This is a genomic window from Vulcanisaeta sp. JCM 14467 (assembly GCF_001316245.1).
Classification (GTDB): Archaea; Thermoproteota; Thermoprotei; order Thermoproteales; family Thermocladiaceae; genus Vulcanisaeta.
In genome coordinates this window covers 110691-163383 of record NZ_BBDM01000001.1, presented here as the reverse complement: position 1 = coordinate 163383, position 52693 = coordinate 110691, and the positions used below count along the sequence as shown (strand labels likewise).

General features: G+C 47.5%; 79 protein-coding genes, 1 tRNA gene and 5 pseudogenes (2 of these 85 only partly in view). 50 read left to right on the top strand and 35 right to left on the bottom strand.

Features of this window, described 5'->3' with window-relative positions; all coding sequences use genetic code 11:
* Together sucC and sucD are read left to right on the top strand one after the other, a co-directional pair.
* A protein-coding gene (gene sucC / locus JCM14467_RS00940; protein ID WP_054848799.1) for an ADP-forming succinate--CoA ligase subunit beta crosses the window boundary here: on the top strand, nt 1-950 show its 3' portion. It extends 175 nt beyond the left edge of the window; only the last 950 of its 1125 coding nucleotides appear in the window; its start codon lies beyond the left edge, outside the window; it ends in the stop codon at nt 948-950.
* A 5-nt stretch (nt 951-955) separates the two neighbouring features.
* Nucleotides 956-1833, top strand: a pseudogene (gene sucD, locus JCM14467_RS00935) (succinate--CoA ligase subunit alpha).
* A gap of 37 nt (nt 1834-1870) precedes the next feature.
* Here the strand turns inward: sucD and JCM14467_RS00930 are convergent.
* The 4 genes from JCM14467_RS00930 to JCM14467_RS00910 form a co-directional block, all read right to left on the bottom strand.
* Nucleotides 1871-2470: a helix-turn-helix domain-containing protein gene (locus tag JCM14467_RS00930; protein ID WP_054848798.1), complete on the bottom strand. Its 600-nt coding sequence runs from the start codon at nt 2468-2470 to the stop codon at nt 1871-1873.
* A gap of 61 nt (nt 2471-2531) precedes the next feature.
* Entirely contained in the window at nt 2532-3116 is a 585-nt protein-coding gene (locus JCM14467_RS00925; RefSeq protein ID WP_054848797.1) for an NADH-quinone oxidoreductase subunit I, read from the bottom strand.
* Nucleotides 3117-3503: 387 nt separating this feature from the next.
* Nucleotides 3504-3869, bottom strand: coding sequence for a pectin acetylesterase-family hydrolase (locus JCM14467_RS00915; protein ID WP_054848795.1), 366 nt, complete (start codon nt 3867-3869; stop codon nt 3504-3506).
* Nucleotides 3862-4167, bottom strand: a complete 306-nt coding sequence (locus tag JCM14467_RS00910) for a hypothetical protein (RefSeq protein ID WP_054848794.1) — start codon at nt 4165-4167, stop codon at nt 3862-3864. The genes JCM14467_RS00915 and JCM14467_RS00910 overlap by 8 nt, the downstream gene beginning before the upstream one ends.
* Before the next feature lie 185 nt (nt 4168-4352).
* On the opposite strand from JCM14467_RS00910, the gene JCM14467_RS00905 reads away from it, so the two are divergent.
* Nucleotides 4353-4676 (top strand): AbrB/MazE/SpoVT family DNA-binding domain-containing protein, encoded by a 324-nt coding sequence (locus JCM14467_RS00905; protein WP_054848793.1) that lies wholly within the window; start codon nt 4353-4355, stop codon nt 4674-4676.
* Between the two features lie 280 nt (nt 4677-4956).
* Here the strand turns inward: JCM14467_RS00905 and JCM14467_RS00900 are convergent, their stop codons facing one another.
* From JCM14467_RS00900 to JCM14467_RS00880, 5 genes are all read right to left on the bottom strand, one after another.
* Entirely contained in the window at nt 4957-5589 is a 633-nt protein-coding gene (locus tag JCM14467_RS00900) for an amino acid-binding protein (protein ID WP_054848792.1), read from the bottom strand.
* A gap of 183 nt (nt 5590-5772) precedes the next feature.
* Entirely contained in the window at nt 5773-7185 is a 1413-nt protein-coding gene (locus JCM14467_RS00895; protein ID WP_252900294.1) for a hypothetical protein, read from the bottom strand.
* Entirely contained in the window at nt 7151-7600 is a 450-nt protein-coding gene (locus tag JCM14467_RS00890; RefSeq protein WP_054848791.1) for a hypothetical protein, read from the bottom strand. The genes JCM14467_RS00895 and JCM14467_RS00890 overlap by 35 nt, the downstream gene beginning before the upstream one ends.
* 54 nt (nt 7601-7654) lie before the next feature.
* Nucleotides 7655-8119 (bottom strand): archaellin/type IV pilin N-terminal domain-containing protein, encoded by a 465-nt coding sequence (locus JCM14467_RS00885; RefSeq protein ID WP_054848790.1) that lies wholly within the window; start codon nt 8117-8119, stop codon nt 7655-7657.
* A gap of 65 nt (nt 8120-8184) precedes the next feature.
* Complete coding sequence (locus JCM14467_RS00880) at nt 8185-9126, bottom strand: type II secretion system F family protein (protein ID WP_252900293.1); 942 nt, start codon at nt 9124-9126, stop codon at nt 8185-8187.
* Nucleotides 9127-9188: 62 nt separating this feature from the next.
* Between JCM14467_RS00880 and JCM14467_RS00875 the strand changes: the two genes are divergently transcribed.
* The 8 genes from JCM14467_RS00875 to JCM14467_RS00845 all read left to right on the top strand — a co-directional run bounded on the left by JCM14467_RS00875 (nt 9189) and on the right by JCM14467_RS00845 (nt 15767).
* On the top strand, nt 9189-10256 hold the full coding sequence (locus tag JCM14467_RS00875; RefSeq protein WP_252900292.1) for a type II/IV secretion system ATPase subunit: 1068 nt from the start codon (nt 9189-9191) through the stop codon (nt 10254-10256).
* Nucleotides 10253-10648, top strand: a complete 396-nt coding sequence (locus JCM14467_RS14625; protein WP_252900291.1) for a hypothetical protein — start codon at nt 10253-10255, stop codon at nt 10646-10648. Before JCM14467_RS00875 ends, JCM14467_RS14625 begins: the two co-directional genes overlap by 4 nt.
* Nucleotides 10645-11475, top strand: coding sequence for a type II secretion system F family protein (locus tag JCM14467_RS00870; protein ID WP_054848789.1), 831 nt, complete (start codon nt 10645-10647; stop codon nt 11473-11475). Before JCM14467_RS14625 ends, JCM14467_RS00870 begins: the two co-directional genes overlap by 4 nt.
* A gap of 192 nt (nt 11476-11667) precedes the next feature.
* Nucleotides 11668-12267 carry a hypothetical protein gene (locus JCM14467_RS00865; RefSeq protein ID WP_054848788.1) on the top strand — a complete coding sequence of 200 codons (600 nt, stop codon included), beginning with the start codon at nt 11668-11670 and terminating at the stop codon, nt 12265-12267.
* A 100-nt stretch (nt 12268-12367) separates the two neighbouring features.
* Nucleotides 12368-13084: a hypothetical protein gene (locus JCM14467_RS00860; RefSeq protein WP_252900290.1), complete on the top strand. Its 717-nt coding sequence runs from the start codon at nt 12368-12370 to the stop codon at nt 13082-13084.
* Nucleotides 13081-13854, top strand: a complete 774-nt coding sequence (locus tag JCM14467_RS00855) for a hypothetical protein (protein WP_054848786.1) — start codon at nt 13081-13083, stop codon at nt 13852-13854. The genes JCM14467_RS00860 and JCM14467_RS00855 overlap by 4 nt, the downstream gene beginning before the upstream one ends.
* Nucleotides 13841-15316, top strand: coding sequence for a PA14 domain-containing protein (locus tag JCM14467_RS00850; RefSeq protein WP_252900289.1), 1476 nt, complete (start codon nt 13841-13843; stop codon nt 15314-15316). Before JCM14467_RS00855 ends, JCM14467_RS00850 begins: the two co-directional genes overlap by 14 nt.
* A gap of 205 nt (nt 15317-15521) precedes the next feature.
* Nucleotides 15522-15767, top strand: a complete 246-nt coding sequence (locus JCM14467_RS00845; protein WP_054848784.1) for an AbrB/MazE/SpoVT family DNA-binding domain-containing protein — start codon at nt 15522-15524, stop codon at nt 15765-15767.
* A gap of 16 nt (nt 15768-15783) precedes the next feature.
* Here JCM14467_RS00845 and JCM14467_RS00840 read toward each other — a convergent pair whose 3' ends face one another.
* The 5 genes from JCM14467_RS00840 to JCM14467_RS00820 form a co-directional block, all read right to left on the bottom strand.
* Nucleotides 15784-16827 (bottom strand): AAA family ATPase, encoded by a 1044-nt coding sequence (locus JCM14467_RS00840; RefSeq protein WP_252900288.1) that lies wholly within the window; start codon nt 16825-16827, stop codon nt 15784-15786.
* 185 nt (nt 16828-17012) lie between these two features.
* Nucleotides 17013-17384 carry an ATP-binding protein gene (locus JCM14467_RS00835; protein ID WP_054848783.1) on the bottom strand — a complete coding sequence of 124 codons (372 nt, stop codon included), beginning with the start codon at nt 17382-17384 and terminating at the stop codon, nt 17013-17015.
* On the bottom strand, nt 17354-18025 hold the full coding sequence (locus JCM14467_RS00830) for an AAA family ATPase (RefSeq protein ID WP_054848782.1): 672 nt from the start codon (nt 18023-18025) through the stop codon (nt 17354-17356). The genes JCM14467_RS00835 and JCM14467_RS00830 overlap by 31 nt, the downstream gene beginning before the upstream one ends.
* Nucleotides 18026-18073: 48 nt before the next feature.
* Nucleotides 18074-18385, bottom strand: coding sequence for an ArsR/SmtB family transcription factor (locus tag JCM14467_RS00825; RefSeq protein ID WP_054848781.1), 312 nt, complete (start codon nt 18383-18385; stop codon nt 18074-18076).
* Entirely contained in the window at nt 18372-19064 is a 693-nt protein-coding gene (locus JCM14467_RS00820) for a hypothetical protein (RefSeq protein ID WP_252900287.1), read from the bottom strand. The genes JCM14467_RS00825 and JCM14467_RS00820 overlap by 14 nt, the downstream gene beginning before the upstream one ends.
* Before the next feature lie 142 nt (nt 19065-19206).
* On the opposite strand from JCM14467_RS00820, the gene JCM14467_RS14620 reads away from it, so the two are divergent.
* The 6 genes from JCM14467_RS14620 (at nt 19207) to JCM14467_RS00800 (ending at nt 21375) form a co-directional block, all read left to right on the top strand.
* On the top strand, nt 19207-19368 hold the full coding sequence (locus JCM14467_RS14620; protein ID WP_252900286.1) for an ATP-binding cassette domain-containing protein: 162 nt from the start codon (nt 19207-19209) through the stop codon (nt 19366-19368).
* Nucleotides 19359-19889 (top strand): hypothetical protein, encoded by a 531-nt coding sequence (locus tag JCM14467_RS00815; protein ID WP_252900285.1) that lies wholly within the window; start codon nt 19359-19361, stop codon nt 19887-19889. Before JCM14467_RS14620 ends, JCM14467_RS00815 begins: the two co-directional genes overlap by 10 nt.
* On the top strand, nt 19889-20092 hold the full coding sequence (locus tag JCM14467_RS00810; protein WP_054848779.1) for a hypothetical protein: 204 nt from the start codon (nt 19889-19891) through the stop codon (nt 20090-20092). The genes JCM14467_RS00815 and JCM14467_RS00810 overlap by 1 nt, the downstream gene beginning before the upstream one ends.
* 120 nt (nt 20093-20212) lie before the next feature.
* Entirely contained in the window at nt 20213-20629 is a 417-nt protein-coding gene (locus JCM14467_RS00805) for a hypothetical protein (protein WP_054848778.1), read from the top strand.
* 4 nt (nt 20630-20633) lie between these two features.
* Nucleotides 20634-20771 carry a hypothetical protein gene (locus JCM14467_RS14615; RefSeq protein WP_252900284.1) on the top strand — a complete coding sequence of 46 codons (138 nt, stop codon included), beginning with the start codon at nt 20634-20636 and terminating at the stop codon, nt 20769-20771.
* 118 nt (nt 20772-20889) lie between these two features.
* Nucleotides 20890-21375: a PaREP1 family protein gene (locus JCM14467_RS00800; protein WP_054848777.1), complete on the top strand. Its 486-nt coding sequence runs from the start codon at nt 20890-20892 to the stop codon at nt 21373-21375.
* A gap of 90 nt (nt 21376-21465) precedes the next feature.
* On the opposite strand, the gene JCM14467_RS00795 is transcribed toward JCM14467_RS00800, so the two are convergent.
* Entirely contained in the window at nt 21466-22125 is a 660-nt protein-coding gene (locus JCM14467_RS00795) for a sugar phosphate isomerase/epimerase family protein (RefSeq protein ID WP_252900282.1), read from the bottom strand.
* Between the two features lie 95 nt (nt 22126-22220).
* Between JCM14467_RS00795 and JCM14467_RS00790 the strand changes: the two genes are divergently transcribed.
* On the top strand, nt 22221-22649 hold the full coding sequence (locus JCM14467_RS00790; RefSeq protein ID WP_252900281.1) for a DNA-binding protein: 429 nt from the start codon (nt 22221-22223) through the stop codon (nt 22647-22649).
* An 89-nt stretch (nt 22650-22738) separates the two neighbouring features.
* On the opposite strand, the pseudogene JCM14467_RS19675 reads toward JCM14467_RS00790, so the two are convergent.
* Nucleotides 22739-23315, bottom strand: a pseudogene (locus JCM14467_RS19675) (DedA family protein).
* Nucleotides 23316-23462: 147 nt separating this feature from the next.
* Between JCM14467_RS19675 and JCM14467_RS00780 the strand changes: the two are divergent.
* The 5 genes from JCM14467_RS00780 (at nt 23463) to JCM14467_RS19270 (ending at nt 25589) form a co-directional block, all read left to right on the top strand.
* On the top strand, nt 23463-23720 hold the full coding sequence (locus tag JCM14467_RS00780) for a hypothetical protein (protein WP_252900279.1): 258 nt from the start codon (nt 23463-23465) through the stop codon (nt 23718-23720).
* Nucleotides 23721-23833: 113 nt separating this feature from the next.
* Nucleotides 23834-24145 carry a hypothetical protein gene (locus tag JCM14467_RS00775; protein WP_054848775.1) on the top strand — a complete coding sequence of 104 codons (312 nt, stop codon included), beginning with the start codon at nt 23834-23836 and terminating at the stop codon, nt 24143-24145.
* A gap of 142 nt (nt 24146-24287) precedes the next feature.
* On the top strand, nt 24288-24863 hold the full coding sequence (locus JCM14467_RS00770) for a nucleotidyltransferase family protein (RefSeq protein ID WP_054848774.1): 576 nt from the start codon (nt 24288-24290) through the stop codon (nt 24861-24863).
* A 367-nt stretch (nt 24864-25230) separates the two neighbouring features.
* Nucleotides 25231-25461, top strand: coding sequence for a retropepsin-like aspartic protease (locus JCM14467_RS14600; RefSeq protein WP_252900278.1), 231 nt, complete (start codon nt 25231-25233; stop codon nt 25459-25461).
* Entirely contained in the window at nt 25458-25589 is a 132-nt protein-coding gene (locus JCM14467_RS19270; protein WP_256359184.1) for a hypothetical protein, read from the top strand. Before JCM14467_RS14600 ends, JCM14467_RS19270 begins: the two co-directional genes overlap by 4 nt.
* 70 nt (nt 25590-25659) lie before the next feature.
* Here JCM14467_RS19270 and JCM14467_RS14595 read toward each other — a convergent pair whose 3' ends face one another.
* Together JCM14467_RS14595 and JCM14467_RS00760 are read right to left on the bottom strand one after the other, a co-directional pair.
* Entirely contained in the window at nt 25660-25899 is a 240-nt protein-coding gene (locus JCM14467_RS14595) for a hypothetical protein (protein ID WP_252900277.1), read from the bottom strand.
* On the bottom strand, nt 25859-26548 hold the full coding sequence (locus JCM14467_RS00760) for an ornithine cyclodeaminase family protein (RefSeq protein ID WP_252900276.1): 690 nt from the start codon (nt 26546-26548) through the stop codon (nt 25859-25861). Before JCM14467_RS00760 ends, JCM14467_RS14595 begins: the two co-directional genes overlap by 41 nt.
* A 361-nt stretch (nt 26549-26909) precedes the next feature.
* Here JCM14467_RS00760 and JCM14467_RS00755 point away from each other — a divergent pair, with 361 nt between their 5' ends.
* Complete coding sequence (locus JCM14467_RS00755; protein ID WP_054848773.1) at nt 26910-27569, top strand: adenosylcobinamide amidohydrolase; 660 nt, start codon at nt 26910-26912, stop codon at nt 27567-27569.
* A 57-nt stretch (nt 27570-27626) separates the two neighbouring features.
* Here JCM14467_RS00755 and JCM14467_RS20315 read toward each other — a convergent pair.
* The 3 genes and pseudogenes from JCM14467_RS20315 to JCM14467_RS00745 all read right to left on the bottom strand — a co-directional run.
* Nucleotides 27627-27776 (bottom strand): annotated as a pseudogene (locus JCM14467_RS20315) (zinc ribbon domain-containing protein); the annotation flags it as partial.
* Nucleotides 27777-27811: 35 nt separating this feature from the next.
* A complete protein-coding gene (locus JCM14467_RS00750) occupies nt 27812-28267 on the bottom strand; it encodes a hypothetical protein (protein WP_054848772.1) in 456 nt (151 codons plus the stop codon).
* Nucleotides 28268-28781: 514 nt separating this feature from the next.
* Complete coding sequence (locus tag JCM14467_RS00745; protein WP_252900275.1) at nt 28782-29522, bottom strand: hypothetical protein; 741 nt, start codon at nt 29520-29522, stop codon at nt 28782-28784.
* A 433-nt stretch (nt 29523-29955) separates the two neighbouring features.
* Here JCM14467_RS00745 and JCM14467_RS00740 point away from each other — a divergent pair, with 433 nt between their 5' ends.
* A complete protein-coding gene (locus JCM14467_RS00740; protein ID WP_054848771.1) occupies nt 29956-30666 on the top strand; it encodes a hypothetical protein in 711 nt (236 codons plus the stop codon).
* Nucleotides 30644-31006, top strand: coding sequence for a hypothetical protein (locus JCM14467_RS00735; protein WP_054848770.1), 363 nt, complete (start codon nt 30644-30646; stop codon nt 31004-31006). Before JCM14467_RS00740 ends, JCM14467_RS00735 begins: the two co-directional genes overlap by 23 nt.
* 11 nt (nt 31007-31017) lie before the next feature.
* Here the strand turns inward: JCM14467_RS00735 and JCM14467_RS00730 are convergent, their stop codons facing one another.
* The gene (locus JCM14467_RS00730) at nt 31018-31377 is read right to left on the bottom strand and encodes a 2'-5' RNA ligase family protein (RefSeq protein WP_054848769.1); all 360 of its coding nucleotides are present in this window, start codon (nt 31375-31377) and stop codon (nt 31018-31020) included.
* The gene (locus tag JCM14467_RS14590; RefSeq protein ID WP_252900274.1) at nt 31314-31550 is read right to left on the bottom strand and encodes a hypothetical protein; all 237 of its coding nucleotides are present in this window, start codon (nt 31548-31550) and stop codon (nt 31314-31316) included. The genes JCM14467_RS00730 and JCM14467_RS14590 overlap by 64 nt, the downstream gene beginning before the upstream one ends.
* Before the next feature lie 157 nt (nt 31551-31707).
* On the opposite strand from JCM14467_RS14590, the gene JCM14467_RS00725 reads away from it, so the two are divergent.
* The 3 genes from JCM14467_RS00725 (at nt 31708) to JCM14467_RS00715 (ending at nt 33692) form a co-directional block, all read left to right on the top strand.
* Nucleotides 31708-32313, top strand: coding sequence for a hypothetical protein (locus tag JCM14467_RS00725; protein ID WP_054848768.1), 606 nt, complete (start codon nt 31708-31710; stop codon nt 32311-32313).
* Nucleotides 32313-32543, top strand: a complete 231-nt coding sequence (locus JCM14467_RS00720; RefSeq protein WP_054848767.1) for a hypothetical protein — start codon at nt 32313-32315, stop codon at nt 32541-32543. The genes JCM14467_RS00725 and JCM14467_RS00720 overlap by 1 nt, the downstream gene beginning before the upstream one ends.
* Before the next feature lie 225 nt (nt 32544-32768).
* Nucleotides 32769-33692: a 2-oxoacid:ferredoxin oxidoreductase subunit beta gene (locus tag JCM14467_RS00715; protein ID WP_054848919.1), complete on the top strand. Its 924-nt coding sequence runs from the start codon at nt 32769-32771 to the stop codon at nt 33690-33692.
* Here the strand turns inward: JCM14467_RS00715 and JCM14467_RS14585 are convergent, their stop codons facing one another.
* Complete coding sequence (locus JCM14467_RS14585; RefSeq protein ID WP_252900273.1) at nt 33693-33923, bottom strand: hypothetical protein; 231 nt, start codon at nt 33921-33923, stop codon at nt 33693-33695.
* Nucleotides 33924-33940: 17 nt separating this feature from the next.
* Between JCM14467_RS14585 and JCM14467_RS14580 the strand changes: the two genes are divergently transcribed.
* A complete protein-coding gene (locus tag JCM14467_RS14580; RefSeq protein WP_252900272.1) occupies nt 33941-34081 on the top strand; it encodes a hypothetical protein in 141 nt (46 codons plus the stop codon).
* A 246-nt stretch (nt 34082-34327) separates the two neighbouring features.
* Here the strand turns inward: JCM14467_RS14580 and JCM14467_RS00705 are convergent, their stop codons facing one another.
* Entirely contained in the window at nt 34328-34969 is a 642-nt protein-coding gene (locus tag JCM14467_RS00705) for a hypothetical protein (protein ID WP_252900271.1), read from the bottom strand.
* A gap of 5 nt (nt 34970-34974) precedes the next feature.
* On the bottom strand, nt 34975-35145 hold the full coding sequence (locus JCM14467_RS14575) for a hypothetical protein (RefSeq protein WP_252900270.1): 171 nt from the start codon (nt 35143-35145) through the stop codon (nt 34975-34977).
* Between the two features lie 176 nt (nt 35146-35321).
* Here JCM14467_RS14575 and JCM14467_RS00700 point away from each other — a divergent pair, with 176 nt between their 5' ends.
* Together JCM14467_RS00700 and JCM14467_RS19265 are read left to right on the top strand one after the other, a co-directional pair.
* A complete protein-coding gene (locus tag JCM14467_RS00700) occupies nt 35322-35675 on the top strand; it encodes a hypothetical protein (protein WP_252900269.1) in 354 nt (117 codons plus the stop codon).
* 88 nt (nt 35676-35763) lie between these two features.
* Nucleotides 35764-35898: a hypothetical protein gene (locus JCM14467_RS19265; protein WP_256359183.1), complete on the top strand. Its 135-nt coding sequence runs from the start codon at nt 35764-35766 to the stop codon at nt 35896-35898.
* A gap of 113 nt (nt 35899-36011) precedes the next feature.
* Here the strand turns inward: JCM14467_RS19265 and JCM14467_RS00695 are convergent, their stop codons facing one another.
* On the bottom strand, nt 36012-37154 hold the full coding sequence (locus JCM14467_RS00695) for a hypothetical protein (RefSeq protein ID WP_054848765.1): 1143 nt from the start codon (nt 37152-37154) through the stop codon (nt 36012-36014).
* Nucleotides 37127-37459 (bottom strand): hypothetical protein, encoded by a 333-nt coding sequence (locus JCM14467_RS00690; RefSeq protein WP_054848764.1) that lies wholly within the window; start codon nt 37457-37459, stop codon nt 37127-37129. The genes JCM14467_RS00695 and JCM14467_RS00690 overlap by 28 nt, the downstream gene beginning before the upstream one ends.
* Before the next feature lie 111 nt (nt 37460-37570).
* Here JCM14467_RS00690 and JCM14467_RS19260 point away from each other — a divergent pair, with 111 nt between their 5' ends.
* A complete protein-coding gene (locus tag JCM14467_RS19260) occupies nt 37571-37699 on the top strand; it encodes a hypothetical protein (protein ID WP_256359182.1) in 129 nt (42 codons plus the stop codon).
* A gap of 387 nt (nt 37700-38086) precedes the next feature.
* Here the strand turns inward: JCM14467_RS19260 and JCM14467_RS00685 are convergent, their stop codons facing one another.
* Nucleotides 38087-38959 carry an aldo/keto reductase gene (locus JCM14467_RS00685; RefSeq protein WP_252900268.1) on the bottom strand — a complete coding sequence of 291 codons (873 nt, stop codon included), beginning with the start codon at nt 38957-38959 and terminating at the stop codon, nt 38087-38089.
* Nucleotides 38960-39147: 188 nt separating this feature from the next.
* Here JCM14467_RS00685 and JCM14467_RS00680 point away from each other — a divergent pair, with 188 nt between their 5' ends.
* Entirely contained in the window at nt 39148-39576 is a 429-nt protein-coding gene (locus JCM14467_RS00680) for a PaREP1 family protein (RefSeq protein WP_252900267.1), read from the top strand.
* A gap of 220 nt (nt 39577-39796) precedes the next feature.
* Here JCM14467_RS00680 and JCM14467_RS00675 read toward each other — a convergent pair whose 3' ends face one another.
* Together JCM14467_RS00675 and JCM14467_RS00670 are read right to left on the bottom strand one after the other, a co-directional pair.
* Nucleotides 39797-40612 carry a PD-(D/E)XK nuclease family protein gene (locus JCM14467_RS00675; protein WP_054848763.1) on the bottom strand — a complete coding sequence of 272 codons (816 nt, stop codon included), beginning with the start codon at nt 40610-40612 and terminating at the stop codon, nt 39797-39799.
* Nucleotides 40613-40676: 64 nt separating this feature from the next.
* On the bottom strand, nt 40677-41426 hold the full coding sequence (locus tag JCM14467_RS00670; protein WP_054848762.1) for a hypothetical protein: 750 nt from the start codon (nt 41424-41426) through the stop codon (nt 40677-40679).
* Nucleotides 41427-41666: 240 nt separating this feature from the next.
* Here JCM14467_RS00670 and proC point away from each other — a divergent pair, with 240 nt between their 5' ends.
* The 4 genes from proC to JCM14467_RS00650 all read left to right on the top strand — a co-directional run bounded on the left by proC (nt 41667) and on the right by JCM14467_RS00650 (nt 45927).
* Nucleotides 41667-42515, top strand: coding sequence for a pyrroline-5-carboxylate reductase (gene proC / locus JCM14467_RS00665; protein WP_252900266.1), 849 nt, complete (start codon nt 41667-41669; stop codon nt 42513-42515).
* Nucleotides 42516-42555: 40 nt separating this feature from the next.
* On the top strand, nt 42556-43713 hold the full coding sequence (locus tag JCM14467_RS00660; RefSeq protein WP_252900265.1) for a trans-sulfuration enzyme family protein: 1158 nt from the start codon (nt 42556-42558) through the stop codon (nt 43711-43713).
* Between the two features lie 48 nt (nt 43714-43761).
* Entirely contained in the window at nt 43762-44664 is a 903-nt protein-coding gene (locus tag JCM14467_RS00655; protein WP_054848759.1) for an MBL fold metallo-hydrolase, read from the top strand.
* A gap of 90 nt (nt 44665-44754) precedes the next feature.
* On the top strand, nt 44755-45927 hold the full coding sequence (locus JCM14467_RS00650; RefSeq protein WP_252900264.1) for an NAD(P)/FAD-dependent oxidoreductase: 1173 nt from the start codon (nt 44755-44757) through the stop codon (nt 45925-45927).
* Here the strand turns inward: JCM14467_RS00650 and rimI are convergent.
* Nucleotides 45904-46413: a ribosomal protein S18-alanine N-acetyltransferase gene (gene rimI, locus JCM14467_RS00645; RefSeq protein WP_054848757.1), complete on the bottom strand. Its 510-nt coding sequence runs from the start codon at nt 46411-46413 to the stop codon at nt 45904-45906. The genes JCM14467_RS00650 and rimI overlap by 24 nt on opposite strands.
* 53 nt (nt 46414-46466) lie before the next feature.
* On the opposite strand from rimI, the gene JCM14467_RS00640 reads away from it, so the two are divergent.
* The 7 genes and pseudogenes from JCM14467_RS00640 (at nt 46467) to JCM14467_RS14540 (ending at nt 49084) form a co-directional block, all read left to right on the top strand.
* Nucleotides 46467-46991: a metallophosphoesterase family protein gene (locus JCM14467_RS00640; protein WP_252900263.1), complete on the top strand. Its 525-nt coding sequence runs from the start codon at nt 46467-46469 to the stop codon at nt 46989-46991.
* Between the two features lie 56 nt (nt 46992-47047).
* A complete protein-coding gene (locus JCM14467_RS14570; RefSeq protein ID WP_252900262.1) occupies nt 47048-47224 on the top strand; it encodes a hypothetical protein in 177 nt (58 codons plus the stop codon).
* A gap of 35 nt (nt 47225-47259) precedes the next feature.
* On the top strand, nt 47260-47493 hold the full coding sequence (locus JCM14467_RS14565) for a hypothetical protein (RefSeq protein ID WP_252900261.1): 234 nt from the start codon (nt 47260-47262) through the stop codon (nt 47491-47493).
* 32 nt (nt 47494-47525) lie between these two features.
* Nucleotides 47526-48043, top strand: a pseudogene (locus tag JCM14467_RS20310) (DUF2079 domain-containing protein).
* Complete coding sequence (locus tag JCM14467_RS14550; RefSeq protein ID WP_342765432.1) at nt 48040-48534, top strand: DUF2079 domain-containing protein; 495 nt, start codon at nt 48040-48042, stop codon at nt 48532-48534. Before JCM14467_RS20310 ends, JCM14467_RS14550 begins: the two are co-directional and overlap by 4 nt.
* Entirely contained in the window at nt 48528-48698 is a 171-nt protein-coding gene (locus JCM14467_RS14545) for a hypothetical protein (RefSeq protein WP_252900259.1), read from the top strand. Before JCM14467_RS14550 ends, JCM14467_RS14545 begins: the two co-directional genes overlap by 7 nt.
* A 35-nt stretch (nt 48699-48733) precedes the next feature.
* Nucleotides 48734-49084, top strand: coding sequence for a hypothetical protein (locus JCM14467_RS14540; RefSeq protein ID WP_252900258.1), 351 nt, complete (start codon nt 48734-48736; stop codon nt 49082-49084).
* Here the strand turns inward: JCM14467_RS14540 and JCM14467_RS00630 are convergent.
* Nucleotides 49081-49405, bottom strand: a pseudogene (locus JCM14467_RS00630) (AbrB/MazE/SpoVT family DNA-binding domain-containing protein). The gene JCM14467_RS14540 and the pseudogene JCM14467_RS00630 overlap by 4 nt on opposite strands.
* 62 nt (nt 49406-49467) lie before the next feature.
* Nucleotides 49468-49544: transfer RNA gene (locus JCM14467_RS00625), tRNA-Thr, on the bottom strand.
* A 312-nt stretch (nt 49545-49856) separates the two neighbouring features.
* Between JCM14467_RS00625 and JCM14467_RS14535 the strand changes: the two genes are divergently transcribed.
* From JCM14467_RS14535 to JCM14467_RS00620, 4 genes are all read left to right on the top strand, one after another.
* Nucleotides 49857-50006 (top strand): hypothetical protein, encoded by a 150-nt coding sequence (locus JCM14467_RS14535; protein ID WP_252900257.1) that lies wholly within the window; start codon nt 49857-49859, stop codon nt 50004-50006.
* Nucleotides 50003-50125, top strand: a complete 123-nt coding sequence (locus JCM14467_RS19255) for a hypothetical protein (protein WP_256359181.1) — start codon at nt 50003-50005, stop codon at nt 50123-50125. The genes JCM14467_RS14535 and JCM14467_RS19255 overlap by 4 nt, the downstream gene beginning before the upstream one ends.
* 89 nt (nt 50126-50214) lie before the next feature.
* Nucleotides 50215-50388 (top strand): hypothetical protein, encoded by a 174-nt coding sequence (locus JCM14467_RS14530; RefSeq protein WP_252900256.1) that lies wholly within the window; start codon nt 50215-50217, stop codon nt 50386-50388.
* Between the two features lie 2 nt (nt 50389-50390).
* Nucleotides 50391-51569 carry a hypothetical protein gene (locus tag JCM14467_RS00620; protein ID WP_054848756.1) on the top strand — a complete coding sequence of 393 codons (1179 nt, stop codon included), beginning with the start codon at nt 50391-50393 and terminating at the stop codon, nt 51567-51569.
* Between the two features lie 239 nt (nt 51570-51808).
* On the opposite strand, the gene JCM14467_RS00615 is transcribed toward JCM14467_RS00620, so the two are convergent.
* Nucleotides 51809-52357, bottom strand: coding sequence for a DUF998 domain-containing protein (locus tag JCM14467_RS00615; protein WP_054848917.1), 549 nt, complete (start codon nt 52355-52357; stop codon nt 51809-51811).
* Nucleotides 52358-52467: 110 nt separating this feature from the next.
* Here JCM14467_RS00615 and JCM14467_RS00610 point away from each other — a divergent pair, with 110 nt between their 5' ends.
* On the top strand, nt 52468-52693 hold the 5' end (the start) of the coding sequence (locus JCM14467_RS00610) for an NOG1 family protein (protein WP_054848755.1). It continues 818 nt past the right edge of the window; only the first 226 of its 1044 coding nucleotides appear in the window; its start codon is at nt 52468-52470; its stop codon lies off the right edge, out of view.

The window sequence follows — 52693 nt, the reverse complement described above, 5'->3', positions numbered from 1 at the left end:
GGAGGGTCGACAACATTAAGGACGCCGAAAACGCAGCCAGGGATTACCTGGGCAAGGTGATCCAGGACTACCCAATTAGGAAGGTGTTGTTTGAGGAGGGCGTTAACGTAGCCAAGGAGCTCTACGTATCCATAACCCTGGACAGGGAAAACAGGGGCTACCTAATGCTCGCATCCACCGAAGGAGGCATCGACATTGAGGAGGTCGCCAGGAGAAGCCCCGAGAAGATAGTTAGGCTTTACATAGACGATTACGAGGGACTTAGGGACTACATGATAAGGAACGTGGCGCAAAAACTGGGCCTAGAGGGTTCTGCAGCGCAGGATTTTGTAACTGTTGCCAAGGCCATGTATAGGGTATTCACCGAGTACGATTCTGAACTCGTCGAGATAAACCCACTGGCCCTAACGACAGATGGGCAGTTGGTGGCCCTGGACGTCAAGGTGATGATCGACGACAACTCACTATATAGGCACCCAGACATCAGTATCGAGGATAGTGACTACACCACGGAGGAACTCGAGGCCAGGAAGTACGGACTACACTACGTAGAGTTAACAGGCTACGTCGGGATAATGGCCAATGGAGCCGGCTTAACCATGGCAACCATGGACCTAGTTAAGGAGTTTGGGCATGAGCCGGCCGATTTCTTAGACGTTGGCGGTGGTGCGAGTAAGGACGCGGTTAGGGAGGGACTCAAGATGCTGTTGATAGATGATAGGATAAAGGCCGTCCTAATAAACATATTCGGCGGAATAACCAGATGCGACGAAGTAGCCAGGGGCGTTGTTGAGGCGCTGAATGAGGTTAAGACGAATAAGCCAATATTCATCAGACTCAAGGGAACTAATGAGGAGGAGGGTAGGAGGATACTGGCGGAGATAGGACTTAAAACCTATGAAACTGCTGAGGAGGCAATGGAGGCATTATCAAAGGTAATAACGAGGTGATGGGCATGGCAATACTCGTAAACGAAAACACCAAGGTCCTGGTCCAAGGAATAACGGGCAGGGAAGGCTCAAGACACGCCCAATACATGCTCCAATACGGCACCAAGGTACTGGCTGGCGTGACCCCAGGTAAGGGCGGTCAAACGGTCCATGGAGTGCCCGTCTTCGACACCGTCGAGGAAGCCCTGAGGAAGTTCCCCGACATAAACACCTCAATAATCTTCGTACCAGCACAATTCGCAGCAGACTCAGTCTACGAGGCCATAGACGCAGGCATTAAACTAATCGTAATAATCACAGAACACATACCAATACACGACGCCCTAAGATTCGTAAACTACGCAAAGAGAAAGGGAGTCACAATAATAGGGCCAAACTGCCCAGGAGTCGTCAGCCCACTAAAGTCCAAGGTAGGCATACTACCAAACCACATATACACCAAGTCAGGACCCGTAGGCATAGTCTCGAGGAGTGGGACCCTGACCTACGAAATATCCTACCACCTAACCCAGGCAGGCATTGGCCAATCAACCGTAGTCGGCATCGGCGGAGACCCAATAATCGGCACAGACATGCTCGAGGTAGTTAAGATGTTTGAGGAGGACCCAGAGACCAAGTACATAGTCGTCATTGGCGAGATAGGTGGAACAATGGAGGAGAGGCTAGCCCAGTACATTGGCTCGGGCAAGGTAACTAAGCCCGTGGTCGCTACATATCAGGTAGGACAGCACCACCAGGCAAGAGAATGGGACATGCAGGAGCCATAGTGAGCATGGGAATGGGCTCATATGAAAGCAAGGTAAAGGCGTTCCAGGAAGTCAACGTACCCGTGGCTAGGACGCCAACAGAGGTTGTTAAGTTAATAAAGCAGTACATACGTTAATACGTCGCCATTCCATAATCATAAATTTAAACTAAAATCATAACGACATACCATTACTCACGTGAAGATCTATGTAATCATTAAGAAGTATCTTAACAAGGCCCTCATTAATGATAGCACTAATAATCTCGAGATAAGCATCGGCAGGCGTGGCGGACTTTATTGTTATGCCAAAAGACCTACTAATACTCCTAATATTATCAGTACACTCCTGAAGCAACGGACACCTCGGACAAGCCCTCGGCGACTCCTTACCATTAATAATCACAAGACCAGCCCTCTGATCAACAATAGCACCCTTATCATTGAGGACCTCAAGCACGGCATAATCACCGAAGCCCCTAACCCTATACACAAGAAAAATCGTAGCAGCCAAGTAATAACCACCATCCTTCCTAACCAACCAACCACGACTAATGAGGGCATTCAAATACCTAAAGACCTTGGACTTGGGCATGTTCAACCTCCTAATAAGCTCCGTGGGACTAGCCACGCCGAAGGCAATGAGCTTAAGGAGCTTAGCCCTATCGATCTGAACACCATAATCAAAATTATACTCACTCAATATGCGAATACCACCACTAATCACACTTTGGAACTTCGGAATCCTAATACCAACCCTCGCCCTAATACTCATCAAGCGAATAGGTGCAAACAAGGTATAAACCAGTTACTCCCCAAACCACTAGGTTGAACGGCTATGCCGTTGATGACTCAGCCTCAGCGGCAGCACCACCCGACCTCTCAATTACCTTATCAAGCTCCTCGAGTCTCTTCTTAATCTCGTCCTTGGGCATCGCAATCTTCAGTAACTTGCCATCCCTAATCTCATACTTAATAACCCTCTCAGCCTCGTCATAGATATACTCAGGTGGTCTCGACATATCCTCAGGCTTAAACTTAACCTCATCAAAATCCACGTAGGCGATGTCATGAATCGGCGTGGGAATTAACGCACCCACTGGACATGCATCAACACAGAAGTGGCACAGGATACATTCTGTATAGCGTATTCCTGGGTAAAACTTGCCATTCGGTGCTCTGTACATTTGTATTGCGTTCACAGGGCACGCCCATGCGCATTGGAAGCAGCTGATGCACTTCTTGATATCTAGTAGTATCCAGCCTCGAAATCTCTCGGGTACCCACCTCATTTCCCGTGGGTATTGTATCGTTAGTCTATTTGGCTCCACGACCTCCTTAAACCCAGTTATTAATGCCTTAGCATGATAGACGATGTCTTCGGCAAGGGTTCCCCTGGGTTGCTTTATTTTTATGACCACGTCGCCTATTATGTCCTTGGAGTATTTTAAGCTTTGTGCTGGATTCTCACCGCAATATGGATATTATTGCTAATTTGGCAATTGAAGCAGTAATAATTCTCAATTTCTCTTCCAGCCAGGGTACTCTAGCGAGAAAACAATGACCTGCTTCAAAACGAAGGAAAAATAAAAACCGCTTTTGTTTGGAGACATTAATTCAAGGAAGCCCCAACTCTGTTCGGCTGTCTCCAGGGTAGAGTGTGGATTGATTGTGGATGCGAGGTCAGGGCCTGAGTCGTCAATCACTATTAGGTTTGGATCATTAAATATCTATATTGCGTAGTAGGAGAGGAGAGCTGTGCCGAAGCCGCCGGCACTCGATCCAGCAAGGACTACCTGCTTCCAGGGTCACTGGGTGGCTGCCCACCTCATCGCGATTATTGCATTGACGAAGCCGTCATGGTACGTAGTCACGCAGTCCATCATGCCGTTAATGCCAATGCCGCAGTATTCCATGACCCTGTCCCCAGAGAATACGTCGCCGGTGTTATATGGGATGAATATGAAGGTCCAATTCCTGAATGGGTTCAGTGGGTTGCTCCTATTTAGTATTCCAGTGTATGCGAATAGCTCGTTCCAAATGTTGTAGGGGTTTGAGGACATTGTTAGTACAGTCCTAACACCAAGCACTGGGTACCAACACGTGTAGTAATCCGTACATGCACCACCAGGTTCTAGGAAAATTAGGAGCTTATCCTCCGTACCCCTACTCACTAGTATTAGGTTCTATTGCCATCACCAGCTGGCTTGGGTAGTTAATGGGTAGGCTACTCAGGCTGGGCATGCCGGCTAGGGACACGTTGAATGGATTTGCGTAGTATGGTTCAAGGATTATCCTAAGGTCTGTGGTGCAGTTTAGTGGCATGGAGTTGCATTCGTAGGGGGTTAGGATGAATGATTGAAGTGTATAAATTGACTGTGCTGCATAGGCACCGTGGGCCTGGACGACTATTACCAGTATTGCTAGTATTGATATCACGGTGAGAGCCCTATAGATTCTGTAGCGCATCATAGTTATTTACTTATGTAAAGTCTTTTAAACTTTATCTATATTTATCCTAAATAGTAGGTAACCAATAAAAGATCTATCCCTCATGGGCGAATATCGTTACTTAATTTTTGCCTTTATCTATCAATTTCTCTTTTATTATCTTTGCTGAAAACCTTTTATTTTTGAGTCTAAGTCTAATAATTAACATGTCGAAAGGCAAGCCCGTTGATGGTCTTCCATATAGGGTTAGGGTTTACATTAATAACCAAGTCCTTTTACCTGCCATGTTGGTTAGGGTTCTTAATATTGAACACCTTCGATATGCGAATATAGTCATTAGGTATGATGGTAATGTAATTACGCTAGACAGAGTACTCCTACTTAGGGCTAGGCATACGGCTAGTAGGCAGTTCACAATACCGAAGGAGGTCAGGGAGAAGTACGGGATAAAACCATTTGATGAAATTGAAATACTCAGTATAAAGCCAGCAGGGATGAAGGAGGTGGAACACCAAGCAATTGGGCATTGAAGCCTTTTAATTAAAATGGTGTTTAATTCAAATTCTTTAAATTTCACCATAAATGGTTTTAAGCATAGTCATACAGGGCCTTTAGCTATCATTAATTTAATGAGGTTAAATTAGTCGCACTAATTACTCCGTAAAATAAGTAAACATGCTAGCCTGCGGGAGCCAACCCAAGTGTTACTGTTACGAGAAGGATCAGGCGCATGTCTTATTAAAATTGGGGCGCTGATGCGCACGTTATTTCCTTAGTGAATTTACGAAAATCATCTCAAGAGGATGGCGCCTAAACATTGTTATGGTTTAGGATTGATAAGGACAGAGGTTTGGCCGTGGCTACGTATGTATTGCCCTGCTTAATTATTGTTATTGCGTGGAGTCTTGAGTACGCCGTGTTTAATAGCCCATGTATGTAGCCTTCGGTGAAGGCTAGATTCAACTCCTCATCAAATGGCGCCATGAATTCGACCTTGATTTCATCCCTCGATATTCTTAAGTCTCTGAGCACGAGCCTATTGTATGCCGTAGCCGTGTATAGGTAGGTCTTTATCGTGGTCGCTGGGTCCCCAATGGGTATTTCCGTAACCACCGATTTGGCATACTCATAACCAAACCTATAGAGAACCCTTTCTACCTCCCTAGCACCAACCTGCACCAACACAGTCCTGAGGGCCGAGAGGAATTGTCCCCAGGAAAACGCAAGTGGTATTATAGGTGTATTCAGGATCCCCAATACTTCAATATCCTTAATAGTGCCTAGGTTATGGATGCTGCCCACATTATCATCTATATCAAGCATTATTGCATGCGAGTTCCCGATTATGTTCCTTATGTTAATACCCTGATTAAGCAGCGATGCCGTTATTTCATTGAGTATTCCGGGCCTGTCCCTAATCACCTTTATTAATAACCAGGGCATCATTCAATTCACTATTTCCTCACTTTTAAATCTTAGTACTATCTTATTAAAAGTACGCACATGCATATGGTTTTAATATCAAAGTATAAAGTATTAAACATGTACCGGCTAAAAACCATTAAAAGTTAATGAGGAAAGGAGTTGTTTATATTTACATAATTATGAAATAATGACTTACCGCATTTACTTACCAATGCATATATAGTCCCAATAAGCCACACCTTGAAACTTATAGTAGCCTTGGTATGGGTTTGGGAGGTATATGCCGAAGCCCACGTATTGATATGTCGGATTACCCGTTATGTAATTACTCACGGTGAGTACGTAGTTCATCCATGTGTCTGCGAGTATTGTACCCCCCTCAACGTTGTTTATGTTATTTCCATTCACATTAAATAGGCTCTGTATTGCAGCATCCAGGTTATTCACAACCCCACTTCCTGAGGGGCTGGGATTTATCGTATTTAATGACCAATAGACGATTATTACCTTGCCATTGTTCGTAACGATGATGATGAAGAACACCGTGCTGTTGACTGTGAACTGCGCTGGATATAGGTAAACAGATACATGTGGGTAATTGCCAACCTTTATCTTTAGGGAGGAGACGTCGTAGTAGTACATAACTACGTAGTAGTTGTATGAACCGAATTCCTCAATGGCGTATGTATATATTGGGTTGGGAGCTCCATTAATGCTTCCCTGGACTGCCATAACGCCCCAGTACGGGTTTAATGTGACCTGGGGGTACGTAATGACATTTAAGCCTTTTAATGTAGCGTTTCCCACATATCCAAACGCCATGTTTTGGCTCTGGCATTGCGTAGGAGGTGATAATGCAGTGCCTGGTGATGGCTGTTGCACATTTATTTGCATTGTGGGTACTGTTTCCGTATAGTTATTCACCAGCACCGTTACCGGCACCGTTATTACCCCAGCGCCCGATATACTGACTGGTATTGTCACTGCGGTTGAGCTTCCTGGCGGCATTATCGTGCTGTTTATTATTGTGTTTCCGTTTACGTTAGCCACAACCGTGGCGTTGACCCACCCCGTGGAATTATTCGTTAGTAAAACAATTGCTTGTACCGTACTTATTGAGCCCAGGTAGACCACTGATGGCGTTATTACGCTTACCTCTATTGGTCCTCTGTAGAGGTTTATGCTTGGTGTTAAGCCGTTGACTGCGGGTATCGTTATCACAAGATTTCCTATCCCTTCATTGACCAATGCATTTGGTACTATTACGTATGTAGTATCGCCATTAACCACGTAACTGCAGTATTGCATGTACTGCGTGTCTCCCATGTCGTATGTGCACACGACCTTGGCATTACTGAGTGGTGCGGCGCCGCTCATCTTTATGGCAATTACGTAGTTATTACCTACGGTACTGAAGCCCATTAGGGACGTACTAACTTTAGTGCTCATGAGGGATTCCAGTGACTGTTGCTTCTCGGTTACGTACCTACTGAAGCCATTGAGTACTGAGTAGATTATGGCTAGGGTGATTATCACTATCATAATTATCAAGACCATTACGTACAACTCCCCCAAGCCCCTACTGCCCAAGCTCCTTCTCAACCGTGAACCCATCACAGGAGACCACCTTCACGTCGTAATTCGTGCCGTAGGGTATACTTAAGCTCGTGTAGTTGAGTATCACCACCTGCCCCGGATTCAACCTAACTATTGGGTTTGTTATGCAATTATTCGTTGATGCCACTTGGTATATCACGGATTCATTTAGTACGTATACGCCCGATATGGCGCATTGCGTATTACCATAGTCGTAAATGGCTATGCCCATGGAACTTATTGACGAGCCCGACACGTTGAAGGCGACGTTCATTATAGTGAACTCACAGGAACGGGTAAATGCATTCGCCAATGAGTAGCCGAGTGATTCCAGGTATCCGTAGAAGTAGCCGAAGATTAGTAGGCTGAGGGCTACGGCTATTACGAGTAATATCGTCGCACCAACAACCTCACTAATACCCGTGGAGGTCATGGAAAATCACTTATGATGCAATTTTGACTTAAAATGCTTAATGTACCCACCTGACTACGATGATGCTACCACGGTTATAGCATATTTAGTACCGCTTGATGTCACGAACAGTAATTCATACGATGTACCTGGCTTCACACCAAGAGCTGACGCAAAGTTTGAACTATTTGTAACTGGTTCAGTTGACCCAGGGGTTATTGAGACTGAACTTATTGGTATTTGGCCTATTAGGTTGCCGTTTGTTGCGTTTAGTAGGTAAACGCCTGTTATTGTTATTGTTACTGATCCCGTATTCTGTACGTAGGCCACTAACCCCTTTGATACCGATAGGCTTGCGGCAACTACTTGGAATTGCTCTGGTGTTGCCATTGAGCTCACCTTGGTTGTTGTTGCTGTTAGGTATCCGCTGAACCACATGTATAGTAGTACTGCGGCTACCACGGTTATGACTATGAGTAGTATGGCGGCTACAATTGGCTCTATACCTAGGCTTTTTCTTTTATTTCTATTTCCCACCATCAATTTCTAATTCACACACCACCTTATAAATTTTTCTCTTAATACACTAATTTTCTTTAATTTCTTTATATAATATGCAGATACGTCATTACATACATTACATAATTTATTAATGTAATTATCATTATTAGGATGGATGCGTGCATTAAGCCTACCGTGGGTTTTCCATAAACTATTCTTCCAATTATTAATCCGGCTATTACTGATTGTATTACGCCACCTATTACTATGACTGATGAGAATAGTTGTACATTAATTGTGGGGATTACTAGGGTCGTGATACCACTTACTGATGTGCTAAGTGATATCTTGCTTATGCTTGGTACCATTAGGTAAATTATTACGCCGGCAAGCACCACGTATATCACCATCACCACATAAATGAGTGCCAGGTATGGCTTGACCTGGTTTGTCCTGTCCAGGTAATAACTCACTGTGTCCTCAAAGGATTTATACGCCATGTCGAGGGTTTCCTGAAGCCTTGCTCCAGACCTTATCGCCGTATCGAGTATCATCGCGAGCATTGCCAGGTAATCATTACCAAGCTCCCTTGACGCCCTGGTTAAGTCCTCCTTAATTGTTGTTATGCCCATGCTCTCCTTCATGATTGACTCAATCAACATCCTACTCAACCTGCCCCCACCAACCCTTGCTAGCATCTCCGCAACATTGCTGAGGGATTGACCCGAGCTTAGGCCATCCCTAAGTATCCTAATTATTGTGGGCGTTTCCATGAGTATCTCATTATTAATCCTCCACAGCCTGTACTCCGTGATTGCCAGTGGTAGTAGTTCCAGGGCTATGGCTATCGCGGTTAATGTGGCTCCCAATATGCTGTAGGGTATTGGTATATTAAGCACTAACCTGCCAATGCTCACCTGCACGGTGGTTCTCGGTAGTATCATGTATGGTGTCGTAATCGTGATCGCCACAGCCACCATTGTCACCAACTGCAGCTCCGTCCTTCTCTGCATACTAACCGCACTGCCTGGGTTAAATCTCAACAAAGTTATAAGTCTAAACCTTTAAAATTAAAAATTTATAACCTGATGAATTAAAATAATACTTGGTGTTTAAGGAAGAGGTTGAGTTAATTGATGAGTACGAGGTCATTAAGGGATTGGTTGGTGTAGTTATTGTTAGGGATAGAAAAACCGGGCTTTACCTGTACAACGTGATTGAGCCAATACTCAGTGATAATGCGGGTAAGGTGCTTACGAAGTCGAGGGAAGTACTAAGGATGAGTAATAAACTACCTGAGGGCAATGATGTTGAGGGTTACCTAAGGTCATTAATTAATGAGGTGATGAGTAGATTGAGGATTAGGTTAAGTGATGATGAGTTGAAAGGAGTAATGTATTACTTGCTACGGGATACGGTGGGTTATGGTAAGATTGACCCATTAATCAGGGATGACTATATCGAGGACGTCAACGTCAACGGACCCAATAAACCGGTCTACGTATGGCACAGCAGGTATGAGCACCTTAGGACCAACATCATCCTTAGTCATGACGAGTTGGGTAGTCTCATTGTGAAGATTAGTCAGAGGATTGGTAAGAACGTTAGCTCGGCATACCCAATACTCGAGGGATTACTGCCTGAGGGCCTTAGGGTTGAGCTTGGTCTTAGGGATGTATCGCCATATGGTCCAATAATCACCATTAGGAAGTTTAGGGCTAACCCCATAACCGTCATTGATTTAATAATTGATGGTGTAATCAATGCTGAGGTGGCTGCGACTCTATGGTTCATGCTTGAGAATGGGATTAACATGGTGATTATTGGGCCGACTGGCGCAGGTAAAACAACATTGCTTAATGCATTACTATTCCTAATAAGACCCGAGGCTAGGATTGTGACCATTGAGGATACTAGGGAGATTAATCTACCGCATGAGCAGTGGGTCCCACTGGTCACTAGGGAGTCCGAGACGCCTGGCGTGCAGAATGTTACGGCTTACGACTTGGTCAAAGTCTCGATGAGGATAAGGCCTGACTACCTAGTCATTGGTGAGCTTAGGGGTGAGGAGGCTTATGTTTTCTTCCAGGGACTGGCCAGTGGTCATAATGGCTTAACCACGATACACGCCAGTTCCCTGAATGCTGCCGTGAGGAGGTTGATGCTAAGCCGATGAATGTGCCGCCGGCCCTTATACCATTGATTAACGTCTTCATACTCATTAATAGGGTTAAGGTGGGTGGTAGGATTGTTAGGCGTGTCATCGACGTGACTGAGCTCCTCGACATAGCCAGGGGTAGCCTAAAGACAAACACACTATTTAGGTGGAATAAAGATAAGGATGCTATCGTTAAGTTGGGCGACAGCGCTTTAATAGCTGACTTAATCAGGATGGGTAGGGTATCGCAGGAGGAAGTGGATACCGAGCTTAAGAGGAGGGGTGAGATCATGAAAGCCATGGCTAGGTATGGATTTAGGTCTCCGGAGGCCGTCTTTAGGGTCACGAGGAATTACTACATTGACCCTGAGAGGACGTATAGGGCCGTAGTCAGCGGTGAACTGCCTTGATTAACCCATTGACGGCCTATAGGCGTTGGGTTAATGACTACGTTAATAGGCTCTACATGCTCAGTGGTTATGACTTCAACAGGGACTTCGTAACCTTATTAGTCACGTATGTACCATTCATAGCTGCAATATTAACCCTGGCCTATGCATTGGTGCCAATAATGGTCATGAGGAGTATCCTACTCATCATGATTATTGTATTACTCATTGACTACCTATCCGTGTTGATGTACATTAATGCCAAGGTTTACGTAAGGGCTAGTCACTTTGAGAAGCGCCTGGCTAATACGTTGATGATGATGATACCCCTGGTGGCGAGTGGTGTTACTCTTGAGGAGTTAATAAGTACTTTAGCGAGCATTGAGAGGGACCCGTACATAGCCAGGGAGTTTAAGTTAATACTTAGGGATGTGAGGGAGGGCGGCATGGACGTACTCACGGCATTGAGGTTAAGCCTCAACCGTGTCCCATCAAGGACGTATAGTGAGGTATTCGGACTAATCGCAGAGACCTACCTAGTTAGTGCTAACCTAGCCGACATACTAATGCTTAAGCTCGAATACCTAATTAGGAATAAGTATAATAAGTTGAGAAGCACCACCCAGGTACTCAGTTTATTCATGGAGATGTACCTGGTCGTGGCGCTACTCCTACCAATACTCCTAGTCCTCATCATAGTCACAATAACACCACTAGGCCCTATATACCTAGGACCCATAGCCCTCGACCCAACCCTAGTCCTCCTAATAACAACAATGGTATACTCACCGGTGATGGGTTACGTAATGTACCTACTAATAGATGCAACAATATCCTCAATAGAGTGATTAAGCCCAAAGCCCAAACTACCTAGAACATACACATTTCTACTTAGTTTTTAAACTAAGGAAAACGAAATGCGTAAAATTAACTAAGATAGCAAAGATTTCAAAAACAATCACAACTTAAAATAACTTAATTAAACGCAAGGAGAAAAAGAAAGAAAGATTTATAAATAGGATTGAAAAATAGGGGACGATATGGCCAATAATAAACTGAATAAGAGGAGGCTCGCAGTGCTAGCAATGATAGTACTGGCTGCAGTGGCTACTGTGGTGTTGGCTGACGTGATATACATATACACAGGCCAAATAACGGCCAAACCGTACACAACCACGCCGCTCGTCTTCTCCACAGGTCCTAATGCCGGTCCGTCCAACACAGCCGCTGAACCATTCATAAACTTCACAGGGACTAGCGGAGGCACAGGCTTCACAGCCACCATAGCATTAACCAACTCGAGCGCCGCATACTTCTACGAGGCCGGTGAGTTGACGGTTAATACAGGTGGCACCTTATACGTTACTAGTGTCTCGACTAGCGGCTCTGGCATGATAAGTGGTATGACCATCTACATAGCCCCAATATCAAGCCCAAACTCGCCAGTGTGCACATTCCAAGTACTTAATGGGGGCAGCACGACTGTGCCCACCACATCCTGCACATTGAGTAGTGGTACTACGTACTATGTAAACATATACGTGACTCCAAACACGCCAATACACAGTACTTATAGTGAGACTGTTACCGTGAACTTCGGTTACGACGTAGTCAGCAACACGGTAGTCTTACCACCATAAAGGTGAGCACCTTGTGACCTTAAGTCAAAACCTAAAAATTTTCCTCCTTGTTTCCATACCCCTCATCCTCCTTGCCCTAATTGCCATTTGGGGTAGTGCCGTGTTGGCTCCCTCCATTGTTAGGCAGGTATCATTGAGTAATGTTCCATATGTTAAGGTTTCATCCATTAATGTTACGAGTACGGGCGTATACATTAAGTTGGCGATTATTAAACAGGGAGGTCTAGACTTCACGCCGGTTGGTGGTTGGGTTGAGGTCGTGGATACTGGTCAATACAGTAACGTCAGTAACGGCTTATTTGCGGTGCTACCCCTGACGCCCCAGTACATTGGCTTGAGCAATGTTGGTGTTAAGGGCATGATTTACGGTTACTTAAACGGTAGTAAGGCATACATCGCCTTCTTTGATATTGTGCCTATACACGTTGTTAATTCGATAAGCATTACGAACTTCACATACGTGAATTGCACACTCACGGTATACCTCAACACGTCACTGGTTGTTCCGGCAATCATTAATTACGCGGTTAACGTCTCATTATTCACGACGTATACCCACCAATACGTCTTTAGCACGGTAAACCACGTGTTCGATGTAGGTCTAAGTATCCCGCCTGGTAACCACGTAGTCAAGGTGGAGCTTCCCATTAAACCTGGCGGTATGGGTTATACCTACATATACGGCTGTGCCGTGGAGCCCGGCGTTTATTACACGCTCTACATGCCCACAAGCATCACCTACGTCTACCCAACGGGTAATGTCACTGAGTTCACGTTATTCATAAGAATTATTAAGATTGAGGGTGGTTCATCATGAGGGTTGAGGTGCTTATCCTACTCGCCCTGGTCCTCGCCTTTCTGATATCCTGGCTACTCATCCCTGCCTGGACTGTCTCAGGGTCTAATTACAGCCTTAGGTTGATGCCCTGGGGCTTCGTCATAACCTTCTTCGGGACCACGTATGTGGTCCCACCACCCACTGTTTACCTGGTGCTTGTTTTCTCGATAGACTCTGCCCTAGTTCCCATTATTTGGAGGAGGAGTGTTTACTCGCTTTATCTATCGGCTTTGCTGGCTGTGCTATCACTAACAATGCTTATTGACACAATACTCTTCCAACAGAGGTACCTACAGGTGAGGGGATTCGTTATCGCGCCGACACCCAATGGCTATGCATACATAGAATTGCCCCATACGTCGGCTCTCGGCATTCCGACTTACCTATTGATTGCCGCCGTAGCCATAGCCTTACTCAACATGTTCACCAGGGCTAGGTGGTTAAGGCTTAGGCGCTGGTCCCTGCCAGTGGCTGTTAGGGAGTACGGCGCACTCACGGCGATTAGGCAGGCACTTGATAGGCTTGGCATTCCATATGTGGAGGTTCAGGATGGGATTGCTGTGGGTGACTTGGTCATTAAGGTTGCTGGTGGTAAGGTCATGCTTTCACTTAATAAGGTGGGTAATGCCAAGGTCAATGGTGGGGTTGAGACAGGCATGGAGGATGCCATTGCCTACGCTATTTGTGAAGCAATTAAGGAGTCGCTGAAGGGCTTAGTGACCGAGGTTGTTGAGTATGCCGAGGAGTAATCTCTACCTAACATTGGCGGTTGTGGCTATGGTTATTACATTATTGTTTCTAATCGCAGTAATCGCTGACGTAATCTACGTATATAACGCAGCCGTAGGCTCGAATACTAAGACCATAATATCCACGGCGGCTGGTTCGTACTCAAGCCCCTGCGGTGTAGTAAGTTCCTGGCAACCCACTAGCACGGGCTTCTCATCAACCATAACCGCTATCACTCTAAGCACGGCAAATGGATACGTAATACACGTACCAACACCACTGGTTAAACTAAGTACTTACTACGGCGGTAAACTAACCATGGGGATAAAGCCCAATAACTACGTAAGTAGTGCCAGCGTTAACGGGACAACGATCTACCCAGGCACGGGTTCTCTAAGTCTCGGTGTGGGTACCTACATGCTTTACGAGAATGCCACGATAACAACACCATTAACAAGCCCAATCACGCTCTACGGAACATACAACTACACACCTGCGGGTGGTGTGACGTACATTTACACCTTCACCGAGACCATACAGGCACCTAGTGCGGATGTCATGAACCTGCTCGATGGATATCAGGCGTGGTATGTGCCCCATGTTTACCAAGGCGATGATCAAGGTAGCTTCACCACTTCCTGGCCTGTTTATTACGGACCATCCACATCACCAAGTAACTACTGGTACTACATATCAACCAGCATTAACCAGCCCATCCTAAAGATGGTTAGTTCAGCGTATAGTTGGTCCTCGGGCGCCATGTTTTGGCAGGAGTACTACAGTGGTGGTACAATCACCATAACGATGATCGGTGTGTACTCTAACAACGGGACGCCAAGCTCCTCGCGAGCCTACCCCTACGTTGGTGATGGGTACATAGTCTACCTATTCCTAAAACCAACCGCGTGGGGCATTAACAGCGCCTCTAACTACACAATACCTTACAGGGCATCTAACACATATACAGGCTTTATAGTATCGCCTGTGCAGGGCGACGTCATGTTCCCACAAAGCTCATCAACTTACTTGGTCATTGAGTGGAACCCACTCTGGCAATACGCATACACGACCAACGGCGCCACTGGTCAGTGGAATGTTTGGGTGGTCTCAACATATTATTTTTACTTCTTTATGTACGTAGTTATTAATCCATACCCATCGCCTAACCTGGGCTCTCCATACCACGGTTGGGACGGTATTGGAACTGGCTACTTCCAGCCCAACCCAGGTGATTACATATGTATCACCGTGAGTTACAACCCAAGCACAAACACCCTGAGCGGCATTGCCTACGACATGAACACCGGACAATCAGCAAGCTTCACGCTGAACCTAAACGGCTACTTCACGCCACCAGCCAGTGGTAATTACGTGTTTGGCGTGGCCGGCACCAACGGTGCTGGGCAGGCTAATTGGGGTATAGTTTACGTTAATTACCAGGCTGATGAGTCCGTGAAGGCCTTTGCATTAAGCACCATGTAGAAATACCAAGTCTTAAATAGCGCTGCAAATCCACCTTAGGAAGTTCTCAACAATGCTAATACGCATTCCCTTGCTTGCGGCATCCTTAACCCGAAGATAAACCACCGCTTGAAGAATAGGTTTAACTGCTTAATTCTTTATAAACTAATCACGATACCATTTTCTCAGAAGGATTTAAAGCTCAGATATCTTGACTCATTGATGTATGCTTGAGGCTAGGGTTAGGGTTTCTAGGAAGAATACCATATATATTCCCAAGGCTATTTCTGAGGCTGTGGGGATTTCTGAGGGTGATTACGTTGTCTTGAGGGTTGAGGGCAATAGGATAGTCATTGAGCGTGTTGAGGACCCATTTGAATATGCGCTGCGTGTGAGGAAGTTTGCTGAGGTTACTTTTGAGGAGTTTGAGAGGGAGTCTGAGGAGGTGCAGGATAGGTATTTCCGTGGTTAATTAATTACTTATAGGCTTAGGTGATTGTTGTGGGAATACTAAGTCTCATCGCTGCCTCCCTATACATTGGGTCCAGGAACTGGTAATCCCTGATTATGCTCAACCTCTCCAGGGCCTTTACAACGTTACTAAGCGACGTAGGTGATATCGACACTCCCTCGAACTCCTCCACACACCTAGTCACCTTGGTCCAGGAGTTGCTGCCCGTGGCGATGCACCTAAGGACTAAAGTCGTCCTCCTAGCGTTGATGGTTGAGTAATTCGCCTTAGCCCTGATTAAGTTCTCAAGCTCGCTCATGGTCTCCCTAATGGCTGCCTCCTTAATTTCTACAAAGTCCCTAACGCCCCTGACGTAGGCGTTGGCTGCGTAGACTAGCCAGCCGGGTATGCCATCGAATGACTCCACGAAGTCCTCGAGAATATTCCTAGGCTCGTCAATGCCCAACTCCCTGAAGCCCCTCATGAGGAACTCCACGGAGTCATCGCGGCTAAACCTCTCCACAACGATTTCGTGGAAGTACCTACCAAACAGTGGTGAGCTTGGGTCTTCAACGCCGATGAAGTCATAAAGTAGGCCGACCTCCGAGCCCGTGAGTATGAAGGTTATGTTGCGGTCGAAGTCGTAGGCGTGAGCCAAGGCGTTGAGGACCTCGCTCGACAATGGACCCCTCAACCGTTGCGCCTCATCGAAGGCTATCACGACTCTCCTCTCATTAAGCCTGTCGAAAAGCTCCGCTATGCTGACTTGCTCCTTACCCCTCCACCTGATCTCGACGGCATTACCCATTATTGATATGCCCCTGATCATCCTCAACACATCAATGAGTTTGTCTAGGCTTGAGGATAGGGCGTTGGAGATCAGGCGGTACAGGTCTGCCCTGCCATAATTATCCCTAAGGGACCTGCAGTCAATTATTACGTAGGGTATGCCGGCCTCGTTGAGGGCCACGTTTATGATTGATGTCTTCCCAATCCTCCTAATCCCGGTCACCACGATAATGGGCCTCTCAATGTTCCTCAGTATCTCATTCAATTCCCAATCCCTATCAAACAAATCCACCTACTCATCTTAGGTCTCTCGTCAAACAACATGACTATAGCCCCTCCAATTAACTACAACCCCTCCAATCATTAAAAAGCCTTCCTAACCAATACTAACGTTAGCCACGGCCCTGGCAACCATTGGGTCCTGTATGACGTAGGCGTCGCCGGCCTTACCCAGGTAGCCGTACCTAATGAGGTTCATCAAAAGCCTGTTAAAGACGGAATCGGCGATATAGCCGGTCCTAACCTCGACATAACGCCTAATCTCACTCCACGTATTGAGCCATGAGCCACGGCACCGAGTATGGCTAGGTACCTAGCCCTGGACGGCTTGATTAGGGCCTCAAGTTCACTAAGCACGAGCCTAGCCCCATCATTGAGGACCCTAGCCAGGGCCTCCTTATGGCTAAGTCCCTCAACACCCCTGAGGTAGCCGTAAAGCGTCAACCAACCGACAACCCCATCCAAGTGCTCATAAACCTCGACCAACTCACCCTCACCAACGGCCACGCCTAGCTCCGCAAATCCCCTCCTAAGGAAGTCTAGGCTGGCATCCTTATTGAATCTATCCACGTAAATCTCCTTAATGTACCTACCGAAGAGTGGCGCCTCGGGATCCTCAACCTGAGGAAGTCCCTGAGCACACCAACCTCACTACCAGTCACTATGAAGGTTACCCTGCCCAGGTTATCATAGGCCCACGCAAGGACACCGTCATACCTAATGTTCGAGAACCTCATGTACTGGGCCTCATCGAGGACGATTACGAACCTAGTTGAGTTATGTTCACACCACTCATCAATTGCCCTGAACAACTCCGTCAAATCAACCCTAGACCTCCGGGAAAGTCTAACCTCAACACCACCAGGGCTGACCCTAACCCAATCAATACCCCTAAGAACATCCCTAAGACTCGCCCAAAGTCTATCTCTTCTACCCATGAACTCCCTAAACCCATCCAACACATACCTAACCAGGACATTGGCACTAACACTACCCTCAGTGAAGTATACCTGCCTAACATCAACCAACACGTACGGGTGCCGAGCCTCGCTTAGGAATGCCCTGACAAGGCTCGTCTTACCAACCCTCCTAATACCATAAACCACAACAATCCTATCACCCCTATCAACACTACCACTCAATTCATTAAGCTCACGATCCCTATCATAAAGCTCACGCCTAGTTGCCTTAGGCTCTAGGCTAAATAGCACGGCTAACTCCCCCGGTTAGTAACTAACTCCCCCCGTTAGTTATTAAGCCTATCGGCCATGGTCAAGCCTACTAACCAACTCGAGGTACTTCCTGACCACGGCCTTACCCTCGTCGGTCAGTCTCACAATTGTCCTAACGCCGATGATCGTTATACCCCTTTTATACTCAATCAACCCACTATCCCTGAGTATGGTTAGGTGCTTGTGCAGTGTACTCTTTGGTATGCCCAGGGACCTCCATAGGTCGTTAAATGTCATGTAATCACCAACGTAGTACAAAGCCAATAATATACCCAACCTAACACTGTTATTGAGCGCCCTATCCTTAAGTAATCTCATTAACTCCTCAATCTCGTCCACCCTCAATCACCTCAAGCAGCGACATCGTACCCGCAAAGATCCAGAAGACCGGGTATACGTAGTAAGCCACGTAGTACAGTGGACCCAATAACACCGAGACTATGTAGGTAACCCACGCCAGGTAGTCGTAATACCTAACCTTAACGCCGAGACCCACCATTGGCCTATACATGAGGAAGAACACTACGACAAACGCGAAGGAGGTGTTCAAAACCATGGAAGCCAACGTATACGTCGCCGAGACTGGCATGAAACTCAATACCGTATATGCGCCTACGAATATTATTACTAGTATTAGCCCAATATACGTTTTTAGTAAGTATTTCCATCGCGACGTCTTAGGGTAATTAGGGTTAGCGATTATAAATGCCCTCTTAAATCGCTTAACTATGGTTAGGACGAAAATCAAGCCATACGAAATGTCCACTACCGCCGGTATAATTACATAACCTATATTGTTCATTAATGCCGTGACACCAAATTCATATATAGCCACGTATAAAATAGTGTATATGAACGTCATCGTGGACCAATAGATGTATGCAAGACCAATCGCCTTCCTATACTCAATCCTCGCAACCCTAAAGGCTATCCTATTAGCCTCACTGATCAATTGAATGGCATCACGCTCCACAAACCAACACCGACAAAGCCACCTTAAAGTATTTAGGTAGTTCACTGGCGTGAACTTTCAATGCCCTTATAAAGCACCGTAGTAGCACTTCATTAACTATGATTGAGTTGAGAAACGTAAACATCACGGTGGGGAACGGGGCCTTCAGGGTATCGAACATAAACATGAACATTAGCGGGAAGCAGTCGTGCTGGGACCAAACGGGAGCGGCAAGACAACGTTACTGAGGGCGATCTGTGGGTTAATACCCTACGAGGGTAGTATCAAGGTTGATGGGGTTGAGGTCAATGAAGTCGTTAACTACCTACACTTGCCTGCAACCTGCCCGAGATTTACCAAATGGCCATGACCGTGTCGGGACTACTGGAGGTATTTGAGGACCTTAAGGGCGTCGACGTGAATGAGTTCAGGAGGATACTGAGTAGGTTCAACATTAGCTATGAGTCAATAGCAAGGAAGCCAGTCCACGGGCTCTCGGCCGGGCAGTCAGTGATTATTAGGTTGGCCTTAACCCTTGCCTCGAGACCCAGGGCCATAATGATAGATGAACCATTCGAGAACGTGGACCCGGCTAGGAGGAGCGTGATATCCAGCCTACTCCTTGAGTATGGCGAGGAGGGGTTGATAGTGACCCATGAGTTGGACGTGCTTAAGTCCTTCGGGTCCATGGATGCGTACTTGGTTATAGAGGGTAGGGTCTATGGACCCATTGGCGTGGATAAATTGCTCAACTCCGGCATAGTTGAGGGCGAAGTTAAGGATGCATTAACCATTTATATTAATGGTAAACCATACTCCGTAGTTGAGGGTAAGGGCATTAAATTCACCGAGATGGGTAGCCTAAACAGGCTGTACGGCTTGATCGGGTGATGCCCATGGGCCTCACTAAGTACCTGGTGAGGGCTGAGCTCACGAATAGGAACATGCTGTTTTGGGGAGTTGGGTACATGTTGCTATGGATAATCATGGGCGCCTTCCTATTCACCAAAGGCTTCCCCAAGTTACCACAACCATACATGGATGAGCCGTCAGGCTATACACCGGCGATTGGACCGCCTAATCATAGCATATGAGCCGTCCGGCGTATTAATTGGGCTACTCTTCATGCTGGTTTACCAAACGGCTGGGATGGCGTACCTTCGCAGGTATGGTAGCTAACACCAACAAAGTTCATAACATCGTACTACCTCGGCATGGTAATCCCATCACTAGTACTATCGCTATTACTCGTTACCTCAACAATTGCTATATTCTATGTAGGCTTTAGGTACTACCTTGGGTTCGACATACCCTTATCCGCCGTACTACCCAAGGATCCAGTGCTGGGTATTGCTAAGGTTATTGGTTTGTCCCTATTGACCTTTTTATTCATGGGATCCCTCCTATTCTTGCTGGGCGTGGCTTCGTTGAATGCTAGTTTAAGGCAGGTATATAGGATGTCCATGATACCGATGTTCATAGTTTTCATATCATACTTCATGTACCTATACCTAAAACTACCCAATTGGGCTATACTACTCAACCCATTCATGCATAATGGGGACCATAGCCACGGTATACATGGGCCTAAACCACATGCCAAGCCGATTAGTAGTAACAACAAGCAGTAATTATATGGAGATAAGCAAGGCCATACCACTGACCTACGGCATCGCCTCAATCATTATTTGGACCGTGGTCTTCACCGCGTTAGCCATACCACTGATCACAAGGGTCAGGTACAGACCGCCCGAGGAAATTAGGGAATTCTAATAATCCTCAAAAACTAACGCACCTAAAAATTGAAGGTAATCATTAATGAATCCCCTATCCTTACCATTGAATGAGTGCGGGAAAGTGCTTAAGTATGTGGCTCGTGAATCAATTAGCAATGGAGGAGTTAATGGAGTTAATTAGGAAATTGATTGAGAGGGGGATCGACATCAATGACCTATTACTAGATGCATTGAGTGTTAAGGACCCTAACGAAAGCTCAATCGAGAGGATCAAACTCGCCGAGAAGTACATGATGGAGTACGAGGAGTACGCCAGCAAAGGCGATGCTGTTCAAGCCAGTGAGAAGGCGTACAAGGCCGCAGAGGAGATCGTTAAAGCATTGGCCGAGAGGTTTAGGACTAGGGAGTATGAAAGGTTCTTGGCTGAGGGTAGGTGGTACACGTACCTACTAAGCATGGCTAGTAAGACCTTGGCAAGCAGGTTGGGTGATTGGGTAGTTGACGGCTGGAATGCAGCCTATGACCTACATGTATGGGGATTCCACGAGGGAAGGTTAACCATGGACTACGTCAGGGTTGGTGCTGAGAAGGTTAAGAAAATGCTCAATGAGACTAGGAGAATCCTCAAGGGTAATGCCTAGTGGAGATTCATTGTTGATTGAGGACCTCACTCACGATCCTCTCTATCGACTTAATCAACCTCCTATCAGCACCGCCACCACCTAGGGAGTTCATGAATGAGTTAAGTACCTCAAGGTCCGTGTTATACCTGCCGTAGTAACTCGTAGGTAGTGCAGCACCACATTCTCGTCATACCTAAGCACCTGGAGGACCTTCATAAGTCTCAGGTAGTCTATCGAACCCTCGAAAATGGGCAGGCCAAAGGAGCCGGCCCTCTTATTGCTTAGATACACTGCCTTGACGTACCCACTCAACTCCACAAACCTCCTGACAAAATCCCTCAAACCCCTCTCCCTGGCCACGTGAAGGGCGAGACCAAGCCTATGCGGCGAGACCTCGTTCGCAAATTCATTAACCTCGCTGGGATCCCTAAGGAACCTACCAACGCCAAACTCCCAAATGACCCTGACACCGTACATCGAGGCTTCGTCCAGGAGTTCGGCCAGTGTATTCACGTCGTTGATCCCAGGCCTAGCAACCATGGAGTCCACATTCAAGTAGTCAAGGAGTGCGACGAACCTCTCCGCATCACCCCTCCTCCTTAGGTAACCAACCCTAACCTGCCCAATCCTAAGCCCAAGATCCTCAAGCTCCACCGCGAGAGCAGGCAGGAACTTATCAAGGTCGGGGAAACCCCTAACGTCAAGCTCCGCCGCTGCGCTCAGCCTTGGCAAGTCCCTAATCGGCTTAACACTAACGAGTAACTCCACGACACAGTAATTACTGGGGGTTAATTAATAAAGCTATCGACAATGAGAAAGCAACCAAGCCTTTTTAAGGGCTAATAATTAATTATTAATCTGCAATGGGCACGGACATAGACGAGATAGAGAGGAGGAGGATAATGATGAAGATAATGATGGAAATGATAAACAAGGCACAGCAGAAGACCACTACCAAGCGTGAACTCACCCGCGATGAGGTTATTCAATTGATTAGGCAGATGACCAGGGGCGATAGGGCTGGGGAAATAATAGACAATGCACTGCGGCTCTATGGTGATACCGCCATTCAAGTATTCAAACAACTCGTGGAGTTACACCTAAGCGGTCAACTGAGTGAGCTCCAGGACTACGAACTATACCAAATACTCGAGAGAGTTGGACTCCACGTACCACTAAGGACTAGGATAAGGATCGTGAGGCACGGTAGGAGGAGAGCATCGGATCCTCTGATGATTAATTACGTTGGTATTAGCAATCAATTTCTAAAGCCTGGCAATAAACGTGATTAATCAACTCAACACACCAACCCCCATTGCTGTGACTCAAATGCGTTGTAACGCACCATAACGACATTTGGCGGATGCATCGTTAAGATGAATTACTTAAAACGGAGCCTAACTACTACATACGTGATTATCACAATTACCACAATGAGCGCAGTGATGTACAGGTACTTATCAATTAAGCCTATTATGACCAACCATTGACCCACAAACGCATAACCAATGTAGACCAATACCGAATCCCATATTAAATGCCCAAGGAACGTAACAATAACGAAGCCCGCAACCCTCATGCCCGCAAGACCCGCTGGGAACGATATCAACGCCCTAAACCCAGGCAGGAACCTAAAGCCAAATACCGCAGCCACGCCATACCTGTTAAACCACCTACTCAGGACATCGAGCTTACCCCTATCAATGCCGAATAACCTGCCATACCTAAGCAGGAACGGTATACCCAGGTAGTAGCTATGTAATAATCAATTAATGAACCAGCCAAACTACCGAACGTACCAATCAACACGCCAAGGACCGGTCCACAAGCCCCAACGATGCGTAGTAACCAACGAGTGGCATGACAACCTCACTGGGCACCGGCAGTGACATCCCCTCGAGAACCATCAATACAAAAACCAAGCCATAGCCAAGCGGCCCCTTAAACACGTACTCAATCATCGCTAGTGGAGTCTACGGTAGATTAATAAGGGTTATGCGCAACACGCGGCTTCCCTGCCCGTGCGTACAAAGTTCCAGGTAAACCCACGAGACATTCCACGGAGAAACCCTATTTGTAGCATGCCCGCCCACATCGTGACCGGTATGGGGCTGGTAAGGTACGTACTGGTAATCACAGCGTTGGCAACGGCACTGGCAGTACTGGTGGTAATGGCACAGACGCAGTACGGTAATGCCCAATCCACGGTTAATACACAGGGCGTAAATACCAACAACGCATTGGGTATTGGCACAACCAATATTACACAAGCCATCAACTGCACACGACACGGTGAATTTCAGGGAGAATTCCAGTGCGGTGAGCAGGTCGCATCCAAGCCAATGCAACGGCCTACAACGTGACTGGTGGACTGCCCTGTCAATATGAGGATGAGCATGAGTCATCAATAGAGGACTGATGATTTAAGGCCAACAGGAACCCTTAAAAATACCTCCCTTTATTCTCCTTATACACCATGGGTAAGCACTACATAGTGGGCAGGGGCAGGTGTCCCAGGTGTGGAGCTGAGGGTACCGTGATTCTTAGGGTTGATGGTTCGAGACCCTACGTCTACGTTAGGCACGGCAGGATCTGGCACTACATAGGCACACTGGATAGGGTAAACCTTGAATCCATAATTACGAATAGGGCTAGCCCTAAGGTTAACGCTAGGCATAACAGCACTGCGTACAACAAAGCCGTAATCATTGTAATGCTTGCCATAGTAATGGCCGTAGCATCCATGGCAATCATCACCAAGTACCTAGGCTTGGTAATGCCAATGTAAATGTTGGCTACAGTGATGACCTCGGAAACACCGTGAAGTCAACCATAATGGGTTACGCCAATCCCGACTCAAGTTATGAATTTATGATTAATAATCACAGCGAGATTAATATCTGCCCACTTATTAGTGACCTTGATTAGTGATGAGGATAGGCGCAGTGGTACTAGCCGCCGGCGAGGGTAGGAGGTTCGGCGGCAATAAGTTGCTTGTCAGGATAGGTAGTGAGCCAGTCATATCGAGGGTCTTAAGGGCACTGAACGGGCTCGATAGGGTGGTCATTGTTGGTGCCTACGCCAATGAGTTAATGCCCTACCTAAGCAGTGAGGTCGTGATCTACAACCCACAATACAGGGATGGGATGAGCACCTCAATAAGGCTCGGAATACGCTTCTTCCAGGACTACGATGCGGTACTCATAGTACTAGCCGACATGCCGCTAATAACTCGGGAGACAATAACGAGGATAATAGGTGCGTATCACCAGGGCTGCAGTGCCGTAGCACCAACGCATAGGGGCATCAGGGGAAACCCGGTACTAATCCATAAATCCCTATTCCAGGAACTAATGAGACTAAACGGCGACGTTGGGGCGAGGGAAATACTGAAGAACCGAGGCGACGTCTGCACCGTGGAGTGCGGACCAGAGGTCCTAATAGACATAGACACACTCAACGACCTAACAAATGTCCTCAACTTTATCAATGCCAATCGCAAATAATAAACTCTAAAACTAAACATAATTATGGGAATAGCATTAAGCACGGCAATAGTCACGATAAAAATACTCCGTCCTCTAAATTCTCAGAGATAAATATGGGATGCCATTAGGAAACATCATCTATGCCAACATTTATGAATAAACGAGACACCAAGTAAGGCGTATCATTAAAGCACCTATACAGAATATTATTAAAATTATGTCAATGAACTTAAGGTTCGATGAATTGATACATCCGTTGTTAAACTTATGAATATTAAATATTAAATATTCATAAAGAATAATCCTGGATATAATGTGATGAGGAAAATAAGAATAAGCTATATTACGCAGTAAGGCTTAAATGCAAGGACCTCATTATGATAATGTGGGCCATGTATATGTCGATGTAACAATCAGAGGGAGTCAAGGCTCTAAGACACTTAGAATGCTCGTGGATACGGGCTCAACATACGTAGTCCTAGACCCAGACACAGCCAGGGAGCTGGGCCTAATCGAGACGCCATTTACCGTTGAGCTAATGATGGCTAACGGCTCTAGGGAGACGGCAAGGGTCTACGTAGCCAGGCCGAAGTCAAGGGCAGGAAAGGCCCCGTGATGATAGCGGCCCTAAAAACACCAACACCACTACTCGGCGTCTACGCCCTCGAGTCACTTGGGTTTAAGGTCAACCCAAGGACTGGCGAGCTCGAGGAGATAGGGCCAGAGGGCGGCTACCTACTTTGACCCGCTCACCTAAATGTGCCTCTGAACTCGATCTCGACGCCCTTCCCCTCCTTAATGGCTCTGTCATAGATCAACTTCGCAAGTACCAGGTCCTCCACGCAATGCCCAGGGACTTAAATATCGTTATCGACTCATCACCCAGCCTACCCCTCGCCTTACCGACCACCACGTCGGCCAACGGGACAACCCTCGACCAAACGGTCTCACCAGCCATGACCAGGTCACCAGCCTCCTCCCTGGCCTGACTAACATCATCAACAACAATAACATCAGCTAAGCACCGCGTCGGGCGTAAGCTCAGCTCGACCAATCCAGTTGCTCCCAATTGCGTTTATGTGCATGCCAGGGCTCAAGTACGAACCCCTTATGAACGGGTCCTTGGAGTTAGTGGCCGTAACCAGTACGTCAACGCCCCTACAGGCATCCTCATAGTCGCTGGCGACGACTGCGTCGAACCCCCTGGACCTAATGAACCTGGCAAAGTCCTCCGCATGCTCACGAGTCCTACTAAACACCTTAACCAACCTAAGGCTCAACACCCTACTAAGCGCCTCGAACTGGGCCCTGGCCTGAACTCCAGCACCAACAATACCCAGCACGGTTGAGTCCCTCCTCGCCATGTACTTCGTAGCCACAGCACTCGCAGCACCAGTCCTGAGCTGACCAAGCCTATCAGCCTCAATAATGGCCAGCAACTCACCACTATCGAGACTGAATAATACGACTACAAACCTGGTTCCGCGCCTAGTGCTTAGGTATGTCTTCAAACCAGCGACTTTGTAATCGCCAAGGACTACGCCCTGGAGCACGTGAAGCACAGCCCCACTAACAATCGCCCTACGCCTAGGCAGGTTAACGGCCCCACCACTACCCAGTAGCTTAAATCCATCCTCAACAATCCTAATCGCATCATCAAAGGAAACCAACTCATCAACCTCAAACTCCCTAACCAACAACACAATGCGCAGGTAACGAAACCCCTTTAAAGGAGTAAGCCTAATACAAAAATCGTGACGATGCCAGAGTTAGCTGAGTTAATGATGACCCATTCATGAGCAGATACAACCACTCACTAACTTAATCATACTTTACGGCATAATTCTTATCCGCATTATTTATCCATAAATGCCGTACCCACAAAACCTAGGTAAGTACCTCTATGCAGCAGTTCATGAACCCACGCCTAGCGATGAACCCCTTCAGTGCATAATTAATCAGGGCAACATTAACGCCATTAACTTAAGCCCAATAGCCCAGCTAACCACTTACTTACAACACAGTATCGCTTAAAATCACGGGAATAGGCTTACATTAATTGCCATGATAAAAGACGTCAAATACCTAGGCAGGAACATAATAATAACACTAAGCGAGGAAGCCACGGCATTAACGAACACGGTAGATGGAGGGCTAAGAAACGGCATAAGGCACATAATACACCACCAAGTACCAAAGAACTTCATGGAAGACCCAATCGAGGAAGTCACGAGGACACACAGGGAATTAGCAATAAACAGCGACGAAGCAATAACCTTTTTAACGGCTACAGAACTACCGAGGAACCACGTAATTCATGGGGAGGTCATTAATGGCATTGAGGTGGAGGTATCAATAACCATGGGCCTAACCAACCCATACAGGATAGACGGAGACGACGTAATAACAAACGGCGCCGGCGAATCCACGATAAACATAGCCATAATAATAGGCAGACCACTCACGGTACAGGCAATGATAGACGCAATAACACTAGCCGCACAGGTCAAGGCACTAACCCTGGCTGGGCTAACCGGCGGTGCCATGCATGGAACCACCTCGGACGCAATAGCCATAGTAGCGCCGAGCAACGGCCATAAGGAGCCCTACGCAGGGCCAGTAACAATGATAGGCAAGGCCATAGTCCACGCAGTGCATAACGCCCTGGTGAGGATGTACGAGGCCTACAGGGCCGGCCCTGGGTTCTCGGGCCACCCCTACTAGGCCCTCCCTGGCGCACTTCATTAATATTAGGAAGCCCCTTATGGCAACGTTTATCGCGCCAATAACGTCCCTATCACCCTCAAAGCCACAGTAACCGCAGATCACCCTACCCCTGGGCCTACCAAGGTAGTTACTGCACCTTGGGCATGTGGTGCTTGAGTACTCGGGCTCCACAAGCACTATGGGCAATTGATCATTGACTGGCATTAAAACCTCACCACTATACCTAGCCCAGAACCAATTCACCCTAACGGCAGGCACCTACTCTCAACAGCGCCGAACCTCTTCACGATCAACTCCCAAACAGCCCTAGCCCTCGCCAAATCACGCTTATGCTCACCAAACTGCCTAAGATCCTCAAACGCAAGGCCAACCAACTCATTATGGACACGCATAACACTGTGGACAGCTCTAACCACGGCACCCAAAGCCTTACTAACTATGCTACCCGTAAACTCCTCACCACGGTACCTATCAAGCCCAGGGTACTCAACACTAAACACGTAAGCCCTTGTCAAGGCATCATACACGCCAAGTGGAATTAACGAGACATCATTCTGCCTAGCATATATGACGGCCAAGTCACTAAGCAGCTTAGCCCTCGAGCCAATAACAGCCAACACAGAACGCCTAACACCAATATCCAAGCCCACCACCGTCAAACCCAGCGCAGGCACATACCCCTGTACCCTCTCCAATCCTGGACGCATCTTCCCACCCCTGGTTTACGGATATCCCAGCCCGGGTGGCTAGTCCTCGGCAGGGCCCGGTAGCCCTACACGGGACCATTCGGGGACACTGCCCCTACTAGCCCCTATCGGACACCCAGGATGCCGAGGACCTCACCGCCCCGGGCCTTACCACCTACCTGACGTAAGCAGGCCATGGATGTACATTGATTAAAGAAGAATTGGAGGAAAGTCAGGATAGGTTGGCGCCCGGGGCGGTGAGCCGCCGGGCTGGGATATCCGTAAACCAGGGGTGGTTTACTGCAGTAGGGATTCATTCTCAGGGATCAGTACTTTCACCTGCATTCATCGCTCATCTCACGAGGGTTCATCACCGGTCATTCTCAGGGTATCCGTGGGTCGAGCCATCGGCCCAACCCTCCGGCACCCATCATCCTTCCCTTCCTCCTCCCCCTGCATGGGGGATTGAAAAGAGGAAGGGAATTTTGACGGGTTCGCCTGCACTGGGTTTGACGGTTATGGATTACTGCTTCTCATTGAGTAGTCTTTTGCGTAGTTCTGCTACGTCGCGTATCTTTACTTTCAATTGATCATTCACACCCATGTACAGCGCCTCCCCAGGCCTTATTTGGTTGAGTATGTCCCTTAACCTCGATAGCGATTTGGCTGGCCCACTGTGGCTCGTTATTATTGTCGGTATGTTCAATTCCTCAATACTCAACCCACCAATACTATGCATCACCATCCATACGTTAGTAACTCCACGTACGATCCTGGTGACCCTCAATAGTGCCTCCTCCCTCATGGGTAATATTGACACATCATCCAGTATCAACAAGTCATCGGCGTCTTGACGGCACATGCTGTTTAGGACTAGGGTCATTACCGTGTACACGCCCCTAACGTCCCTACTAACGATAACCGTGGCGACCTTACCCCTTTCACCAACATTATTCTCATCAGTCACAATACCGCGCAGCAGCGCCATCCTACCCAGGAGCCACAGGGCGTGAGCGTTACGTGGGTTCCTGGCCAGATACCTTAGGTACCTAACGTAGCTACTGTAGGCCCTGAACCTATAGGCCATGGAGACCAACAGCGTTATGCCCGGCCTGGCACTAAGCTCCTCGTATGAGTCTAGTATTAGGAATAGGTTGTCACGCACACAGTTCCAGGGCGTTGGGATGCTCGTAACAGCCCCAATGGCGTCGCTCGGCTTATGCGTTACATACGTCATTGACGAACCCACCAGCCTAAGCCTCATCAAGCCAGCGCAGTGACTATGGTCGTCTTACCCGAACCTGGCGGCCCAATAACCACTAGCGGCCTATTTCCCAGGTCAAGTAGTATCCTCGCCAGCTTCTTCTCTATCCCCAATTCCCGACCCAGAGCCGGCCCTAAATCGCCTACGAGGGAATCCCCAGGGCCATGCCCCAGGATTTACCCTCGCGGTTCATGCACCTGGATTAACCATGATTAAGCCTACATGTTTGGTCACCGCGATCGTAATTCACAACCCTCCCTTTATGTTATGCATATCGTTAATTTGCCAATGCGCCGTACCTGGTGTTTTCACGGTGAGGGTCTTGGCACATATCGTTATTGCGCCTTCCCCGGTGCACGCACTGCGCATGGAGCGCCGCATGGCTGCGCACGGTTTTAGCAAGCTTAAATTTGGGCCTCAGTCCTTATTAGCTATGGAGTTGGGGCTCGTTGGTTCGGGGAGTGGTCAGTATGTGGAGTTTGTCCTGCCGTACCTTACCTCCTACAAGCCGTTCATAGCCGTCTATGACGTTAGCGGCGTTAGGATTGTGGAGGGTGGTAATGTCGTTAGGGCTCAGGTTGTGGGTAGTGACTATGCCATTGTTAAGGGGTATTTCGTGAATGCCAAGCCCTACATAATCGATGTCAGCATTGGCGGTGATGGCGCCAAGTTCTTACCAGCACTATTCAATCAATTAATTAACAAGGCATCCCAGGACAACGGCGGCGACACCCTACTCTACATCCTCGAGTTCAGGATACCCAACGACGTTAACCTCTCCGTAAAATTCCACAAGGAGGTTAGGCGCTGCTTCTTCAAGTACGGCCATGCGTGGGTCGGCCGCAAGGTCTGCTTCGACGTGGACAGATGGAGGGATACTCTCTCGAAGTACGGCAATAACTACTTCATTAGGATATACCCGGTGCACATGAGTGTTAGCGATGCCCTGCGCATTATTGACTCAATAATCAACTCCATTAGGGGCAGGATCAACTACCTAAGCGAGGACCTTAAGTATGAACTAAGGGCGTATAGGAGAGCTCGCTTGAAGAACTTGATCAACGAGCTAAATGAGGAACTCAGGGATTGGGAGAAATTTAGGGCATCGCTGGTGGGCGGCAATGCGACTGTTAGGGAACGCTAATAATTGCATCATCACGATTAGGGAGCACAGTATTGATGAGGTTAGGAGTAGTGGTAGTTCGTTGTTTGTTGATTTGTCAATGGCTGATTACGTGGAGTTAGTCATTAGGGATTCAGCGGGTGTTGTTGTTCATTACCCGTACAGGGTGATTTACACGCGCGATGGTGAGTTGCTCCTTGTCAGGACGGAGAGTTACGGCGATAATAGGCTTAGGAAGCACAAAAGTAATGTTTGTCCATTTAGAGACTGTAGATACTTACTTGGTCCGTTGGCTAACACACGTCTCGTGGTCAGGCTTGTTGGTTTTCGTAATCCTGACCCCGTGATTAGGATATCATGACCTCCTCAAAATTAGCACTTGAGCCTGTGCCTCGTTATTTCCCTGTAGTTGTTTTCCCTGGCTAGTATTAGGGATATGGTGTTTATGAGTAGGGTCTTGCCCGTGAGTTCCCTCTCTATGCCTAACTCCCTGGCGTTTTCGAGTAGTGCGTGTGGGTCTACCTTCTTCGTCTTTATGTAGGCTATGGTTATGTGGGGCTTGAAGTCTCCGAGGAACCTGTCGCTTATTGCGACGCCCGAGTCCCTGAGTGTGCTTATTATTGCTGTCCTTAACCTACTTAATTGCTCGTTGTTCGTGACCTCTATGGCTAGTACCTGGGCTTGGTGGGGCTTGGTAGTAGTGTTAGTTGGCCGAGCCTTATGGTGAAGCATGGTGTTGATGTGGCGATTGTGCCGACCTTGTCGTCGCTTCCTGCTTGGTGGTTTGTCGCTATGTAGGTTATGGTTATGTGCGTGTTGCCTGGCTCTATGGGTATTACGGGTAGTGCCTTGATTAGCGGTGTGATGTTTAGTCCTTTGACGAGGATCCCATAGAAGTATCCCACGGTGGGGTTTATTTGTGCTTTATTTAATTCCTAGCTCTGTGGTGGAGCCCTGATGATGCTCATTAGGATCTCCGTACTCGTGTATTGAAAGTGGGTGGGGATGCCCGCGCTGGTTGTTTGGGGGAGGTTTTAAATTCCTGAGTGGTGTTTGGGTTTGATGCGTGTGGGTTTGGGGTTGAGGTTTTTGGTGGTGCTTGTGGTTATTGCCGTGGCTGCATCATTGCTTGTTTATTTGCACATGTCTGCGCCTCGTCATGTAATTAAGATAACGACTTATTCTAGCGCTGTTCCTGGTATCTTTAATTATGGGGCCCTTGGTTGTCAGGATTATTACGTCGTCATACCGGGTAATTCGGTGGTTGTGCTTTATTACCACGTGCACGGTAGTGTGAGTGTCAACACTGCCCGGATTCTGGTGTCGTTTCCTGCGAGTATTATTAGGGAGGCCCTAAGTGAATTCCCGGGCTCGTCGAATTGGAGTGGTGTGATTATGGTGGGTGTTTACGTTAATGGTAAGTTGATTGCATTTCGTGAGGATTTATCGGTGATTAAGGAGATTGTTAGAATCCTTACAATCACTAATGGTACTTCTCTCGTCATTAATGGCACTTCTAATTTCCCTATCCTGTATATTCCCTATGAGGTTGACTTTCCCACAATTAACTTGACGCCTAATGACTCGGTTGCCCTAGTTATTTATTCCACCGTGACTTACACGTTACCCTCGTGCAAGGTGGCTAGTGAGGATGAGGAGGCAAGTTGATGGTTAGGAATGGCTGGATTGAGGTGATTATGTCCGGTGCCTCGCCTACGGCTGAGCAGCTTTATGAGGGGGGTGAGTACATAACGGAGGAGCCCGTGATATGCTTGGTCAGGGTTCAGGGGTTCATGAGCCAGTTACCGCAGGAATTACCGACCAACGTGAGACCATTCGTTACTGGGTATGCACCAACATTCGCGATTGGGGAAGCGTCAATAAGCCATGATGGGTGAGCCAGGTACTGCGTTGTTTGTGATTATTACGTGATGGGGATTAGCATGGAGGGATTGTGAGGGTTTGGATATTAGGCTAAGTCGGTAAATGTGCGTGCTGAGTCGATACGGTGGGGTGATGGGGTTGTTGATTGTTTTTATGAACCTGCAAAAACTTTATAAGCTGGTTCATTTGACATTTGTACCGTGTCTAATACCGTAAAGATCACCGTGAAGAGGACGCCCATGGATTTTGTTGAGAAGAGGAGGAGACCTGATTGGTGCCCTGGTTGTGGGGATTACGGGATTCTCCAGGCCCTTTATCAGGCCTTGGCTGACCTTAACCTTGACCCTCACAGCGTGTTCCTGGTGAGTGGTATTGGTTGTAGTGCCAAGACTATCCACTACGTTAATGCCAACGGCGCTCACACGCTTCATGGTAGGCCCATACCCTACGCCACGGGCATTAAGTTGGCTAACCCGAACCTTGAGGTTATTGTGATTGGTGGTGATGGTGACCTGATGGGTATTGGTGCTGAGCACCTTGTTCATGCTGGTAGGCGTAATGTGGACTTCACGGTGTTGATGTACGACAATGGTGTCTATGGCTTGACCAAGGGTCAGGCTAGCCCGACGCTTAGGAGGGGTGTTAAGACCAAGGCCCTGGCCAAGCCTAACATCTATGATGCGATTAACCCAGTGGTTTTGGCGTTGTCGGTTGGCTTCACCTTCGTTGCCAGGGGTTATGCCTACGATGTTAAGCACCTTGCCTACCTAATCAGGGAGGCTATCAGGCATAAGGGCTCAGCCTTCATTGACATTCTCCAGCCATGCCCGACGTACAATGACGTCAATACTAAGGAGTGGTATGAGGCTAGGATTTACAAGCTCGAGAATGAGCCTGGTTGGGACCCCGTGGTTAGAAGCCCGAGTGAGGAGGAGGTTACGAAGAAGCTCACGCAGGCATTCCTGAGGGGTATGGAGTGGGGTGACAGGATACCAATCGGCATATTCTACCAGAATGAGTATGTGCCAACCTATGAGGAGAGGATTCTGGAACAGATGCCTAACTACCTGAAGGCTCCGCCAGCCCTGAGCCCGCTCTATGGCCCTGATGGCTCGACGATAGTCAATGTAGAGGATATACTTAAGGAGAAGGAGGTTTGGTGATTAGGACTTACTCATTAAATTACTTATCAACTTGAGTACTAGGTCCACGTCATTCATACTCTTCACGTTGGTTAGTGTCGTCATTAGGATTACGAGTCTGGCCAGGTGCTTTAGGTCCTTAATGCCTCCCCTGTAAACCACCTTGACGCCCTCCATGCCCAACTCGCTGGTTAGCCAGACCTCTAGGTTGATGCCGTACTTCCTGCCTACGTCTTTGACGAGTTTGTACACTGTCCTGGCACTTGGTTATGTTTGTGGCTGTTAGGGTGCTTGGTGGTTTGTATAGGTCGTTCGTTACCTCGATTTTCTCGCCAATGCAGTTGCTTAGTGTTGCCGTGTTTATTGGTAGGTCTGCCAGGGCTAGTGCTGTGCCGTTGCCTAGTAGGTAGATTGATATTGTCCTTGGGGTCTTCGTGGTTAGCATTGGTGAGTTTGGGGATATGATTATGGTGCCCACGGCCTTTATGACCCTTCCCAGGGCGCTGTAGGCATAGACATCACTAATGCCTAGGCATTGCCGTACTTGTTGTGTAGGTCCAGCACGAGTTCTATGAATTTTGAGGAGTCCATCGGCTTGTGTTGGTTGATCCGCCATTATTTTTAACTTAACCTTAGCATTACATTAATTAGGTCCACTAATCGTGAAACCAAATCGACTTCTCCCTTATGTGCCCTGGTATCTCACTAAGTGACTCATATCCGCACTGTGGGTAGTACACGAAGTTCGTGACCAGGGTAGCTACGGCGGGTCTCAGCAACTTTACGGTCAATACCTTACCCGTCTGATTCGCACCATACACCGCAACCACGAATGAGTACGCCCCAGGTCCCAACGTTACGTTAAGCCACACTGGGCCATCACCATTCACGCACTTTATGTAGCCATAGCCATTCTCGGGGATGAAGCTACTATTTAGGGCGCCAAAGAGTAACATGTCGGCTGAGACTCTGGGGGCTATGCACACGTATATGCCTGGCTCAAGGTAGAACTCGCTGGTTATGTAATAAGTGCCGTTAAGTGTAAATACATTCATTATAGATGGACCAAGGCCAGTCACATCACGGCCTAGCCAAGTCTCATTACCTGGTATTGGATATATGGTAATGCTTTGGGGAAGTGATGGTGCCTTGCAGGGTATGTAGCCAAGCATCTTCACTAAATCATCCATGTAGTAGGTATTTACGGCATAGATGAGTATGCCGGCGATTATGGCAACGCCAAATAATATGACGAGGAGGAGGTCAAGGTCGATTTCAATCTTGATCGTACGGGGCATACTGATCACTTGCTTACTGGTGTCCAGAAGATGCCCTCGGCTACAATGGGTCCTTGCTCGCATACCCACCCAAAGTCCGTGGGTTGTATGGCTAGGACGAGGTTCGCATAGGCCAGTGCCAGCATGGCTATTGTGAGTACCGCCACGAGTGTCCATCTGTGGGTTCTCAACCTCATATGTCTTGGCTCTTGTTTTCTGGATTTTTTTTTTTACCTTGCTTGACTTTTTTTTGCAGTGAATCGAGTAGAATAGATCGTAATTTCTTAATAAGTTTAATTCAAAATCGTACTATTTAAGAAATAATTACTAATTTATGTCAAAACTAAATTAGGTTGAAATATATTATTATAGTGTGATCGGTCCTGTTCATCACTGGGTGAGTTTTTTTATTTGCCCATGGTTTTACCTAACCTGTGAGGAGTCCCTTGAGGATTTGTTGGTTGGTGTTGAGGATGGTGATGTGGATTCATTTGTGAAGTTGGTTAGGTTTGTTGAGGATAATTATAGGAAGGCGCTTTACACGATGGGTTATGTGGAGCTTGGTGATTACGTCCTCATTAAGTCCTGCACATACATACTACTGAGCAGTGACGGCATGGCCTACGCCCTGGTCAACGGCGATAAGCCCGAGGTGATTAGTCTCGAGGTTCACGGCGGCATTAATGAGGTTATTGACGAGGTCTGCGGCCCTGACGAGGAGGAGTAATTGCATTAGTTGTTTTTTCGCGCCATGAGTATTGACGTGAAGTAAAGATTTATACCCTTAGGTAATAACGCATGCGCGGGAATACGCCGTGACCCACGTCAGTGAGGATGAGGAGGAGCAGGAAAGGCTGAGGGAGATTGCCAGGGAGCTTAGGGAGTTGCTCAGTGGTATTAGTGTTGAGGAGGTTGTTAGGTTGATTAGGGAGGATAGGGACTCCAGGTAGTGTCTTGACTGAAATGCTGTGGTTAAATAATTAAAGTTGTGAGGGCGGGTTATTGGGAAATTGAAAAGTAAGTCAATTTTAAAGGGGTTAGATTTAGATGTCAAATTGCTGAATTACTGGCACCATGATGTATATGCAAAGCCATTATTTGTTAAGCCCCAGTTCGAACCGTAAGCGCCTGGCGGTACTATACTAAAGCCATTGGTTTGACCGTTCATGCTTGCGGCTCCATTATTAACGTTAATCCAGACATCCCAATTAATATCATAAACAACGTGATCATAACAGTAAATTGGTACGGGTAACACTCCACCGATATACATAATAGCTGTCGTATAGACGAGGGCTGATGAGCCTGCCGGTATTACGTATACCGTTGGTTGCGGGTTGTAGGCAGGGCCCATGTATGTGGGTCCGTTACCCATTACCCCATATGCTTGCGCCTGCTCTGCGTATTGCGTTGTCTGTGGTGTGAAGACCCAGGTCCAGTTAGACGCTGTCCCCAACGGTGGAGATTCTTGTGGCACGTTATTTACCGTTATCGTGTACTCCGGGCAATTGTATGTCGCAGTGACCCCGGCGCTGGGTGTGCCATCGTCCTCAAAGGCTATGGGGAAGGTTATGGTGTAACTCGTCGATGGGGTGCACGTTTGCGCCGGTGGCTCATTTTGGAGGTTTACCCAGTAGCCTGGTTCGTAACCTCCACCGCTGGGTATTATTGAGACGTCCCTGGGTACTTGCGATGCCTGGCCTGTCTCATACTGATAAACCACGTATGATGCGTAGGCGTCCTGGAAGGTCTTTAGGTAACTAATTGTGGTGTAGATAGTCGTGTTCGGTCTATAGTTGATCCAGTTGTAGAGGTAGGCTGAGCCCGCTGAGTAGCCATTTAGGTTGGGAATGATGACTTCGGACCACGAAATGCAGAAGTCAACATCAAATGCGCCATATGAATCCTGGTAAGGTTGCGGACCGAGCGCAATTATGTACGCATTATTTACCTGGGCTGCCTCGTTCGAGGATATTCCATACGTCTGCATTAATTCCCAACATACGTCTTCTCCTGTTGGGTCTGGTGTTGATATTTTCATTATTAGTGGTATCCAGAACCTGCTCGCTATCCTTAGCGCTGCCCTTAGTGAGTGTGGTCCTATTAGTAGTACGTGGCTGTTTCCGTAGGCCACCACGTAATCAAGCCCGTTTAGGTACCTTGGCACTGGCGTTGCGATTATGCTCGTGTTGAATGCCCTAGCCATGCAGTAGCTAGGGCTAGTTCGATGGCTGGCGCCTCACTTGCATTCCTGTGGATTATCAGGAAGTCGCCACGCCTAATCAACTCCCTAATTAGCCTGAAGCTTGTTGAGTTAACATTCACGCGCATCAAGCCGCTCCTATTGATGATTAGATTGGGACCAATCACTGACCAGTCAATGACGACCAAGCTATTACCGGGCAGGCTGGGCAACTCGCTAACCGTCACGGGCTTAATCAACGATTCATTAACACCAACACTAACCAGTTTCTGAACAAGCGTTGACGGACCAACAACGTAAATGGGCACACTAATGCTAATTGGCGAACCAACAACGCCTTGATTAGCGGCTGCGAATTTACCCGCACGGTGCCTTTAGCCTCAGCCACCGCGCTGTGATTAGTTGAAAGCCTCGGCATGGTGAGGAGCATTGAGGTAACAACCACGGCAGCAATCACCGCGGCGATTATGAGCAAAAGCCTTGACCTAGAGACCATACTCATTAGGAGTAGCGAATTCACGGACTTTTTTTACTTCGGCTATTCATAAAAGTGAGCCGAGCAAAATAGAAAGCAATTCCCACACCTTGCAGCGATATGGTGAGAGACTCCCAGTTCCGTGTGTTGTATGCCTTTAGTGCGTCGCTCGTGGTTGTTATTGGCTATTGCCTGCTGGTCCTGGGGCGGTGGCTTTGTGGGCTGGCTTACGTGGTGATGAGGGGTCCTGGTCTGGAAATGAATATAAATGCTATGGTATTATTTACTTGTGTGAAGATGACCGCCATGACTGATTAAGTGATGAGGAACTTGGGTTCTTGATGGCTAGTATCGGCTCAATCATTGCCTGTTAATTTCGTGAATTCCTCGTATAGGTTCTCTAGAGTCTTCACGGTGTTGCTGCTTAGGTAGTTTCCGTCTGCGGCGTTGGCGTACTTCGTTAGCTCCTCTGGCTTGTTGCCGTGACCATCACCGTGCTTACTGGGTATGAGAGGATGTACTTAATGGCTAGGGTCTCAAGGTCTATGCCCAGGGACTTGGCCATGGGCCTTATCCTCGTGTTCGTGAATTCCAAAGCCTTCACGACCCAATCCCTACTCCTTAGGTTCCTGTGGTCGCTTGGTCCGAAGTTGACATCTTGCCTCTCCGTCAGTACGTTGGATGCGTGTGGTACCCTAGTTATTAGGCCAATCGAGTCCTCAACACCACGTCTTATTAATGTCCTGCCCGGTTCCTGCTCGAGTATGTTGAATACGAACATTATCGCCTCATAACCCTCGTCAATGGCTGCCAAGCCCTCATTTAGGATGTTGGTCTCTGGGCCGAGGGCAACGCCTATGTGCTCCACGTAGCTCTCCTCCACGAGCTTGAGTAGGGCCTTGTGTAGCTCCCTATCCTTGATGATGTTGATTGGTGGGTTGTGGAGTTGGAGTAGTGTTATCCTCCTGCCCAACCTATTATAGGATTCCTTAACTGCATTGACTATGTAGTTGATGCTGAAGTTCTGCACGTGACGGCCATCAACCACCTTACCAACCTCATAACCAACCTTCGTGAATACGTTCACGTCGTAACCCCTAAGGGCCTCGCCAAGTATCTTCTCACTCAACCCCTCACCATACATGTCGGCTGTGTCGAAGGTGTTTATGCCTAGGTCTAGGGCGGTCCTTATTAGGGCTATGTCGCGCTCCCTGTCGTGGGCTACATACATGTCAGTGCCAATGACCCAGGCTCCAAGGCCGATCTCCGAAACCCTAATGCCCGTCCTGCCAAGGACCCTATAATGCATCGCCAAGCCATAATTAATCGACATTTAAACGCTGGCTTAATGACTAGGCACTTTAACTGGTGCCAGCCGCTTACTGTGTTATGCAAGGTTTATAACGCCGTTAACCGCCATTAACATAGTCCCATGGAATTGGGCAAGCCCTGGATCAACCTGAGTGATTATAGGAGGACGCGACTAATGGAGCGCGTTACGAGGCCGAGATAGCGGTCAAAATGCTCAGTGATGGCTTGACCAGGAACGCGGCGGGTAAGGCGTTCCAGGCCTGGAAGTCCTTTCTTGCGGCAATATCCACAGACATGATTGACGAGCTAAGCAAGATATATAGGCGTAAGGTGAGGGTTAGGGGATTGAAGGAGAAGATTGACGAGGCGCTATACGTGGTTGCCTTCATGCCAACGACACGCATGTTTGAGGTATCCAGGGTATTAGCCACGTTGAACCCAATGATACCATACCTAACCCTGGCATCCCTCGAACTGCATAGGTATCAATATAATGGGCCGGACAGGGAGGGGATATTCAGCGTGTTTAGGAGCGATGATGATGCCGGGGAATTCATATGCAGGTTCCTAATGGACATGGCAGTCATATACAGGGAGTTAACCAAGGAGGAATTTGTAGACCTAACCCAATGTAAGTAAGCCAAAGGCGCCTAAAGCCCTGTGTCTGGTTACGCCCTATATACTCCGTGGAGGTTACGGCTCAGGCACTCGGCTAAGCAATTAGTAAGTAATCTATTTACCCATTTTTGGCAATTATATATAGTATTTATTTCGTGGCCCAGTGCGCGCGCCCGCACCCGCTCACTCAGGGTTTTATTTCAACTTAGCATAGATGAAGATCGTAGTTAAATACCCTACATTACTGTGTCTGTTTTGTCATGTCCTCGGGCGTTATTATTTTTATGCCCATTCTCTCGGCCATGACCCTCACGTAGTCTGGGTTCTTGTCATCTATGTATGGCGTTATTACCATGACCATGCTCACGGACTTGCCCGTGGTCTTCATGTATAGTTCGGCCTTGCGGCGTGTTACTGCTAGGTCTGACCTCTTCACGGCTGATGTTATTTCCACGGCTATTACGAGATTATCCCTAATTATTATGTCCAGCTCCACCTCGCTTGGGTGCCCATACACGAATCCATCCGCGTCGTAATAAAGCCACCTCTCCACGGTGTACCCAGCGTCTTTCAGTATCTCCCTAACGCCCTCCCTGAAGGCTTCCTCACTGAGTACTCCCCAGCGTGCGCCGAGGGCGTCAAGTTTATTGGCCAATAACCTAACCTCTTTCCTTAGGTCATCAAGCTCCTTTTTAGTCGCCATTTCCTTCCGCAGTTCTTCAAGCTCCCTTTTCGTTGCCATTTCTCTCCTTAATTCCTCAACCTTATCATCTACGTACTTCCTTAATTCCTCAAGATCCTTCTTAGTTGCCATTTCCTTCCTCAATTCCTCCAGGTCCTTCTTAGTCGCCATTGTACTCCTTATATCCTGTATCTCCCTCCTTAATCCCTCGATCTCCTTTCTCAATTCCTCAACGTCCTGCTTAGTGGCTAGGTTTTGCCATGGGGTTAGCTTGGCTAGGGCTTGGTAGATGATCTCTGGCTTGGCAAGTAGTACCTCGATTAGTATGTTTGGGTTCTCCATTAGTACCCTCTTAATCTCATCGGCAAGTGACATTGCCTTTAATTATAAGTGGTTCCTCTTAATTTAAATCTATGGTTTCACTAACCATGATTAGTAATTAAGAAACGCACTTAACTCTGACCAGTTCCACGCCGCCTAATCCATTGATTATTACCGCGGTGTTTGCGGCGTTTATGAAGCGGTTTATCCAGGACCCAGTATTGGCAATGCGTGATTCACTATTTATGCCGGGTACATGAGTATGCCCGATCACGACCCAATCACCCTCCCTAGCCCCTATCGCTGACCTGACCAACCTATCGTATGAACCACCAAGTAACCTATTCATCAATGATGCGATTAACCCATTCTTAACTATGTAATCCCCATGTAGGAACCAGATGGTGTTACTGCCTATGATGAGCTTGGCAATACCGCGAATAACCCTGACCTTAATACCATTAACAGTGTATGTAGTCTCGCCGCAGTGAGTCCTTGGGTCATGGTCGTAGATAGCCGTGATGTAGATCACTTCCCTCAACCCATTAATGCCTGCCAGGTCTAGGCGGTTTATTAATTCACGTATATGTGACTGATTTAGTTCCTGCTTGTGCGCCTTATCGAATAGGTCTCCGTTAATGATTAGGTAGGTGTTCCCGTGGTTTAGACCTCTAATGTAATTGCCTATGCAGGTTAAGTCTCTCGTGTTGGATTCAAGGTGTAGGTCTGATACCGTGATTATTAATGGGTCGTCGCTCAACTCCATCGTCGCTGTGTAGGCGGTATCGTAAATAAACGGCATCTCATAAATCATTAATGCAATGATTAATCCCAGCACTGGTAATGCCATGGTGATGGCTTGGTTCATGACATGCCTTTTTCAATGCATATTGTTAAAATGTTTAGTGGTCAGTACTCCGCCGTTCATCTTCATCGGTCATAGCCCTTAAACCTCATCATCAATAATGAATTTAAGGTGTGCTGTAGTTTTAAGGCTTTGTTGGTGATGAGATCCTAGCCACCGGATCCATGACTGGGATTGCCGGGCTGATTTCTCGAATTATCTATATTATCTATAATCCACGCAATGCTTATAAATAGGCTGTCCATGGGCTTTGTGGGTGGTTTTATTGCCAGGTACGCAATAATCGGGCTTGGTAAAATAGGAACCGCCATTGCCAAGTCCCTGATAAAGTCTGGTGTTGATCCTGGTAGTATAAGTGGTAGTGTTAGGAGGGTTGAAAGTATTGCCAGGGTTAGGCGTGAATTACCTGGTGTGTTTGTTTCGAATAATAATGCCGAGGTTGTCAAGGATGCCGATGTTGTGATACTCGCCGTTAAGCCTTACCAAGTCCCTGATGCATTGATGCCCATACGTGATGTCCTCACTGGCGATCAATTGTTGATTTCCGTGGTTGCCGGTGTGACGACGGGTATTATTGAGGATTTGGTGCCGTCTAAGGTCGTTAGGGCTATGCCCAACATAGGTATTGTGATTGAGAGGGGCGTTACTGCCGTGGCGCCTGGCTCCAGGGTTTCTGAGGATGATGTTAGGAGGGCTTGTGAAATATTTAGTTCCATGGGCAGGTGCGTGGTCGTTAATGAGCGTTATATGGATGCGATAACAGCCATAAGTGGGTCGGGCCCTGCCTTCATAGCTTTAATACTCGAGGCCCTTTGGGAAGCTGGTCTATTGCTTGGCATACCCACGGATATTTCCTGGGAATTAGCCATTGGTACCCTGGAGACCAGTGCTGAATTGCTTAGGGTTAAGAGACCGTGGGAGGTTGTGGAGGAGGTTACGACGCCGGGCGGCGTGACCATCAGGGGTATTAAGGTTGCTGAGGAGAGTGGTCTTAGGGGCTTGATCATGAGGATGATTGAGGAGACGGCGAGGAGGGGCCGTGAGATTAGCCAGGAGATTGAGGGCAGCATTAGGTCAAAAGTCATTGGTTAGGTACGCAATGCTTAATACCTCTGTCAAAATCGTGAATTTCGTGGGTAAGGGCACAAAGAGTGTGCGTGGTGGTGTGAGGCATGTTAATGATGGTATTGGCTCCGTAATCGAGCCCATTTACCAGACCTCACTCTTCGATTATAGGGAGCCCGAGCAGAGACCGTCGTTGCATGGCGTGGTACCGCTTAAGTATAGTAGGGAGGATAACCCGACGGTTCATGCGGTGGAGAGTAAGATGGCTGAGCTTGAGCATGGGGTTGACGCCCTCGGAACATCCAGTGGTATGGCTGCGATAACCACGTTAATGATGTCACTCCTATCCAGGGACTCAACCGTGCTCATGCCCCTTGACGTCTATGGCTCAACGCTGGTGCTCATGGAGAGGTTAGGCAGGTTTGGTGTTAAGACCGTGATTACGGACCCAGGCACGGAGAACGTAATCAACTCCCTAAGGGGTGGCGTCAATGTGGTGTTTATTGAGTCGGTTTCAAACCCACTCCTTAGGGTTTATGACATTCCTGAGATAGTTAAGGCTGCCCGTGAGGTCGGTGCCGTGGTCGTCGTTGACAATACCCTGGCAACCCCAATGGGCGTTACACCAATCACCCATGGCGCCGACTTCGTAATTCATAGCGCCACTAAGTACCTTAGTGGTCATAATGATGTTGTGGCTGGCTTCATAATTGGCGGTGATGATAGGATTAAGGGCGTGTGGGAGTGGAGGAGGTTCCTTGGTACGATTATGGAGCCCTTCACGGCATTCCTCGTTGATAGGGGGTTGAAAACACTCCACATTAGGATGAGGACGCATGAGGAGAATGCCAGGGCGGTCGCGGAGTTCTTAATGGGCCATCCAAAGGTTGAGAGGGTTTACTATCCATGCCTTGATGATCACGAGACCTATGAGGTGGCGAGGAAGCTACTTAGTAATTGCGGTGGAATCGTCAGTTTCGAGGTCAAGGGTGGTTTGAGGGGGGCCATGGCGGTTTATAAGCATGTGAGGATGATAATACCGAGCGTCAGCTTTGGGGGTGCCGAGAGTATAATAACGCACCCAGCAAGTACGACGCACGCCCATTGGAGTCCTGAGGATAGGGCTAGGGCTGGCATTAAGGACAACCTGCTCAGGCTTAGTGTGGGCCTTGAGGATCCTGAGGACATTATTAATGACTTAAGCCAAGCACTTAATTATGCCTAGGTATGCCGTAAAACTACTTATTAAAAACTATTTAATGCATTATCAGCAATGCAAACACAGAGACTGCTGAGGCTCTCGGATAATGTATACGTAGTACCTGGCAGGACGAATGCCGGAGTATTAGTGATAGATAATAATGAGTGCGTAATAATTGATACGGGTATTGACGAGGACTCTGGACGCAGAATATTCAATGCAATCAAACCCCTAAACCTGAGGATTAGGGCCATAGTTAATACGCATCATCACGCAGACCATATTGGCGGCAATTCATTACTCGTTAAGAGGAGTGGCGCCACCGTATATGCAACGCCTGAGGATAGGCCCTTCATCGAGAGACCCGTGCTTGAGCCACTCTATCTCTTCGGCTCATTCCCACCCAAGTTACTCAGGACCAAGCTTCTTGAGGCTGAGGGTGTGCCGGTTAGGGACCTGGATGACTTGCGTAGGGAGGTGGGGTTTGACGTAGTACCGCTGCCGGGGCATACGATGGGGATGGTCGGTATATCCTACGGGAATGTGTTGTTCACTGCGGACTCCTTCTTCTCACTGGATGTTATTCGGAAGTATGGGGCGCCATATCACTTAAACGCGAGGCTTGCGCTCGAAAGCCTTAGAAAGCTCTTAGAGGTCGTGGGTAAGTACGGGTATATCGTGCCAGCCCACGGCGAGGTCTTAAAGCCCCAGGACGCGGTTGGCGTAATTAATGAGAATATTAATGCGATAAATAAGTTGAGGGAGCTTGTCCTCAATAATATTGGTGATTCCACGGTACTCGAGGATTTAATTGTAAGATTACTCTCATTGCTGGGTATAAGCATTGACTCACCACACAATTATCTACTGAACCGTTCCGCATTACTCTCATACATTGCCTGGCTCAGTGATGATGGCTTACTAACCATTAATACCGTGGGTGATAAGCTGGTTGTCTCCAGGTCGAGAATTTGATAATTTAACTGAACTAGGTGCACCCTTACTAACACAATTAACTTAGGGCACTACTTTATATTTACGTAACCCAACAAGCCCATGACGGGTATGCCCCGTAAAAAGGTCGTAATTATTGGTGGTGGAATCGCTGGACTGACCGTTGCAAACACGCTGATTGAGAAGGCTAAGGACTTGGTCGAGGTCACCGTGATAACTAGGGATGGGCATTACATGGGTGGGCCAACGAGACCATTACTGCTAACTAATGAGGAGGAGTATGGAAGGATCATTAGGGGTTATGAGGAGGTTGGGTTGAAGGGCGTCGATGTAATCACAGGCGATGTCATTAACATTGACCCAGGTAATAGGGTCGTTAATTATTCCGAGACCTCCTTCGGCAATAATATGAGGAGCCTAAACTACGACTACCTAGTCCTGGCACCAGGCGTTGTTTTTGATGGCTCATCAATAAACGGCTACGACAAGTACTGGTACATGAATGCGAATGTTTACGACCCCGGTAGGGTCCACGTGCTCAAGAATAGGGTGTGGAGTATTAATGAGGGTACGGTGATTGTCTACGCACCGAAGGCGCCGTATAGGTGCGCCCCAGCGCCAACGGAGACAGCGTTGCTCATTCACACGATTCTTAAGCACAGGGGTGTTAGGGATAAGGTCAGGATAATACACATAGACGCCAACGACAAGACGCAACCACCAGTCATAGCCGACGTGGTTAAGGCAATATATGATAAGGCAGGTATTGAGTTGGTTACTAACCAGGAGATTGTGGAGATGAGTGATAAGGAGGTGGTCACGAGGAGTGGCGAGAGGTATAGGTACGACTTACTCACCATGCTGGAGCCAAATAGGGCACCATCATTCATAAAGGACGCTGGCCTAGGCACTGACTGGTTCGAGGTTAGGTCACCAACGGACCTGAGAAGTCCCAAGTTCGATGACGTACTAGCCGCGGGTGATGCGGCCAAGCTGCCCTACCCGAAGAATCAGGAAATCGCCTTTGAGAGCGCTTTATTCGCCGTTAATAAGTTACTCGAGGACCTGGGCAGTGGCGAGAGGGTTTCCGTGCAGTACGCATTTGTTGGTTGGGCGTACGTTGGCAATATCGAGGGTAAGCTTGAGACTATTAGTGTTCAATTCGGCTTCGACTACACCCAGCAACCACCGAAGCCTAGTAAGGACCCGGAGCCCAAGAGGGATTACACGCTTCAGAAGGATAGGTGGATGCAGACGTACCTAAGGAGACTGTTTGGTTACTAGGCAGCAGTTGTGTATTAATGTCTCAAACTTCTCATTCTCGAGTATCATTAGGTACGCGTCTTCACCATCATTGTAGTAACTCCTCAAGACGTCACGAACCTCAAACCCAAGCTTCCTATAAAGCGTTATGGCTGGCGTATTCGAAACCCTAACCTCAAGTATGACGTGGTCAATACCCCTCTCAGCCATCGCGCATATTGACCTGCACATGAGTGCATTACCAATGCCCATCCTCCTAAACTCCCTCAGCACACCAACTGATATCACGTGGCCCCTGCCCAAGCCCTCTATACACGATATTATGTAGCCCACGGGCTTACCGCTGATGAATGCTATGTAGGAGTAATTCGTGCAATTCCTGCACAACCAATTAATGAAACCAAGTGTGTATTGCTCGCTTGGCTTGAATATATCCCTCTCGAGACTCACTATTATATCCATGTCATTATCCGGATCGCACCTCCGCAGTTCGAAGGCGCTCTCCATTTATTCATGGGTCTGAAAAAGTAATTTAATAATATGTTTTACCGCACTATTAAATGGTTGCTAGGATACTGGCTACGGCGGACATTCATTCACCAAAGTACTTCCCCAGGTTTAGGGAGACTGTCAGGGACTTGGGGAAATTCGATGCTGTACTCATAGCCGGTGACTTGATGGAGGATGGGAGGATTGAGGGATTGAAGATATTGATCAATGAGTTGAGGAGGTTAAGCGATACTATAATTGCCGTACCAGGTAATGAGGACTATGATGAGGTAATGCCGAGGGCCAGGGAGCTAGGTGTCGTTAGGTGGCTTGATGATGAGGTGATTAAGTTGACGATAAATGACGTGACCCTTAGAATAATAGGGTCCCGCGGATCACTGGAGAAACCAACAACGTGGCAGTTGAGGCATATACCGCACATAGCCGATACGTATAAGCGCAGGGTTGAGTGGCTCAAGAGGACAATAAACTCATCGAGGGAGTTAACAATCCTCCTAATACACTACGCACCAACATTCAAGACACTCCAGGGTGAGGACCAAGGATTTGGCCGAGTCTCGGGGTTCGGGATTTAGAGAATGCGATATTTAGTAATAATGTCATTGCAATACATGGGCATGCCCATAACTCCGTGGTTAGGTGCGTCAAATCCGGGAATTCCTGCATAGTCAATGCGGCCTTCACGAACATCTGGAAGCCGATAATACTCGAGGTCGGTAATGATGGCCTCAGGTCAATAAGCATTGATTGCCAGGAAATTAGGCGTGAAAGGGTTGGTGGACCCTCAATACTTGACTTTATGAAGTAATTACTTTAATAATTCCTCAGCATGAACCTCCATAAATGAGGAAGTTAATTAACCTAACAGACCTTGTGGTTTACCTTGGCATTGCGGCATACTCCATCATCATGTCCTACTACGCATTACTGAAGTACTTAACCTTCCACACCCACGCCGCTGACCTAGGTATCTTCGCCCAGGCGCTGGCGTCGACACTTTACTACCATAGGTTATTCTACGAAAGCGTTGATATAGCCATAATACCCAGGCCAGGGCCCATAGCTACAGCTTCCTAGACGTCCACTTCTCACCAACACTATTCCTATTCCTGCCAATCTACGCCGCATATCCAAGCCCGGCCACGCTGCTTGTTGCTCAAACCGTATTCGTAGCCCTGGGCGCACTACCGATCTACTGGCTGGGGAAGCACCTTGGCAGGGATTGGCTTGGAACCTTCTTCGCAATTATCTATCTCATGAACCGCTGGTTCAGGGGGCAAACTCCTTCGACTTTCACATGGAGACCATATTCATGCCCCTAGCCCTATACTCAACATACCTACTACTAACGAGGAGATGGAGGATCTACTACCCAGTACTACTGCTCACGCTAGGCACGATCGAGTTCGCACCAATACCCATGGCACTACTTGGCCTGTACTACGTGGCTGTGAACATTAGAAGGAGGCGTGAATTAATGCATGGTATTATGACCATAGCGATATCAATAGCCGTCCTCCTAATCGCCCTATGGGTGAAGTCAATCCTTAACCCACTAGGCCCAACAACGGCATCACCCCTGTCCGGACTGCCTGAGCAGTACGCCTCGCGTTCAGCTTCGGCATAATAATTTCGGTCATTAAGGACCCATTACTGATACCAAGGCTATACTCGGTCTATGGCACGGAGAAGTTCCTATACTTCCTCGAGCTTTATGCACCGACGGCATTCACGGCATTCCTAGACCCATTAGTATTGCCATCACTCGCCTGGCCCCTGGCGTCCTTCCTGACAAGTGACGTTATTTACTACAACCCATTCTTCCAATATAGCTCCTTCTCGATACCATTCATAGTAATGGCATCATTAATGGCGATTTCGAAAATGCCGATCGAGCAGCAGAGGAGGTTAATGGCATTAATACTGATCTCAACGTTGGTGGTGCTCCTAGGCGTCAGCCCAATCATACACTTCCAGTACCAACTCACTAAGGCAGATTACGAGGTTTGGAACGTACTCAGGTTGATACCGGGTAATGCCACCGTGCTCGTACAGAATAACCTGTACCCACCATTCTCAAATGACATAAATGCATACACGCAGTGGTACCCGTGCTAAGGCCCGAGTACATAATTGCCCAGCCAAGTAGCCTCTGGTTCACCTGGTGGGGCACGCCATATAACGAGTATGTGAATACGGCACTTATGGAGGGCTACGGGGTATACATGGTCATTGGAAACGCATTACTAGTCCTAAGGCGAACTATACAGGTAAGCCAGTAATATGTGAGCCGGTTACTCTAAACGTAATACCAAACATGGTATCCCCAATAAACGGCCAGTTAGTCAATAACGAAATAACCCACACACCGAGTGAGCCACCGGGGGCTTGGTTTGCCGTAAACGTTACATTACCGCCAGGTCAATACGACATATTGATAGAGTACTCATGGGTTGGACCTGAATACCTAAGGCAGCTGAACACAACAATGGCTTACTTACAGGTTAATGGGCATGTGATAGACCTGATCACGGGTGGTAACGAGTCATCAATCACAATATACAATAGGTATTACGGGAGTATTGTGATAATTGCCTATGTGAATTACGTGGTGAATACGACTATATACATAAGGCAGTTGTTAATCAAGGGACCAATCTGTGGTTAAGTCGGCTTAAATGGCTTTATGTCTATTATCTCAATCTCATCGCCAGGCTTAATACCGTAGGTCTCCCTGACCTCTCTCGGTATCGTGAACTGCCTAGAGTTGGTGTGCTTAGTCCTAAGTAACTTAACGCCCTTAATCGTGATTGGGACACCATTATAGGAGATGGTTATTACGGCATACTTAAGCCCAGAAATTCCCAGGACCTAACGAGCTAGCCGGTATGAGGACTTGGTTATTTAGGTAAACCCTGACCTTATACGGTAACTTAGTAACCCTATAACCGGGTGCGCCACGGCCCTGCCGTAGCTCTTGCCCGCACATTATGGAATTAAAAATCGCAGGCAGGTATAAAAAAAATTATTGTTTATATAGATAGAAAGGGGTGGAGCCCCGGCCGGGATTCGAACCCGGGACCTCCTCATTACCAGTGAGGCGCTCTACCAGGCTGAGCTACCGGGGCAGGTTGATTCCTAACCTAGAGTTTTAAGCATTTCTCATGGGGAACCACTCAATTACCGTAACACCCCTCACTCACGAGCCACCCAACCTCGCATACCAATACCCCTGTAACCTATCCGCACAAGACAGGGTTAAGGAGGGCATTGCTCAAAAACGGTACTCACGGAAGGCGCTTAATTCGGTTGGCATTAACTCATCCGCACACTCATTAAACGACCATGAACCTAGGTCACATTCAATCCTGCTCGATTCACTTTTTGTGAATAGCCGGAGTTAAAAAAAAAAGTCCGTAGGTTTTGTTACTTTGACGGGTATGTCCTCTAAATCGAGGCTTTTACTCATAACCGCCGTGGTGGTTGCTGCCGTGGTTGTTTTGGTTTTCCTTGTCTTGCCAAGACTTTTAATTAACCACAACACCGTTGTTAGGCCCAGTAATGCTGTGCAGGTGAATTCTCTACGGTGAACCAGGGCGTTGTTAGTTCGCCAATAAGCCTAAACATCCCAATCTATGTGGTCGGACCAACAACACTAACCCAGAGACTGGTCAGCGTTGGTGTCAATCAGTCATTGATTAGTCCATAGGCCTTAATGAACTGCCTAGCCTACCCAACAACAGTGTCGTCGTTATTGATTGGTCCCTTATTGAGCCTAGCCTAATCATTGGCGACCCGTTGAGTAGGGTGACCATTAACCTGACTAGCCCGGTGATTCATGACTTGGCGGGTGCCATTGCCAGGAATGATATTGTGGGTATCTATGCCAACGGTAGTGATGAGGCATTATCGAGTTTGTACTGGCCTACTCATGGGCATTGGCGACAAACCACAGGCTATTACTCAATCTGAATATGCCGAGTAAAGACTACCTACTGGCATACCCAATAATACCAGTGAGTAGGTATGAGCCGGTGGTGATAATCGTAAGGAGGGTTGGGGCTGGAGGACTAATCATAGGGCCAGTGTACCTGAACCAACTACTAACAGTCATAACTAATATCATGAAGCCAACCACAACAACAACAACAACAACCAGCAACACAGACTCAATTGACCCATGCTACGAGGCATATTACAACTACGATGTTATCAATCATTACTTTAATTCAAATCCAGAGCCAGGCGTGTATGTGGCGAGTACCTTTACGTTCTTATGGGCAACACCAATGCTCACAGGTACAGAATATCCCACAGGCATACTGGGTTATCAGGATGGTAATGGGTCATACCTCTGGGATACCTGCCTATTGATTGGAAATACGGTCGCTTATCTAGCTAATAACCCCTCAGGAGTTCTATATTACTTACCTACTACCGTGGTTGGTTATGAGGAATACCAGGAGAGTTCGACCATGTATAATAACTATGGTCTTGAGGGCTACCAGGTAGGCGCCATTGATTACTACACCGGTGATGCATGGTACAACGAAAGCTATACCAATGCATTAGTCGCTGACCCTGTTGGAGCCACATTTAATTCCAATTCGTGGAATCCCCCATCAACGAGTAGCACATCCAGTTATGAAATATTCCTTGGCTTAGAGGTTGCTGGGCAGGAAGTAGTTCCATTCATTGGCGTAAGTATATCGTCACCTACCAGTGAATCCATTAGTGCTTCGACAAGTCCGTGGGACGAAATAGAGCTACCTCCTGGCGCGAAGGTGCTTGTGCCCAACATCACGTGGACCTTCAACATAGGCGCCACAGGCAGTAATACGGGCTTTCCGAGCGCCTTCGAGGACATAACACCAGCTATGACAATCTTCTCGAGTCTATCAACGGCGAGTATTGCGGCCTTCCCGATAGATTTTGAGAATTATGCAATAACCTCCAGAATGTATTGTGACTACTTCACTTACCAGACTATTTGGGTTAATGCTGAGTGGTACATCGTTGTTGTGCCCCAGTCGAGCAATACGGTTAGCCTAGCATCAACATCCATCACCCTAATCCCGGGCAATGCACCGACCGGCTCCTATGTAACTGGCGTATCATCAGGTAAGGTCTATACGCCATGCGCAAGGCCATAATGTGTAATTAACTTAGGGCGCATTAACCTATCCTTAAAAATAAGCCGTCACTTCTTCCTATATGGGCCTATAACTCAAATTCAAGTCACCCACGATTTATGGGCTAGTTTAATCTCTTGAATAGCATCTCTAACCCTACACTCTATTCTCTCATTATTGCAAACTTGCTACTTGAACCATTATGTGTTGCCGTGAATGCCCTAGCCATATTGATGATGATATCACATAATAACTACATTTTAATGATTCATTAGTTCTGTGGAAAAAGCCAGGGCCCATACTAGGTTTGGGTATACTATCATCCTCTCCATCCCGCCCGGGCCCAGGCCCAGGTATATATGTTTTATAAATAGTAATAGGGCTATGAAGCCTATCGTGCCCAGTATTGGCCATAGCACCTTGCCTGGGCTCCTTGATATTTTTATTGTTGGGTATGATGATATTGATGCAAATAGGAAAGCAATCAGCGCGAAGATTAGGTGGAATGGATGCATGGTCTCTGGGAAAATACCCACACCCATTGCACCAATGCCTGTTAAGGCTATCGTTACTGCGAATACCCTACTCAGTCTCCATACGAGTACTGCGGCGATTATTAGTAGCAGTCCCATGATTATTATTGAGGAATTGAATATTAAAGCCACAGGCCCAACACCTAAATCACTAATGTAATTCCGAGAAACGGAGTACCCCGGGTATAGTGCCTCGGCAATAAGCATTAGTAGTAGAAATTCGGCCACACCAATGAAAATTAAAAGCCCTGCCAAGTTCAGCTTATTAACGACCATCACGTAATCATAAGTCACTTACCTATTAATTAACTGTCATTATTTATTCTATGTATATTACTAATTAAACTTAAACATTTATTAAGGGAATTACAAACATTGACGCAGCCATTAACGTGATTAGGGCTCCGCATGTACCGACTAGTGAGGAGTTGTGGAATGCCGTGGTTGGCATTTACTTTAGTCTCCAGGCTAGGAATCCAAGTATTGAGCCGGGCGTTGATAGGTTGAGGAGGCTTGAGTTGAGGAGGGTTAGGGAGGTCAGGAAGTACCTAACCGATGCCTTTCGCGACGTGGCTCTCGGGATGCCCTTCCTGGACTCATTGCACCCGTTCT

Bases quoted from the DNA above. Each gene is read 5' to 3' on its own strand.
- JCM14467_RS00900 (WP_054848792.1), bottom strand. From the start codon at position 5,589: ATGCCCTGGTTATTAATAAAGGTGATTAGGGACAGGCCCGGAATACTC.
- JCM14467_RS00770 (WP_054848774.1), top strand. From the start codon at position 24,288: ATGAGGATAGGCGCAGTGGTACTAGCCGCCGGCGAGGGTAGGAGGTTC.
- JCM14467_RS00865 (WP_054848788.1), top strand. From the start codon at position 11,668: ATGGCCAATAATAAACTGAATAAGAGGAGGCTCGCAGTGCTAGCAATG.
- JCM14467_RS00670 (WP_054848762.1), bottom strand. From the start codon at position 41,426: ATGAACCAAGCCATCACCATGGCATTACCAGTGCTGGGATTAATCATT.
- JCM14467_RS14580 (WP_252900272.1), top strand. From the start codon at position 33,941: ATGTTTGTGGCTGTTAGGGTGCTTGGTGGTTTGTATAGGTCGTTCGTT.
- JCM14467_RS00745 (WP_252900275.1), bottom strand. From the start codon at position 29,522: ATGAGGCTTAGGCTGGTGGGTTCGTCAATGACGTATGTAACGCATAAG.
- JCM14467_RS00695 (WP_054848765.1), bottom strand. From the start codon at position 37,154: ATGGCTAGGGCATTCAACACGAGCATAATCGCAACGCCAGTGCCAAGG.
- JCM14467_RS00885 (WP_054848790.1), bottom strand. From the start codon at position 8,119: ATGGTGGGAAATAGAAATAAAAGAAAAAGCCTAGGTATAGAGCCAATT.
- JCM14467_RS00930 (WP_054848798.1), bottom strand. From the start codon at position 2,470: ATGAGTATTAGGGCGAGGGTTGGTATTAGGATTCCGAAGTTCCAAAGT.
- JCM14467_RS00810 (WP_054848779.1), top strand. From the start codon at position 19,889: ATGCCCATGGGCCTCACTAAGTACCTGGTGAGGGCTGAGCTCACGAAT.
- JCM14467_RS14575 (WP_252900270.1), bottom strand. From the start codon at position 35,145: ATGAGGTTGAGAACCCACAGATGGACACTCGTGGCGGTACTCACAATA.
- JCM14467_RS14615 (WP_252900284.1), top strand. From the start codon at position 20,634: ATGGAGATAAGCAAGGCCATACCACTGACCTACGGCATCGCCTCAATC.
- JCM14467_RS00735 (WP_054848770.1), top strand. From the start codon at position 30,644: ATGCGACTGTTAGGGAACGCTAATAATTGCATCATCACGATTAGGGAG.
- JCM14467_RS14565 (WP_252900261.1), top strand. From the start codon at position 47,260: ATGAGGAAGTTAATTAACCTAACAGACCTTGTGGTTTACCTTGGCATT.
- JCM14467_RS00845 (WP_054848784.1), top strand. From the start codon at position 15,522: ATGCTTGAGGCTAGGGTTAGGGTTTCTAGGAAGAATACCATATATATT.
- JCM14467_RS00790 (WP_252900281.1), top strand. From the start codon at position 22,221: ATGGGCACGGACATAGACGAGATAGAGAGGAGGAGGATAATGATGAAG.
- JCM14467_RS00905 (WP_054848793.1), top strand. From the start codon at position 4,353: ATGTCGAAAGGCAAGCCCGTTGATGGTCTTCCATATAGGGTTAGGGTT.
- JCM14467_RS00685 (WP_252900268.1), bottom strand. From the start codon at position 38,959: ATGTCGATTAATTATGGCTTGGCGATGCATTATAGGGTCCTTGGCAGG.
- proC (WP_252900266.1), top strand. From the start codon at position 41,667: ATGGGCTTTGTGGGTGGTTTTATTGCCAGGTACGCAATAATCGGGCTT.
- JCM14467_RS14540 (WP_252900258.1), top strand. From the start codon at position 48,734: ATGGTATCCCCAATAAACGGCCAGTTAGTCAATAACGAAATAACCCAC.
- JCM14467_RS00815 (WP_252900285.1), top strand. From the start codon at position 19,359: ATGGCCATGACCGTGTCGGGACTACTGGAGGTATTTGAGGACCTTAAG.
- JCM14467_RS00650 (WP_252900264.1), top strand. From the start codon at position 44,755: ATGCCCCGTAAAAAGGTCGTAATTATTGGTGGTGGAATCGCTGGACTG.
- JCM14467_RS00620 (WP_054848756.1), top strand. From the start codon at position 50,391: ATGCCGAGTAAAGACTACCTACTGGCATACCCAATAATACCAGTGAGT.
- JCM14467_RS00890 (WP_054848791.1), bottom strand. From the start codon at position 7,600: ATGACCTCCACGGGTATTAGTGAGGTTGTTGGTGCGACGATATTACTC.
- JCM14467_RS00775 (WP_054848775.1), top strand. From the start codon at position 23,834: ATGGGTAAGCACTACATAGTGGGCAGGGGCAGGTGTCCCAGGTGTGGA.
- JCM14467_RS00855 (WP_054848786.1), top strand. From the start codon at position 13,081: ATGAGGGTTGAGGTGCTTATCCTACTCGCCCTGGTCCTCGCCTTTCTG.
- JCM14467_RS00675 (WP_054848763.1), bottom strand. From the start codon at position 40,612: ATGTCACTTGCCGATGAGATTAAGAGGGTACTAATGGAGAACCCAAAC.
- JCM14467_RS00800 (WP_054848777.1), top strand. From the start codon at position 20,890: ATGGAGGAGTTAATGGAGTTAATTAGGAAATTGATTGAGAGGGGGATC.
- JCM14467_RS00615 (WP_054848917.1), bottom strand. From the start codon at position 52,357: ATGGTCGTTAATAAGCTGAACTTGGCAGGGCTTTTAATTTTCATTGGT.
- JCM14467_RS00910 (WP_054848794.1), bottom strand. From the start codon at position 4,167: ATGATGCGCTACAGAATCTATAGGGCTCTCACCGTGATATCAATACTA.
- JCM14467_RS00715 (WP_054848919.1), top strand. From the start codon at position 32,769: ATGGATTTTGTTGAGAAGAGGAGGAGACCTGATTGGTGCCCTGGTTGT.
- JCM14467_RS14535 (WP_252900257.1), top strand. From the start codon at position 49,857: ATGTCCTCTAAATCGAGGCTTTTACTCATAACCGCCGTGGTGGTTGCT.
- JCM14467_RS00705 (WP_252900271.1), bottom strand. From the start codon at position 34,969: ATGCCCCGTACGATCAAGATTGAAATCGACCTTGACCTCCTCCTCGTC.
- JCM14467_RS00755 (WP_054848773.1), top strand. From the start codon at position 26,910: ATGATAAAAGACGTCAAATACCTAGGCAGGAACATAATAATAACACTA.
- JCM14467_RS00740 (WP_054848771.1), top strand. From the start codon at position 29,956: ATGGAGTTGGGGCTCGTTGGTTCGGGGAGTGGTCAGTATGTGGAGTTT.
- JCM14467_RS00730 (WP_054848769.1), bottom strand. From the start codon at position 31,377: ATGCTTCACCATAAGGCTCGGCCAACTAACACTACTACCAAGCCCCAC.
- JCM14467_RS00640 (WP_252900263.1), top strand. From the start codon at position 46,467: ATGGTTGCTAGGATACTGGCTACGGCGGACATTCATTCACCAAAGTAC.
- JCM14467_RS00720 (WP_054848767.1), top strand. From the start codon at position 32,313: ATGGTTAGGAATGGCTGGATTGAGGTGATTATGTCCGGTGCCTCGCCT.
- JCM14467_RS00655 (WP_054848759.1), top strand. From the start codon at position 43,762: ATGCAAACACAGAGACTGCTGAGGCTCTCGGATAATGTATACGTAGTA.
- JCM14467_RS00725 (WP_054848768.1), top strand. From the start codon at position 31,708: ATGCGTGTGGGTTTGGGGTTGAGGTTTTTGGTGGTGCTTGTGGTTATT.
- JCM14467_RS00895 (WP_252900294.1), bottom strand. From the start codon at position 7,185: ATGGGTTCACGGTTGAGAAGGAGCTTGGGCAGTAGGGGCTTGGGGGAG.
- JCM14467_RS00805 (WP_054848778.1), top strand. From the start codon at position 20,213: ATGGTAATCCCATCACTAGTACTATCGCTATTACTCGTTACCTCAACA.
- JCM14467_RS14625 (WP_252900291.1), top strand. From the start codon at position 10,253: ATGAATGTGCCGCCGGCCCTTATACCATTGATTAACGTCTTCATACTC.
- JCM14467_RS00850 (WP_252900289.1), top strand. From the start codon at position 13,841: ATGCCGAGGAGTAATCTCTACCTAACATTGGCGGTTGTGGCTATGGTT.
- JCM14467_RS00780 (WP_252900279.1), top strand. From the start codon at position 23,463: ATGGGGCTGGTAAGGTACGTACTGGTAATCACAGCGTTGGCAACGGCA.
- JCM14467_RS00680 (WP_252900267.1), top strand. From the start codon at position 39,148: ATGCTCAGTGATGGCTTGACCAGGAACGCGGCGGGTAAGGCGTTCCAG.
- rimI (WP_054848757.1), bottom strand. From the start codon at position 46,413: ATGGAGAGCGCCTTCGAACTGCGGAGGTGCGATCCGGATAATGACATG.